Annotated in this window: 44 protein-coding genes, 9 tRNA genes, 1 other RNA gene and 1 riboswitch (1 of these 55 running past the window's edge); of the genes, 30 read left to right on the plus strand and 24 right to left on the minus strand. The window is 72.4% G+C overall.

Annotation, left to right across the window (positions count from 1 at the left end; all coding sequences use genetic code 11):
* The first annotated feature begins 77 nt into the window (after positions 1 to 77).
* The 6 genes from ffs to FGW31_RS17995 all read left to right on the plus strand — a co-directional run bounded on the left by ffs (position 78) and on the right by FGW31_RS17995 (position 9044).
* Positions 78 to 176, plus strand: an RNA gene (gene ffs, locus FGW31_RS17970) — signal recognition particle sRNA small type.
* A 137-nt stretch (positions 177 to 313) separates the two neighbouring features.
* Positions 314 to 2629, plus strand: coding sequence for a DNA polymerase III subunit gamma and tau (locus FGW31_RS17975; RefSeq protein WP_142194465.1), 2316 nt, complete (start codon positions 314 to 316; stop codon positions 2627 to 2629).
* A gap of 176 nt (positions 2630 to 2805) precedes the next feature.
* On the plus strand, positions 2806 to 4092 hold the full coding sequence (purD, locus tag FGW31_RS17980; RefSeq protein ID WP_142194466.1) for a phosphoribosylamine--glycine ligase: 1287 nt from the start codon (positions 2806 to 2808) through the stop codon (positions 4090 to 4092).
* 294 nt (positions 4093 to 4386) lie between these two features.
* Positions 4387 to 6267, plus strand: coding sequence for a hypothetical protein (locus FGW31_RS17985; protein ID WP_142194467.1), 1881 nt, complete (start codon positions 4387 to 4389; stop codon positions 6265 to 6267).
* A gap of 231 nt (positions 6268 to 6498) precedes the next feature.
* Entirely contained in the window at positions 6499 to 8055 is a 1557-nt protein-coding gene (locus FGW31_RS17990) for a N,N-dimethylformamidase beta subunit family domain-containing protein (RefSeq protein ID WP_142194468.1), read from the plus strand.
* An 89-nt stretch (positions 8056 to 8144) separates the two neighbouring features.
* Entirely contained in the window at positions 8145 to 9044 is a 900-nt protein-coding gene (locus tag FGW31_RS17995) for a phosphoribosylaminoimidazolesuccinocarboxamide synthase (RefSeq protein WP_142194469.1), read from the plus strand.
* A 103-nt stretch (positions 9045 to 9147) separates the two neighbouring features.
* Here the strand turns inward: FGW31_RS17995 and FGW31_RS18000 are convergent.
* The 8 genes from FGW31_RS18000 to FGW31_RS18035 all read right to left on the minus strand — a co-directional run bounded on the left by FGW31_RS18000 (position 9148) and on the right by FGW31_RS18035 (position 13854).
* Positions 9148 to 9220, minus strand: a tRNA-Gly gene (locus FGW31_RS18000).
* Between the two features lie 23 nt (positions 9221 to 9243).
* Positions 9244 to 9864, minus strand: coding sequence for a response regulator transcription factor (locus tag FGW31_RS18005; RefSeq protein WP_142194470.1), 621 nt, complete (start codon positions 9862 to 9864; stop codon positions 9244 to 9246).
* A complete protein-coding gene (locus tag FGW31_RS18010) occupies positions 9861 to 11123 on the minus strand; it encodes a sensor histidine kinase (RefSeq protein WP_142194471.1) in 1263 nt (420 codons plus the stop codon). The genes FGW31_RS18005 and FGW31_RS18010 overlap by 4 nt, the downstream gene beginning before the upstream one ends.
* Positions 11124 to 11152: 29 nt before the next feature.
* Positions 11153 to 11929 carry an ABC transporter permease gene (locus FGW31_RS18015; RefSeq protein WP_142194472.1) on the minus strand — a complete coding sequence of 259 codons (777 nt, stop codon included), beginning with the start codon at positions 11927 to 11929 and terminating at the stop codon, positions 11153 to 11155.
* Complete coding sequence (locus FGW31_RS18020) at positions 11926 to 12888, minus strand: ABC transporter ATP-binding protein (RefSeq protein WP_142194473.1); 963 nt, start codon at positions 12886 to 12888, stop codon at positions 11926 to 11928. The genes FGW31_RS18015 and FGW31_RS18020 overlap by 4 nt, the downstream gene beginning before the upstream one ends.
* A 141-nt stretch (positions 12889 to 13029) precedes the next feature.
* Positions 13030 to 13102: transfer RNA gene (locus FGW31_RS18025), tRNA-Gly, on the minus strand.
* Between the two features lie 80 nt (positions 13103 to 13182).
* Positions 13183 to 13254, minus strand: a tRNA-Gly gene (locus FGW31_RS18030).
* A 282-nt stretch (positions 13255 to 13536) separates the two neighbouring features.
* Positions 13537 to 13854, minus strand: a complete 318-nt coding sequence (locus FGW31_RS18035) for a histone-like nucleoid-structuring protein Lsr2 (RefSeq protein ID WP_142194474.1) — start codon at positions 13852 to 13854, stop codon at positions 13537 to 13539.
* Between the two features lie 353 nt (positions 13855 to 14207).
* Here FGW31_RS18035 and purS point away from each other — a divergent pair, with 353 nt between their 5' ends.
* From purS to purM, 9 genes are all read left to right on the plus strand, one after another.
* The gene (purS, locus tag FGW31_RS18040; RefSeq protein WP_142194475.1) at positions 14208 to 14471 is read left to right on the plus strand and encodes a phosphoribosylformylglycinamidine synthase subunit PurS; all 264 of its coding nucleotides are present in this window, start codon (positions 14208 to 14210) and stop codon (positions 14469 to 14471) included.
* The gene (gene purQ / locus FGW31_RS18045) at positions 14468 to 15148 is read left to right on the plus strand and encodes a phosphoribosylformylglycinamidine synthase subunit PurQ (RefSeq protein WP_142194476.1); all 681 of its coding nucleotides are present in this window, start codon (positions 14468 to 14470) and stop codon (positions 15146 to 15148) included. Before purS ends, purQ begins: the two co-directional genes overlap by 4 nt.
* On the plus strand, positions 15145 to 17403 hold the full coding sequence (gene purL, locus FGW31_RS18050; RefSeq protein ID WP_142194477.1) for a phosphoribosylformylglycinamidine synthase subunit PurL: 2259 nt from the start codon (positions 15145 to 15147) through the stop codon (positions 17401 to 17403). Before purQ ends, purL begins: the two co-directional genes overlap by 4 nt.
* 175 nt (positions 17404 to 17578) lie before the next feature.
* Complete coding sequence (locus tag FGW31_RS18055; protein ID WP_185907435.1) at positions 17579 to 17974, plus strand: effector-associated constant component EACC1; 396 nt, start codon at positions 17579 to 17581, stop codon at positions 17972 to 17974.
* On the plus strand, positions 17971 to 20001 hold the full coding sequence (locus FGW31_RS18060) for a caspase, EACC1-associated type (protein ID WP_142194478.1): 2031 nt from the start codon (positions 17971 to 17973) through the stop codon (positions 19999 to 20001). The genes FGW31_RS18055 and FGW31_RS18060 overlap by 4 nt, the downstream gene beginning before the upstream one ends.
* A gap of 78 nt (positions 20002 to 20079) precedes the next feature.
* On the plus strand, positions 20080 to 20877 hold the full coding sequence (locus FGW31_RS18065; protein ID WP_142194479.1) for a maleylpyruvate isomerase family mycothiol-dependent enzyme: 798 nt from the start codon (positions 20080 to 20082) through the stop codon (positions 20875 to 20877).
* Between the two features lie 157 nt (positions 20878 to 21034).
* Complete coding sequence (locus tag FGW31_RS18070; RefSeq protein WP_142194480.1) at positions 21035 to 21817, plus strand: META domain-containing protein; 783 nt, start codon at positions 21035 to 21037, stop codon at positions 21815 to 21817.
* Between the two features lie 62 nt (positions 21818 to 21879).
* Entirely contained in the window at positions 21880 to 23406 is a 1527-nt protein-coding gene (purF, locus tag FGW31_RS18075; protein WP_142194481.1) for an amidophosphoribosyltransferase, read from the plus strand.
* Positions 23407 to 23439: 33 nt separating this feature from the next.
* Positions 23440 to 24507 carry a phosphoribosylformylglycinamidine cyclo-ligase gene (gene purM, locus FGW31_RS18080; RefSeq protein ID WP_142194482.1) on the plus strand — a complete coding sequence of 356 codons (1068 nt, stop codon included), beginning with the start codon at positions 23440 to 23442 and terminating at the stop codon, positions 24505 to 24507.
* A gap of 141 nt (positions 24508 to 24648) precedes the next feature.
* Here the strand turns inward: purM and FGW31_RS18085 are convergent, their stop codons facing one another.
* Together FGW31_RS18085 and FGW31_RS18090 are read right to left on the minus strand one after the other, a co-directional pair.
* Positions 24649 to 24897: a DUF3073 domain-containing protein gene (locus FGW31_RS18085; protein ID WP_142194483.1), complete on the minus strand. Its 249-nt coding sequence runs from the start codon at positions 24895 to 24897 to the stop codon at positions 24649 to 24651.
* A gap of 317 nt (positions 24898 to 25214) precedes the next feature.
* Positions 25215 to 26303: a Leu/Phe/Val dehydrogenase gene (locus FGW31_RS18090; protein ID WP_142194484.1), complete on the minus strand. Its 1089-nt coding sequence runs from the start codon at positions 26301 to 26303 to the stop codon at positions 25215 to 25217.
* A 222-nt stretch (positions 26304 to 26525) separates the two neighbouring features.
* Between FGW31_RS18090 and FGW31_RS18095 the strand changes: the two genes are divergently transcribed.
* Both FGW31_RS18095 and bldC read left to right on the plus strand, forming a co-directional pair.
* Positions 26526 to 27368 (plus strand): hypothetical protein, encoded by an 843-nt coding sequence (locus FGW31_RS18095; RefSeq protein ID WP_142194485.1) that lies wholly within the window; start codon positions 26526 to 26528, stop codon positions 27366 to 27368.
* A 539-nt stretch (positions 27369 to 27907) separates the two neighbouring features.
* Entirely contained in the window at positions 27908 to 28114 is a 207-nt protein-coding gene (gene bldC, locus FGW31_RS18100; RefSeq protein WP_003949541.1) for a developmental transcriptional regulator BldC, read from the plus strand.
* Between the two features lie 435 nt (positions 28115 to 28549).
* On the opposite strand, the gene FGW31_RS35275 is transcribed toward bldC, so the two are convergent.
* The 7 genes from FGW31_RS35275 to FGW31_RS18135 form a co-directional block, all read right to left on the minus strand.
* Entirely contained in the window at positions 28550 to 28738 is a 189-nt protein-coding gene (locus tag FGW31_RS35275; protein ID WP_142194486.1) for a DUF6274 family protein, read from the minus strand.
* A 221-nt stretch (positions 28739 to 28959) separates the two neighbouring features.
* Positions 28960 to 29034, minus strand: a tRNA-Asp gene (locus FGW31_RS18110).
* 93 nt (positions 29035 to 29127) lie between these two features.
* On the minus strand, positions 29128 to 33105 hold the full coding sequence (hrpA, locus tag FGW31_RS18115; protein WP_142194487.1) for an ATP-dependent RNA helicase HrpA: 3978 nt from the start codon (positions 33103 to 33105) through the stop codon (positions 29128 to 29130).
* Between the two features lie 95 nt (positions 33106 to 33200).
* Positions 33201 to 33274: transfer RNA gene (locus FGW31_RS18120), tRNA-Phe, on the minus strand.
* Between the two features lie 24 nt (positions 33275 to 33298).
* A tRNA-Asp gene (locus FGW31_RS18125) sits at positions 33299 to 33373 on the minus strand.
* Between the two features lie 37 nt (positions 33374 to 33410).
* A tRNA-Glu gene (locus tag FGW31_RS18130) sits at positions 33411 to 33483 on the minus strand.
* A gap of 80 nt (positions 33484 to 33563) precedes the next feature.
* A complete protein-coding gene (locus tag FGW31_RS18135) occupies positions 33564 to 35150 on the minus strand; it encodes a metallophosphoesterase family protein (protein ID WP_142194488.1) in 1587 nt (528 codons plus the stop codon).
* Between the two features lie 84 nt (positions 35151 to 35234).
* Between FGW31_RS18135 and FGW31_RS18140 the strand changes: the two genes are divergently transcribed.
* The 4 genes from FGW31_RS18140 to FGW31_RS18155 all read left to right on the plus strand — a co-directional run bounded on the left by FGW31_RS18140 (position 35235) and on the right by FGW31_RS18155 (position 38899).
* Positions 35235 to 35585 carry a metallopeptidase family protein gene (locus tag FGW31_RS18140; RefSeq protein WP_182674714.1) on the plus strand — a complete coding sequence of 117 codons (351 nt, stop codon included), beginning with the start codon at positions 35235 to 35237 and terminating at the stop codon, positions 35583 to 35585.
* Positions 35586 to 35658: 73 nt separating this feature from the next.
* Positions 35659 to 36204 (plus strand): hypothetical protein, encoded by a 546-nt coding sequence (locus tag FGW31_RS18145; RefSeq protein ID WP_142194489.1) that lies wholly within the window; start codon positions 35659 to 35661, stop codon positions 36202 to 36204.
* A gap of 295 nt (positions 36205 to 36499) precedes the next feature.
* The gene (locus FGW31_RS18150; protein WP_142194490.1) at positions 36500 to 38674 is read left to right on the plus strand and encodes a DEAD/DEAH box helicase; all 2175 of its coding nucleotides are present in this window, start codon (positions 36500 to 36502) and stop codon (positions 38672 to 38674) included.
* A gap of 152 nt (positions 38675 to 38826) precedes the next feature.
* Positions 38827 to 38899 (plus strand) — tRNA-Lys (locus FGW31_RS18155).
* Positions 38900 to 39087: 188 nt separating this feature from the next.
* Here the strand turns inward: FGW31_RS18155 and FGW31_RS18160 are convergent.
* The gene (locus FGW31_RS18160; protein WP_142194491.1) at positions 39088 to 40005 is read right to left on the minus strand and encodes an alpha/beta fold hydrolase; all 918 of its coding nucleotides are present in this window, start codon (positions 40003 to 40005) and stop codon (positions 39088 to 39090) included.
* A 95-nt stretch (positions 40006 to 40100) separates the two neighbouring features.
* Here FGW31_RS18160 and FGW31_RS18165 point away from each other — a divergent pair, with 95 nt between their 5' ends.
* Positions 40101 to 40769 (plus strand): TetR/AcrR family transcriptional regulator, encoded by a 669-nt coding sequence (locus FGW31_RS18165; RefSeq protein WP_142194492.1) that lies wholly within the window; start codon positions 40101 to 40103, stop codon positions 40767 to 40769.
* Positions 40770 to 40785: 16 nt separating this feature from the next.
* On the opposite strand, the gene FGW31_RS18170 is transcribed toward FGW31_RS18165, so the two are convergent.
* Positions 40786 to 41076, minus strand: coding sequence for a DUF3040 domain-containing protein (locus FGW31_RS18170; RefSeq protein WP_142194493.1), 291 nt, complete (start codon positions 41074 to 41076; stop codon positions 40786 to 40788).
* 439 nt (positions 41077 to 41515) lie between these two features.
* Here FGW31_RS18170 and FGW31_RS18175 point away from each other — a divergent pair, with 439 nt between their 5' ends.
* From FGW31_RS18175 to FGW31_RS18195, 5 genes are all read left to right on the plus strand, one after another.
* Positions 41516 to 42517 (plus strand): HAMP domain-containing sensor histidine kinase, encoded by a 1002-nt coding sequence (locus FGW31_RS18175; protein WP_142194494.1) that lies wholly within the window; start codon positions 41516 to 41518, stop codon positions 42515 to 42517.
* Between the two features lie 27 nt (positions 42518 to 42544).
* Positions 42545 to 43204: a response regulator gene (locus tag FGW31_RS18180; RefSeq protein ID WP_142194495.1), complete on the plus strand. Its 660-nt coding sequence runs from the start codon at positions 42545 to 42547 to the stop codon at positions 43202 to 43204.
* A gap of 131 nt (positions 43205 to 43335) precedes the next feature.
* On the plus strand, positions 43336 to 44469 hold the full coding sequence (locus tag FGW31_RS18185; RefSeq protein WP_142194496.1) for a dihydrofolate reductase family protein: 1134 nt from the start codon (positions 43336 to 43338) through the stop codon (positions 44467 to 44469).
* A 74-nt stretch (positions 44470 to 44543) separates the two neighbouring features.
* Positions 44544 to 44617 (plus strand) — tRNA-Met (locus FGW31_RS18190).
* A gap of 347 nt (positions 44618 to 44964) precedes the next feature.
* Positions 44965 to 45122: riboswitch (cyclic di-AMP (ydaO/yuaA leader) on the plus strand.
* Between the two features lie 11 nt (positions 45123 to 45133).
* The gene (locus FGW31_RS18195; protein WP_142194497.1) at positions 45134 to 46153 is read left to right on the plus strand and encodes a M23 family metallopeptidase; all 1020 of its coding nucleotides are present in this window, start codon (positions 45134 to 45136) and stop codon (positions 46151 to 46153) included.
* 231 nt (positions 46154 to 46384) lie between these two features.
* Here the strand turns inward: FGW31_RS18195 and FGW31_RS18200 are convergent, their stop codons facing one another.
* Genes FGW31_RS18200 through FGW31_RS18215 form a run of 4 tightly spaced genes read right to left on the minus strand, consistent with a single transcriptional unit; the run spans position 46385 to position 51399 of the window.
* Positions 46385 to 47737: a PrsW family intramembrane metalloprotease gene (locus FGW31_RS18200; protein WP_142194498.1), complete on the minus strand. Its 1353-nt coding sequence runs from the start codon at positions 47735 to 47737 to the stop codon at positions 46385 to 46387.
* A gap of 35 nt (positions 47738 to 47772) precedes the next feature.
* Complete coding sequence (trmB, locus tag FGW31_RS18205; RefSeq protein ID WP_142194499.1) at positions 47773 to 48624, minus strand: tRNA (guanosine(46)-N7)-methyltransferase TrmB; 852 nt, start codon at positions 48622 to 48624, stop codon at positions 47773 to 47775.
* A 51-nt stretch (positions 48625 to 48675) separates the two neighbouring features.
* The gene (lhgO, locus tag FGW31_RS18210) at positions 48676 to 49920 is read right to left on the minus strand and encodes an L-2-hydroxyglutarate oxidase (RefSeq protein WP_142194500.1); all 1245 of its coding nucleotides are present in this window, start codon (positions 49918 to 49920) and stop codon (positions 48676 to 48678) included.
* A gap of 54 nt (positions 49921 to 49974) precedes the next feature.
* A complete protein-coding gene (locus FGW31_RS18215; RefSeq protein ID WP_142194501.1) occupies positions 49975 to 51399 on the minus strand; it encodes an MFS transporter in 1425 nt (474 codons plus the stop codon).
* Positions 51400 to 52115: 716 nt separating this feature from the next.
* Here FGW31_RS18215 and FGW31_RS18220 point away from each other — a divergent pair.
* A complete protein-coding gene (locus tag FGW31_RS18220) occupies positions 52116 to 54335 on the plus strand; it encodes an asparagine synthase-related protein (protein WP_233452513.1) in 2220 nt (739 codons plus the stop codon).
* 553 nt (positions 54336 to 54888) lie between these two features.
* On the opposite strand, the gene FGW31_RS18225 is transcribed toward FGW31_RS18220, so the two are convergent.
* Complete coding sequence (locus FGW31_RS18225; RefSeq protein ID WP_142194502.1) at positions 54889 to 55632, minus strand: TetR/AcrR family transcriptional regulator; 744 nt, start codon at positions 55630 to 55632, stop codon at positions 54889 to 54891.
* Positions 55633 to 56011: 379 nt separating this feature from the next.
* Here FGW31_RS18225 and FGW31_RS18230 point away from each other — a divergent pair, with 379 nt between their 5' ends.
* On the plus strand, positions 56012 to 57391 hold the full coding sequence (locus FGW31_RS18230; RefSeq protein WP_142194503.1) for an NAD(P)/FAD-dependent oxidoreductase: 1380 nt from the start codon (positions 56012 to 56014) through the stop codon (positions 57389 to 57391).
* 173 nt (positions 57392 to 57564) lie between these two features.
* Positions 57565 to 57671 carry the start of an ATP-binding SpoIIE family protein phosphatase gene (locus FGW31_RS18235; protein ID WP_142194504.1) on the plus strand. 1543 nt of this gene lie beyond the right edge of the window, so only the first 107 of its 1650 coding nucleotides appear in the window; its start codon is at positions 57565 to 57567; the stop codon falls past the right edge of the window.

Consider the following 57671-nt stretch of genomic DNA (forward strand, 5'->3'; position numbering starts at 1 on the left):
CCTCCGCCGGAAACATTACATGACCGAGAGGAGTGCTCGCGAACTCGTTCCCCGCCCGGGACATGCGGTAGCCTCTGCATAGCCCCTCACGCGGCGCTATCTGACTGAACTCCCCCAGGGCCGGAAGGCAGCAAGGGTAGGTTGGCTCTGGCGGGTGCGTGGGGGGCGCTTGCGTTTCCGGCGGGGCGGCCCGGGGGCCGTGGCCTTCCGGCCGGCGCCCGGTCGCCGGCCGACAGGTGCTCGACAGGTGCCCGGACGGTGGCCGTCCGGCGGGCGGGTCCGGTTGTCGGTGGGCGCCTATAACCTCGTATGCGTGTCGTCTCTCGCGCTGTACCGCCGCTATCGCCCGGAGTCGTTCGCCGAGGTCATCGGGCAGGAGCATGTCACCGACCCGTTGCAGCAGGCGCTGCGGAACAACCGGGTCAATCACGCGTACCTGTTCAGCGGTCCCCGCGGCTGCGGCAAGACGACCAGCGCGCGCATCCTGGCGCGGTGCCTGAACTGCGAGCAGGGGCCCACGCCGACGCCGTGCGGGGAGTGCCAGTCGTGCCGGGACCTCGCGCGCAACGGGCCCGGCTCGATCGACGTCATCGAGATCGACGCCGCGTCCCACGGTGGTGTGGACGACGCCCGTGACCTGCGCGAGAAGGCTTTCTTCGGGCCCGCCTCCAGCCGTTACAAGATCTACATCATCGACGAGGCCCACATGGTCACGTCGGCCGGTTTCAACGCGCTGCTCAAGGTCGTCGAGGAGCCGCCGGAGCATCTGAAGTTCATCTTCGCGACCACCGAGCCCGAGAAGGTCATCGGGACGATCCGGTCCCGGACCCACCACTACCCGTTCCGGCTGGTGCCGCCGGGCACCCTGCGCGAGTACCTCGGCGAGGTGTGCGCGAAGGAGAACATTCCGGTCGAGGAGGGCGTGCTGCCGCTCGTCGTTCGGGCCGGTGCCGGATCCGTGCGTGACTCGATGTCCGTCATGGACCAGCTGCTCGCCGGTGCCGGCGAGCACGGTGTGACGTACGCCATGGCCACCTCCCTGCTCGGCTACACGGACGGCTCGCTGCTCGACTCCGTCGTGGAGGCGTTCGCGACCGGTGACGGCGCCGCCGCCTTCGAGGTCGTGGACCGGGTGATCGAGGGCGGCAACGACCCGCGCCGGTTCGTCGCCGACCTGCTGGAGCGGCTGCGCGACCTGGTGATCCTCGCCGCGGTGCCGGACGCGGCCGAGAAGGGGCTGATCGACGCCCCGGCGGACGTCATCGAGCGGATGCAGGCGCAGGCCGGCACGTTCGGTGCCGCCGAGCTCAGCCGGGCCGCCGACCTCGTCAACGAGGGGCTCACCGAGATGCGCGGCGCCACCTCGCCCCGCCTCCAGCTGGAACTGATCTGCGCCCGGGTGCTGCTCCCCGCCGCGTACGGCGACGAGCGCTCCGTCATGGCCCGCCTCGACCGGATCGAGCGCGGCGTGAACTTCTCCGCGGGCGCCGGCGGCGCCGGCCTGCCCGCCATGGGATACGTGCCCGGACCGGACGCCCACCAAGGAGCGCCGGCCGGACAGGGCGGCGCCGCCGCGCCGGGCGGTGGCCCCGCAGCGGCCCGGGCCGCCGTACGCGCCCAGGGCCCGGCGCCCACCCCGGCACCGCCCCCCGCACCCCCTGCGCCCGCGCCCACGGCCGCACCCGCACCGGCTCCGGCCGCTCCACCTGCCCAGCCACCGGCTCCGGCCGCCCCGGCGCCCACCGGGAGCCCGGCCGCCGCGCCCGCCGCGCCCGCCGCTCCGGGCGCCTGGCCCACCGCCGCGCCCGCCGGTGGCGGAGGCCGTCGTCCCGGCGGCTGGCCCACGGCCGCCCCGGCGGGCGGCGGGCAGCCGCCGTCCGCGCCCGGGGCTCCCGCGCCGTCCGCGCCGTCCGCACCACAGGCGGCCCCGGCCCCCGCACCCTCGGCTCCCGCGCCGTCCGGCGGCGGTGGCGGTCTCGACCCCCGCATGCTCTGGCCGAACATCCTGGAAACGGTCAAGAACCGTCGTCGCTTCACCTGGATCCTGCTCAGCCAGAACGCGCAGGTGACCGGCTTCGACGGCACGACCCTCCAGATCGGCTTCGTGAACGCCGGTGCGCGGGACAACTTCCTCAGCAGCGGCAGCGAGGACGTGCTGCGCCAGGCACTGGCCGAGCAGTTCAACGTGCAGTGGAAGATCGAAGCGGTCGTGGACCCCTCCGGCGGCGGCGCGGCGCCACTCGCCCCGGCGGCCGGACCGCCAGGCGGCGGATACGGCGGTGGCGGCGGGTACGGCGGTGGCGGCGGGTACGGCGGCTCCGGTGCCGGAGGCGGTCAGCGCCCCTCCGCACCCCCGGCGCCCGCTCCGTCCGGTCCCTCCGGTCCCGCACAGTCGGCGGGCAACTCGGCGAGCGCCGCCCCGGCGTCGTCCGCACCGGCGTCCGGTTCCGCTCCCGCCCCGGCGCCGGCACCCCGCCCCTCCGCCCCCGAACCGCCGCCCCCGGTCTCCCCCGAGGACGACATCCCCGAGGACGACGACCCCGACCTCGACGAGTCCGCCCTCTCCGGGCAGGAACTGCTCGTCCGTGAACTGGGCGCGACGGTCGTCGAGGAGTTCACGAACGACTAGCGCGGCGAGCTGTAGAACTGCGGGAGTCCGGAGCGCGGGGAGAAACTCCGGCCCCGGGAAATCCCGACGGGGCGGCCTGGAAGGCCGACGGCTTGGAGGAACGTACCAACCCTCGCGTCCCACCCCTTCGGAAGCCCGCACAAAGCGAAGCAGGCGTCTCCCGTTAGGCTGACCCCGTGAAGGTCCTCGTCATCGGCAGCGGCGCCCGCGAACACGCCCTGTGCCACTCCCTGTCCCTCGACCCCGATGTCACCGCGCTGCACTGCGCGCCCGGCAACGCCGGCATCGCCGAGGTCGCCGAGCTGCACCCGGTCGACGCCCTCGACGGGGCGGCCGTGTCCGAGCTGGCCCGGCGGCTCGGCGCGGACCTGGTCGTGGTCGGCCCGGAGGCGCCGCTCGTCGCCGGTGTCGCCGACGCCGTGCGCGACGCGGGCATCCCGGTCTTCGGCCCCTCCAAGGAGGCCGCGCGGCTCGAGGGCTCCAAGGCCTTCGCGAAGGAGGTCATGGCGGGGGCCGGGGTGCCCACCGCCCGCTCCTACGTCTGCACGACGCCCGAGGAGGTCGACGCGGCGCTCAACGCGTTCGGCGCCCCGTACGTCGTCAAGGACGACGGGCTCGCGGCCGGCAAGGGCGTCGTCGTCACCGGCGACGTCGAGGCGGCCCGGGCGCACGCCGCCGCCTGCATCGGGGAATCTCCCGCGCCGTCCGGGCAGCAGGGACGCGTGGTGATCGAGGAGTTCCTCGACGGCCCGGAGGTCTCCCTCTTCGCGATCACCGACGGCGAGACGGTCGTCCCGCTCCAGCCCGCCCAGGACTTCAAGCGCGCCCTCGACGGCGACGAGGGCCCGAACACCGGCGGCATGGGCGCGTACTCCCCGCTGCCGTGGGCCGACCCGAAGCTGGTCGACGAGGTCATGGAGACCGTGCTCCAGCCGACCGTGGACGAGCTGCGGCGCCGCGGCACGCCGTTCTCCGGCCTGCTCTACGCCGGTCTCGCGATCACCTCGCGCGGTGTCCGCGTGATCGAGTTCAACGCCCGTTTCGGCGACCCCGAGACGCAGGTGGTCCTGGCCCGGCTGAAGACCCCGCTGGGCGGTGTGCTGATGGCCGCCGCCACCGGCAACCTCGCCCACCTGGAGCCGATGCGCTGGAGCGACGAGGCCGCGGTCACCGTGGTCGTCGCCTCGCACAACTACCCCGGCACCCCGCGCACCGGCGACCCCATCACCGGCCTGGACGAGATCGCCGCCCAGGACGCGCCGCACGCGTACGTGCTGCACGCCGGGACCCGGCGCGAGGGCGACGCCGTCGTCAGCGCGGGCGGGCGCGTGCTGTCCGTCACGGCGACCGGCAAGGACCTCACCGAGGCCCGCGACCGCGCCTACCGCGCGGTCTCCCGCATCGGCCTCGACGGCTCCCAGCACCGCACCGACATCGCGGCGCAGGCGGCGCGGGACGCGTAACGGACGAGGCGGCCGAAAACGCTGCCGGCGCCGATGAACTCCCCGGGCCCCGGATCCGTCTCAGGATTCGGGGCCTGACCCTTGCCGTCCGTCATCCACCTTTCCCCAAAGCCATTCCATCGAGTGAGCGATGCCCTATCCGGCTGACGAGGACCGGGGCCCCAACTAGGGTGCCGCGCAAGCGTTCCGGCACTTGGCCCATCGGCATTGCGATGTCAGTGGCGGGTGCCACAGTGGGGGAGTGAGCAACGCCAGGACAGCGTCAGGACCGCCGTGAGGGGGTGAGGTCGGGCCATGAGCGGAAGCGGAATGGGAGCGGAGGCGGGCGCACGGGCCGCGCGGGCACGCGCGCTGGCCGTCCTGCGCATCCGCAGCCGGGCGCTGGCGGTGGCGCTGCTGCCGGCCGCCGTCGCCGTGGTCCTGCTGGTCGGCGGCTCCACGGGCCGTCTGCCGGGTGCCGGCTGGGACCTGGCCCGCCGGATCGTCGTCCCGGTCGCCGTGCTGGTGCTGCTCGTCGCCGCCGGTGTCGCCCTGGTCGTCGCCCGGGCCCGGCCCGCCGTGAGCCCCACGGTCCCGGTCACCGAGGAGGCGGCCCCCGACCTGTACCGCATGGTGCGTGACCTCGCCGACCGGCTCGAGGTGCCCGCCCCCTCCGCGATAGCGCTCACGCCCGACTGCGACAGCTGGCTGGAGGACCGCACCCACCCGGCCCACGGCCCGCCGCCCGCCGAGGAGTCCGGCGGCAGAGCGGGCGCGGGACCGTCCGCGCGGGTCCGGGTCGATGCCGCGCCCGTGCTGGTGATCGGCTCGCCGTTCCTGTGGTGGATGCGGGTGGGCGAGCTGCGCGCCGTGCTCGCCCCGGTCGTCGCCGGTACGGGACCGTCGGCGCACCCCGACATAGCCGCCGCCCGGCGTTTCGTCCGGGGGCTGGACGCGGCGGTGGCCGAGACCTCGGCGCCGCGCCGCGGGCCGGTGTTCCGCGGTGTGCTGGCGGGCGTCGGCTGGATCGTCCGGCTGCTGCTGCGCGGCTGCCGGGTGCACGCCGCCGAGATGGAGCGCGGGGTCGCCGCGGCGGCCGCCGAGCGGGCCCAGGCCGTGGACTACGGGCTGCGGATCGTCGCCCAGGAGCAGGTGGGACTGGCGTACGCGGGCTGGGACCGGCTGCTCACCCGGGTCGCGCTGCCCGCCTGGCGGATGGGCCGCTGGCCCTCGCGGCTCAACGCGGGAGTGGTGGCCGCCCTCACCGAGCTGTCCCGCCGGGACCGGCTGGCGGAGGGCTTCGCCTCCCGCCTCGGCGAGCGTCCCGCCTGCGACCTGCTGGAGGAGCCCGGCGCGGTGGACGAGGCGGCCTCCCTCCTCGCCGCCCGCCTGTTCCACGGCGGGCCCGCTCAGACCGGCCCCGCCTGGTCGCCGGTCGGCTGGGTCGGCTATCCGGAAGAGGTCGTCGACCGCAAGTGGCGCACGGACGCCGCCCGCCTCCACCGCGTCCTGGACGCCCTGCGCGTACCGCCCGGCGCCGCCGACCCCACGGCCCCCCACGCCCCCACCCTCACCCGCGTCCTCGACCACCTGACCACCACCCCACCGGCCCCGGCCGCGACGCGGACCGGCGCCCAGGCCCCCGCGACCCCTCCGGCCCCCGCCGAGCCGGCGGCACTCGCGGCACCCGCACCCGCGGCTCCGGCCATCGGCGACGAGCCTCCCGCACCCCACGATGGAGCGCTCACTCCCGACGGCGGTCCCCTCACTCCGTACGACGAGGACCTCGTCGGCACCACCGCCCGCAGCGCCGCGCTCGCCGCCCGTCTGAGCGCCGAGCTGGCGCGTGAGGAGGCGGCGGCCTCCGCCACCGCCGGCCCGGGAGCCGGCCCCGACCAGGCTCCCCTCCGGGACGACGAGGCGCTCCCCCTCTTCCCCCTCCAGCCCCCGCGCACCGCCCGCGAACTGCTCGCCGACCACATCACGGCGATGGTCTGCTGCGCGGCGATGGACACCGTCGGCGCCGCCCCCGGGCTCGACTGGCTGGACGGCCCGACGCTCCTCCTGGGCGGTGAACGGGCCGCGGACCTCTCTCCGCAGGTCCTGACCCTGATCGAGGACGGCGACCCCTCCGCCCTCCGCCGGTGGCTGACCCGGCAGGGCATACGCGCCGAGAAGCCGGTACGCCTCGGCTGAGTCCGGACCGCACCACCCGACCCGGAGCCCACCCTTCCTCTTCCGGTCAATTCACAACGAACGTGACGGAGTGCGTGCGAAATGTGATGTGCTTGGACCGTTCACGCTCGTCGGCACAGGCACGCGACATACGACAAGCACATAAGTCGCGCCGGGTCTCATCTGCCAGGCGATTGCCGGACGGCACCAGGCACCGCACCGCACCGGGGGCACAAGGGGAGGGGAGCCATCATGGGTTCGGAGCAGATCCGCCGCTGGGAGTCGGGGGCGCTGGCGCACGCGGTGAACGACCCCTTCGGACAGGGGCCCCTGCCGTGGCTGCGCGGCGGCGAGACCTACTTCGGCGACAGCGGCCAGGTCGTCCCCTGGTACGTCGACCCGGACCCCTACGCGAACCCGCACGCCGACCCGACCACGGACCCCGGCCGGTCCGCCGCCCGCCCCCCGGGGCCCCGCTCACCCGGCCACGGCACCCACGGGATCCGCGCGGCCCGTTCCTCCGGCGGCCCGCGCGCCGCCGACGACGTGCACCGCCAGATCAAGGGCTTCGCCTCCACCGGCGGCGTCGCCCCCGGCGACTCCATCGACTTCCACATCACCGTCGACCCGCCCCAGGAGTTCGGCGTCGACATCTACCGCATCGGCCACTACGGCGGCCACGGCGCCACCCACATCACCTCCAGTCCGCGCCTGTCCGGCATCGTCCAGCCCGCGCCGCTGACCGCCGACCGCACCGTCTCCTGCCACCACTGGTGGCTGTCCTGGCGGCTGCCGGTCCCGTCGTACTGGAGCGTCGGGGCGTATGTCGCCGTGCTCACCACGGCCGACGGCTACCGCTCGCACATCCCGTTCACCGTCCGCGACGACCGCCCGGCGGACCTCCTGCTGGTCCTGCCCGACGTGACCTGGCAGGCGTACAACCTCTATCCGGAGGACGGCCGTACCGGCGCGAGCCTCTACCACGCCTGGGACGAGGAGGGCCGGCTGCTCGGCGAGGCCGACGCCGCCACCACCGTCTCCTTCGACCGCCCGTACGCGGGCGCCGGACTGCCGCTGCACGTCGGCCACGCCTACGACGTCATCCGCTGGGCCGAGCGCTACGGCTACGACCTCGCCTACGCCGACGCGCGCGACCTGCACGCCGGCCGGGTCGACCCCACCCGCTACCGGGGCCTGATCTTCCCCGGCCACGACGAGTACTGGTCGGCCCCGATGCGCACCGCCGCCGAACACGCCCGTGACCACGGCACCTCCCTCGTCTTCCTCTCCGCGAACACCCTGTACTGGCAGGTCGAACTCGCCCCCTCCCCGTCAGGCCCCGACCGCCTGCTGACCTGCCGCAAGCGCCGCGGCCCGGGCAAACCCGTGCTGTGGCGGGAGATCGACCGCGCGGAGCAGCAACTGCTGGGCATCCAGTACGCCGGCCCCGTACCGGAACCGCACCCGCTGATCGTCCGCAACGCCGACCACTGGATGTGGGAGGCGACCGGCGCCCACGAGGGTGACCACATAGCCGGCCTGGTCGCCGGCGAGGCCGACCGCTACTACCCGCGCACCCCGCTGCCCGAGTACGAGGAGCGCGTCCTGCTCGCCCACTCCCCCTACACCGACCGCGACGGCAGCCGGCGCCACCAGGAGACGTCCCTGTACCGGGCGCCCTCCGGGGCGTGGGTCTTTGCCTCGGGCACCTTCGCCTGGTCACCGGCACTGGACCGCCCGGGCCACGTGGACCCGCGCATCCAGCGCGCCACCGCCAATCTCCTCGACCGCATCTGCAAACGCGACTGACCGCCGGGCCGCCCCGACCGCCCCGTGGCCGAGACCGTTCGCCCCATAAGGGAGAATCGGGCCATTGGACAGAACCACGGGGAGGAACCGTGTCCGGATTCGTCGAAAAGCCCGAACCGATCCAGGTTCCGGGTCTGGTGCATCTGCACACCGGGAAGGTGCGCGAGCTGTACCGGAACGAGGCGGGCGACCTCGTGATGGTCGCCAGCGACCGCATCTCCGCCTACGACTGGGTGCTGCCCACCGAGATCCCCGACAAGGGCCGGGTCCTCACCCAGCTGTCCCTGTGGTGGTTCGACCAGCTCGCCGACCTGCTGCCCAACCACGTCCTGAGCACCGACCTGCCGGCCGGCGCGCCCGCCGACTGGGCGGGCCGCACGCTGGTCTGCAAGTCGCTGAACATGGTTCCCGTCGAGTGCGTGGCCCGCGGCTACCTCACCGGCTCGGGCCTGGCCGAGTACAACGAGTCCCGCACGGTCTGCGGCCTCGCCCTCCCCGAGGGCCTGGTGGACGGCTCCGAGCTGCCCGCCCCGATCTTCACCCCGGCCACCAAGGCCGCCGTCGGCGAGCACGACGAGAACGTCTCCTACGAGGAGGTGGCCCGTCAGGTCGGCGCGGAGACCGCCGCACAGCTGCGCCAGGCGACCCTCGCCGCCTACTCCCGGGCCCGTGACATCGCCCGCGAGCGGGGCATCCTCCTCGCCGACACGAAGTTCGAGTTCGGCTTCGACGGGGAGACGCTGGTCATCGCGGACGAGGTGCTCACCCCGGACTCCTCCCGCTTCTGGCCGGCCGAGCAGTGGGAGCCGGGCCGGGCGCAGCCGTCGTACGACAAGCAGTTCGTGCGGGACTGGCTGACCTCGGCCGAGTCGGGCTGGGACCGCAGGAGCGAGCAGCCCCCGCCGCCGCTGCCGCAGCAGGTCGTGGACGCCACCCGGGCCAAGTACGTGGAGGCGTACGAGCGGCTGACCGGCACCGCCTGGAGCTGAACGCACGCACGACCGTCGGGCCCGGTCACCGGCCGGGCCCGGCGCCCGACGACCGTGGACGCACGGCAAAGGCCCCGGTCGATGACCGGGGCCTTGATCCCTGAGCGGACGACGAGGCTCGAACTCGCGACCTCAACCTTGGCAAGGTTGCGCTCTACCAACTGAGCTACGTCCGCGTTGCGCCGTGGCGCGAGGCCAACTATACCCAACCTCGCTCCCGTGCGAGCCGCACCGCCGCATGCCGGTTTTCCGCCCCGAGCTTCGAGACGGCCGAGGAGAGGTAGTTCCGCACGGTTCCCTGGGACAGCGCCGCCCGTTCCGCGATCTCCGCCACGGGCGCCCCGTCGGCCGCCAGCTCCAGCACCTCGGCCTCCCGCGCGGTCAGCGGGGAGTCGCCGGAGGCGATCGCGTCGGCCGCCAACTCGGGGTCGACGTAACGGTTTCCCTCGTGCACCGTGCGGATGATCTCCGCGAGGCGCTGGGCGCTGACGGTCTTGGGCACGAATCCGCGCACTCCCGCCGCGAGCGCCCGCTTCAGATGTCCGGGCCGCCCGTGACTGGTCACGATCAGCACCCGGCAGCCGGGCAGCTCCGCCCGCAGGGATGTGGCGACCTTCACACCGTCCGCGCCGGGCATCTGCAGGTCCAGTACGGCGACATCGGGGGCGTGCGCCCGCGCCATCGCCAGTGCTTCCGGGCCGGAGGCCGCCTCGGCGACGACCGTCAGATCGTCCTCCAGGGACAGCAGCGCGGCGAGCGCGCCCCGGATCAGGTGCTCGTCGTCGGCCAGCAGCAGCCGGACGGGCCGGGTTGACGTCATGGTGTGGCCTCACTCACGGACAGACGGGTGTGCACGGCGGGGTGGGCCTCGCCGGAGTGCGACGGCAGCGGAATGTCGACGGTCAGCAGGAACGACCCGTCGCCCACGGGCCCGGCCCGCAGCGTGCCCCCGATCTCCGCGAGCCGCTCACGCAGCCCGACCAGCCCGGAGCCGCGGCCGGATCCACCGCTCTGCGGCACTCCGTCGTTCTCCACCGTGAGCACCACACGCCCCTCACGCACCGTCAGCGTCATCGCGCACCGCCGTGCGTCCCCGTGCCGCAGGACGTTCGTGGCCGCCTCCCGCACCACCCAGCCGAGCGCGGACTGGACCGGCGCGGGCAGTCCGCCGGTCGGGCCGGTGACGGTGCAGTCGATGCCGGCGGCGGTCAGCACGCCGTGCGCGCCCGCGAGTTCGCCGGCCAGGTCGGCCTCCCGGTAGCCGCGCACCACCTCGCGCACCTCCCGCTGCGCCTCGTGGGCCAGGCGCTGCACCTCGATCATCTCCGTCACGGCCTCCGGCCGTTCCCGCTGGGCGAGCTGGACGGCCAGCTCGCTCTTGAGCGCGATGACGGCGAGGTTGCGCCCCATCACGTCGTGCAGGTCCCGCCCGAACCTGAGCCGTTCCTCGGCGACGGCGAGCCGCGCGCGGGTTTCGCGGGCCTCGTCCAGTTCGTAGACGGCGTTGAGCAGCCAGACGGAGAACAGGGAGGTGAAGGCGGAGAACCCGCCGCCGGCCAGCACCACCAGCGTGACGAGCAGGGCGACGACGGCGGGCCGGCCGAGGAGCAGGGACACCGTGCCGGCGCCCAGCGCGAATCCGGCCACGGTGAGGAGCACCGACCGCCGGCCGCGGACCCCGAGCGCGAGCACCCCGGTGCCGAAGGCCGTCACGATCGCGAAGACCGCGCCGGCCGCGCCGGCGCCGTCCTTGCCGCCCGGCCCGTGCTCGATCACGAGGAGCGCGACGACGGCCACCACGGCGGTGACGACGCCGAAGAGCCACAGGGTGCGGGAGGGCCGTTCGCGCTGCCCGCGCAGCCAGTCCAGGGCGCGCGAGGCGGTCACCGCGCAGCCCACGCTGTGCACGAGCGTCAGGGCCAGCAGCAGGGCCGCCGACCGTGACGCCGCGTGCTCGATCACCGGCCCGCAGACGACCATGAACTCGATCAGCGCGATCAGGTGGAACGACCACCGCGTGTACGTCTCGACCTTGGCCGGGGTGCTCTTGCGCCCCCACCAGCCGCCCGGCCTGTTCATCGTCCCGCGTCCCCCTGCCCTCACTCCGGTCAGCGCCTCGGCTCCCAGCGGAACCACCGCTGTACAGCAAACACCGCCAGCAGGGTCCAGGCCACCGCCGTCGCCACGGTGCCCAGCGTCTCGTACGCCGACAGGTCGCCGGTCCAGCCGCCGCGCACCAGGGTGACGACCGGGGTCAGCGGCAGCAGTTCGCAGAAGGAGGCCAGCCGGTCGGGGAGGAGTTCCAGCGGGACGAACATGCCGGAGCCGAGCATCGAGACGATCATCAGCGGCATGGGTGTGACCTGCGCGCTCTCGCCGGTACGGGTGAAGCTCGCGGTGACCGCCGCGAGCGCGGCGCACATCGCGATCCCCAGCAGCAGCCCGAGGACGGCCAGGTGCGGGGCGGACGGCGCGGGCAGGTCGAGGAGCGCGGTGCAGCCCGCCGCCAGCAGCAGGCACTGCGCCAGTCCGACGAGGGCGGCCGGCAGCGCGGATCCGCCGAGGATCTCGCCGTCCCGCAGTTCACCGGTGCGCAGCCGTTTGAGCACCAGTTCCTCGCGGCGGACGACGAAGACGCCGACGAGCGCCGAGTACACGGCGAAGAGCAGGGAGAAGCCGACGGCGGCGGGCAGGACGACGGTTCCGGGGGTCAGTCCGGCCTCGGCGAGGTCCATCTCCTCGGCCGCCGACCGCACGCTGAGCGGCAGCACCAGCGGCACGAACAGCGCGGCGAAGAGGGTGCCCTTGCTCCGTCCGAGCAGCGTCAGTTCGGCGCGGGCGAGCGAGGTCATCCGGCTCACGGGTGTGGTCGTGGTGGTGCTCATGCCGCGTACTCCTTCGTCGTGCCGGTCCCGGCCGTCACATCCTTGGCGATCCCGAGGAACGCCTCCTCCAGGGACGCCGACCGCACGTCGAGGCGGCGCAGTTCCACTCCGGCGGTCTGTGCCCACACCAGCAGTCCGGTGGCGGCGCGTTGCAGTTCGCGGGTGCGCAGGCGGACGGTGCGGCCGTCCACCAGGTGGTCGCTGACGCCCAGTTCGCCGAGCGGCGGCAGGTCGCCCACGAAGTAGCCGTGGGGGAGTTCGAAGGTGATGCGGGACGGTTCGGTGGCGGTCACCTCGGCCGGTGTGCCGGTGACGGCGATGCGGCCGTCGTGCATGATCGCGAGCCGGTCGGCGAGGTTCTCGGCCTCCTCCAGGTAGTGGGTGGTGAGGACGACGGTGGTGCCGCCGTCGCGCAGTGCGCTCACCAACTCCCAGGTGTCCCGGCGGCCTTCGGCGTCGAGTCCGGTGGTGGGTTCGTCGAGGAAGAGCACCTCGGGGTCGCCGAGCAGGGCGAGTGCCAGGTCGAGGCGGCGCCGCTGGCCCCCGGACAGCTGCTTGACCCGCACGCCGGCCTTCGCCTCGAGGCCGACCAGGCCGAGGACGTCCGGTACCGGTCGGGCGCCGCTGACGCATCCGGCCCACATCCGTGCGGTCTCGGCGACGGTGAGTTCGGAGGGGAAGCCGCCTTCCTGGAGCATCACGCCGGTGCGGGGCCGTACGGCGGCGCGTTCGGTGTACGGGTCGTGCCCGAGGACCCGGACGCGTCCGCCGGCCGGTGCGGCGAGCCCTTCGAGCAGTTCGACGGTGGAGGTCTTGCCGGCCCCGTTGGTGCCCAGCAGGGCGAAGATCTCTCCGCGTCGTACGGAGAAGTCGATGCCGCGCACCGCTTCGAACCCGCCCCCGTAGACACGCCTCAGGTCGGTGACCTCAATCACGTGTTCGTGTTCGTTCGCTTCCATGCTTCGAGCATTCCGGAGGCACCGGGGGCCGGGCAGTGTGCGCTGTCATCGGGTGACATGACAAATGTCAGAGGGGCCACGACCGTGGAGTGGGCGCATACGAGAAGACCCCGGGCCGAAGGGACCGGGGTCTTCTTCCCGAGCGGACGACGAGGCTCGAACTCGCGACCTCAACCTTGGCAAGGTTGCGCTCTACCAACTGAGCTACGTCCGCATTGCCTCCGACCGGCTCTCACCGATCGGCGCGGGCACCAGCCTACCTGATCCACCACAGTGGTCGGTACGGCGGTGCGGAGCGGGTGACAGGAATTGCACACTGCGCCTTCCCCCTGGAAGGGGGATGTTCTACTACTGAACTACACCCGCATGTACTCCGTGGGCCCGGCTTTTCGGCCTTGCCCCTCGGCGTGCTCCAAACTCTAGCTGATCAGCGGGGGTGCTGCGCAAGTCGGTTGCCGCGAGGGGCGGGTGACCGGCCGTCGGACGGATCACCGGCGACGGCCGCGACGGCCCGGGAGCGGCCGGCCACCGTGCAGGCCGCCGTGCCCGGCCACCGCGGTGCGGCCCGTTCACCGTGCTCGGCCACCCTGCCGGGCCGCCGCGGTGCGGCCGGTTCACCGTGTCCGCGGTGGCCGTCGCGCAGCCGGTTCACTGTGCCGCGGCGAACGCCTCGTAGACCTTCTTGGGGATCCGTCCGCGCGCGGGGACGTCCATCCGGTTCGCCTGTGCCCAGGCGCGCACGGCCGCCGGGTCGGGGGCGACCTCCGTCTGCCGGTACGTCCTGCCGGAGCGCGACCGCTTGCGGCCGGCGTCGACGTAGGGAGCGAGCGCCGTGCGCAGTTTCCTGGCATTGGCTTCGTTGAGGTCGATCTCGTACGACTTGCCGTCCAGTCCGAAGGCGATCGTTTCCGCCGCTTCCGAGCCGTCGATGTCGTCAAAGAGAGTGACCACGACCTTCTGCGCCACGAATATCGGTCCCTTCGTGCGACACCTCTCGTCCGGACGTCCGTGATGACGTGCCGGTACGTCGCCGAGATGTCGGCTGTCCGCCTGTAATCGGGCAAAGTATCTGCTAATGACAATTCATTTGTACAGTGCCCGGCAATGCATTGTGAAGCCCGACTAAATCTGTCCGCGTGTCCGCTGCGCAATAGAGATGAGCGAGCGAACGCGGATCTTTCCCGGATCTTTTCCCAGCCGTCTCCCCGCGATGCCGAATCGTGATCGTGCTCACGTAGATTCCTACAACTCTACTCGCGTAGAAATTTTGTGCGGGTAGTCTGAAGGAACCTGCTCAGCACCACACACCGGGAGTGCCAGTGGCACGCGTCGTAGTCGACGTCATGCTCAAGCCGGAGATCCTCGACCCCCAGGGCCAGGCGGTGCAGCGCGCACTGCCGCGACTGGGTTTCGAAGGGATCTCGGACGTCCGTCAGGGAAAGCGATTCGAACTGGAAGTTGACGGGCCGGTCGACGAGGCCGCGCTCGCCCGTATCAACGATCTTGCCGAATCCTTCCTCGCCAACACCGTGATCGAGGACTTCACCGTCCGGGTCGAGGAAGTCGCGGAGGCCGCGAAGTGACCGCTCGTATTGGCGTCGTCACTTTCCCGGGCAGCCTGGACGACCGGGACACGCAGCGCGCGATCCGCGTCGCCGGCGCCGAACCCGTCGCGCTCTGGCACAAGGACAAGGACCTCAAGCAGGTCGACGCCGTCGTGCTCTGCGGCGGTTTCTCGTACGGCGACTATCTGCGGGCCGGCGCCATCGCGCGCTTCTCGCCCGTGATGGACACCGTCATCGACCAGGCCAAGGCGGGCCTTCCCGTCCTCGGCATCTGCAACGGCTTCCAGATCCTCACCGAGGCGCACCTGCTCCCCGGCGGCATGCTGGGCAACGACCACCTGCACTTCATCTGCCGCGACCAGAAGCTGCGGGTGGAGAACGCGGACACCGCCTGGACCACGGACTACGAGGCCGGCCAGGAGATCCACATTCCGCTGAAGAACATGGACGGCCGCTACGTGGCCGACCAGCGGACGCTGGACGAGCTGGAGGCCGAGGGCCGGGTCGCGTTCCGCTACGTCGACTTCAACCCGAACGGCTCGCTCAACGACATCGCCGGCATCACCAACGAGGCCGGGAACGTCGTCGGCCTGATGCCGCATCCCGAGCACGCCGTCGAGTCGCTGATCGGTACGGGCCGTACCGACGGCCTGCCCTTCTTCACGTCGATCCTCAAGAAGCTGGTCAACGCATGAGCAAGACGCCCCTGGACACGGTCGAGCACGCGGCCGCGACCCCCGACGTCGAGCTGCCCTGGGCCGAACTGGGCCTGAAGAAGGACGAGTACGAGAGGGTCGTGGAGATCCTCGGCCGTCGCCCCACCGGGGCGGAGCTGGCCATGTACTCCGTCATGTGGTCCGAGCACTGCTCGTACAAGTCCTCCAAGGTGCACCTCCGCCAGTTCGGCGAGAAGGCACCCGAGTCCGACGCGATGCTCGTCGGCATCGGCGAGAACGCCGGTGTCGTCGACGTCGGCCAGGGCTACGCGGTCACCTTCAAGGTCGAGTCGCACAACCACCCGTCGTACGTCGAGCCCTACCAGGGCGCGGCCACCGGTGTCGGCGGCATCGTCCGCGACATCATCGCCATGGGCGCCCGCCCGGTCGCCGTCGTGGACCCGCTGCGCTTCGGCGCCGCCGACCACCCGGACACCAAGCGCGTCCTGCCCGGCGTCGTCGCCGGCATCGGCGGCTACGGCAACTGCCTGGGCCTGCCCAACATCGGCGGCGAGGTCGTCTTCGACGCCTGCTACCAGGGCAACCCGCTGGTCAACGCCGGTGCCATCGGCGTCATGCGGCACGAGGACATCCACCTCGCCAAGGCCTCCGGCGCCGGCAACAAGGTCATCCTGTACGGCGCCCGCACCGGCGGCGACGGCATCGGCGGTGCCTCCATCCTGGCCTCCGAGACCTTCGACGACGCCAAGCCGTCGAAGCGTCCGGCCGTCCAGGTCGGCGACCCGTTCCAGGAGAAGCTCCTCATCGAGTGCACCCTGGAGGCGTTCCAGGAGAAGCTCGTCGTCGGCATCCAGGACCTGGGAGCCGCGGGCCTGTCCTGCGCGACCAGCGAGCTGGCCTCCAACGGCTCCGGCGGCATGCGCGTCACCCTGGACGACGTCCCGCTGCGCGACTCCACGCTCTCGCCCGAGGAGATCCTCATGAGCGAGTCGCAGGAGCGCATGTGCGCCGTGGTCGAGCCCGAGAAGGTCGACCGCTTCCTCGAGATCTGCGACAAGTGGGACGTCATCGCCACCGTCATCGGCGAGGTGACCGACGGCGACCGGCTGGAGATCTTCTGGCACGGCGAGAAGATCGTGGACGTCGACCCGCGCACGGTCGCCCACGACGGCCCGGTCTACGAGCGCCCGTACGCCCGCCCGTCCTGGCAGGACGAGCTCCAGGCGGACGACGCGAACAAGCTGCCCCGCCCGGAGACGTCCGAGGAGCTGAAGGACCAGGTCCTGAAGCTGGTCGGCTCGCCCAACCAGGCGTCCAAGCAGTGGATCACCCAGCAGTACGACCACTTCGTGCAGGGCAACACCGTGCTCGCCCAGCCCGAGGACTCCGGCATGATCCGCGTCGACGAGGAGTCCGGCCTCGGCGTCGCCATCGCCACCGACGGCAACGGCCGGTACGCCAAGCTCGACCCGTACACGGGCGCGCAGCTGGCCCTGGCGGAGGCGTACCGGAACGTGGCGACGACCGGCGCCAAGCCGCTGGCCGTCTCCGACTGCCTGAACTTCGGCTCGCCGGAGGACCCGGCCGTCATGTGGCAGTTCGCGGAGGCCGTGCGCGGCCTGGCGGACGGCTGTCAGCAGCTCGGCACCCCGGTGACCGGCGGCAACGTCTCCCTTTACAACCAGACCGGCGAGGCGGCCATCCACCCCACTCCGGTGGTGGCCGTGCTCGGCGTCATCGACGACGTGGCCCGCCGCACCCCGGTCGCCTTCCAGGAGGACGGCCAGCTGCTGTACCTCCTCGGCGACACGCGTGAGGAGTTCGGCGGCTCGGCCTGGTCCCAGGTGATCCACGACCACCTGGGCGGTCTGCCGCCGAAGGTCGACCTGGAGCGGGAACGCCTGCTGGCCGAGATCCTGATCTCCGCCTCCCGCGACGGCATGATCGACTCCGCGCACGACCTGTCCGACGGCGGTCTGATCCAGGCGGTCGTCGAGTCGGCGCTGCTCGGCGGGAAGGGCGCGCGTCTGGTCGTCCCGGACGGCCTGGACGCGTTCACCTTCCTGTTCTCCGAGTCGGCCGGCCGCGCGATCGTCGCCGTGCCGCGCTCGGAGGAGCTCCGCTTCAACGACATGTGCGGCGCCCGCGGCCTGCCGGCCACCCGCATCGGCGTGGTCGACGGCGACACGGTGGAGGTCCAGGGCGAGTTCTCGCTCAGCCTCGCCGAACTCCGCGAGGTCCACGAGCGGACGATCCCGGCGCTGCTGGCGTAGCCGCCGAGGACGTACGGGTCGTCGTCGCGGGCACTCACCGGGTGTCCGCGGCGGCGGCCCGTTTCCGTCCGCGCCGCCCGAGTTTTCCGAAGCGCCCTGATGGGCACGGTGCATGTGCCAACCTGCAGGCGTGTGTGAGGCGGAGGCACTCGGGTGGGGACCGATGAGTGAGCGGTTGCAGATCAGATTCGAGGCGGTGGGACCGGATCACGAGGGGGAACTCCGGTCGTTGCTCGGCTGGCTCGCGGACGACCGGTCGCTGCGCGGCCACGTCCGGCTGGAGCGGATCGCCCCCGTCGGTTCGGGACGGATGAGCCCGGGACTGGAGACGGTCCTGGCGGTGATCTCCACCACGGCAGGCGTGCTGCAACTGCCCCTGTCGTTCCTCGCCTGGCGGCAGAGCCGCGGGCACCGTACGCCACCGGTGACCGTCCAGGTCGTCGGCACGGATCCCGCCGAGGTCGAGGCCGTGCTGCGCAGGCTCCGCGGCGACGCCCCCGAGGACTCCGGGGGCTCCGGGGATTCCAGAGATGCCGAGGACTCCGGGGATTCCGGGGAGGCGGTGTCGTGACCGGCCCCCGTGACCCCGAGACCCCGTTACCGGACGCGGACCTTCCGGCCCGGATCGATCCCCGTCGCTCCGCATGTGTGCTGATCGGCGTGGACGACTACACCGTCCTCGACCCGCTGCGCAGTGTCGGCCACAACCTCGTCGAGCTGCGGGCCGCGCTCACCGACGACGAGATCTGGGGCATCCCGCATGACCGGATCTTCACGGTCCCCAACCCGACCGCGCCGTCCGACCTGGTCGGCCCCATCCGCGAGGCCGGACTCCTCGCCGACGACACGCTGATCGTGTACTACGCGGGCCACGGCCTGCTCGACCGCCACGAGGGACAGCAGCTCCTGCTCACGCTGCCCGGGTCGGTGGAGGACCAGCCGGACACCTGCGTGCGCTCCCGCGACGTGCGCCGGGCCATCCGCGACACGGGTCCCGCGCGGCGCCGCGTCCTGATCCTCGACTGCTGCTTCAGCGGACAGGTGCTCACCGAGATGGCCGGCGCCGACCGCGGGGAGCAGGGCGGCAGCGTGGCGGTGAAGACACTGCGCGAGGTCGAGGGCTCGTACGTCATGACCTCGGCGCCCAAGGATCGGCCCTCGCACGCCCCCGATCCCAAGAGCTGCACGGTCTTCACCGGCGCGCTCGTGGACGTGCTGCGGCAGGGGCTGCCGGACGGGCCCGAGATGCTGGGCCTGCACACGCTGTTCGAGGCGGTGAAGGCGCGGATCGCGGCCATGAAGCCCGAGATGCCGCAGGAGCCCCAGGACGAGGACCGCAACGGCGTCGGCGGACTGGACTTCGTCCGCAACGTGGCGGTCCTCCCGCCCCTGACCCCGCCGCCCGACCCCGCCACCCGGCCCCGCCACAGCCGGACCCGTACGCTCCTGTGGTCCCTGAGCGCCGCGGCGGCCGGCCTCACCCTCGGTCTCGCCGGGCCCTGGGCCGTCGACCAGTGGCAGGCCGCCCACCCCGCGCCCGCGACCGGCGCGTGCGGCGGCCACCCCGCCGACGCCGAGGCGCCCCGCGCGGTCCTCCTCGACCACTCCGACGCGCTGGACAAGCGGAACGTCGACTACGAAGAGGTCAAGGGCCTCTCCGCGCTCGCCCTCGTCTCCGAGGGCCCGGAGGGTGTCGAGGCGCTGGCCCTCACCGACAACGACCCCGCCCTGCTCTTCCCGCTCTCCCTCGGCACCCCCTCCGACCTGCGGCCCGTCGCCGACACCGCACACGCGCTGCGCCGCGCGAACGGCGTGCAGTTCACCGAGTGGTACGACGGCGAGGGCCTGGTCATCGAACGGGGCGGCCGGACGGCGCTGATCGCCTCGGAGACCGGCCCGGCCCTGCGCCGTTTCGACATCGCCAGCGGCAAGCAGATCGGCCCGGACCTGCCCGTCCCGAAGGACCTGCGGTACTGGCCCGACGGCAGCGCGCAGACCGGCCGCAGCATCGAGTCCCTCGCCCTCTCACCGAACGGACGGCACCTCTACGCCGGCTGGGAGGCCCCGCTGGCCAAGGACGGCGACCAGCGCGGCCGGCCGATGATCCGCATCCAGCGCTACACGGGGGAGCCCGGCGGCGCCTACACGCCGGACGCGCAGTACGCCTATCTCGCCGGCGACGGAATGAACCTGGTGGAGCTGGTCGCCCTCGACGACGAGGGCGGACTTCTCGCGCTGGAACGCGAGTACACCGCCGGCCTCGGCACCGCCGTCCGCGTCGTCCAGCTGTCGCTCGCGGGCGCCCGCGACGTGAGCGGGGTCGACTCCCTCTACGACCTGCCCGCGGCCGACTTCGCCGACGACACCCCGGTCCTCGACCTGGCCGCCTGTCCGGACGGCGGCCCCGGAGTGGTCGCCACGCCCGGCTCGAACTCCCGCAACCCCCTCCTGGACAACGCGGAGGGCATGGCCGTGGGCAAGGAGTGGACCAGCGGCGAGTACAAGGGCTGGCGCCCCCTGTACCTGATCTCCGACGACAACGGCAGCGGTGACCAGATCACCCGTCTGTACTCACTGGCGGTGCGCCTGAAGCCGTAGCGGGCCCGCCCGGACCGGTGTTCCCGGCGGGCCCACCGCCCTCCCGCGGCCACCGCCCACCGGCATAAGCTGCACCCCATGTCCCCGGCCAGGAAACGCGCCCGTACCTACGACCCCGCTCGCACCCGCGCCGCCGTGCTGGCGCAGTTCGGGAACGTGCGAGCGGCCGTGCGCACCCTCACCCCCGAGCAGCTCGCGGCGCCCACGCGGCTCGGTGACTGGACGGTGCGGGAACTGGTGGCGCACATCGGGATGGCGCTGACCGCCGTGGAGCGGCTGCTCGACGAGCCCGAGCCCGCGCGGCAGGACGGACGGCTGCTCGACTGGCCGTCCGCGATCGCCGCCGACGCGGACGCCATCGCCGCGACCGCGCACCGGACGGCCGCGGACCACTCCGACCTCGACGCCCACCTGGCCGACGTCGAGCGGCGCTTCACCGCCCGCCTCGACGCGCACCCCGGCGGCCGGCTGCTGCCCACCAGCGCCGGCGCCCTGCCGCTGGCCGACTACGTCGTCACCCGCACCGTGGAACTCGTCGTCCACACCGACGATCTCAACGCCGCCGTGCCCGGCCTCGACGTCCCCCACGACCGTCAGGCCCTCGCCGCCTGCACCCGGCTGCTGGCCGACGCGCTCGCCGCGAAGGCGCCCGGCGGCTCGACCGAGGTGCGGATCCCGCCGTACGCGGTGGTGCAGTGCGTGGAGGGGCCGCGGCACACGCGCGGCACTCCGCCGAACGTCGTCGAGACCGACCCGCTGACCTGGGTGCGGCTGGCCACCGGGCGCACGGCCTGGCCGGACGCCGTGGCCGACGCCCGGGTCAGCGCGAGCGGGGAGCGGGCGGACCTGGGGCCGTACCTGCCGCTGCTGACCTGATCCACCGACCGGACCCGGGCGGTCCCGTGACCGGACCCGGGCGGTCCCGTGACCGGACCCGGGCGGTCCCGTGACCGGACCCGGGCGGTCCCGAGACCGGAACCGAGTGGTCGCGGCCGAAGGGGAACCGCCCGCTCCTGTCTCCCGTCGAACGGGCATGTACAGGCAGAAGCACCAGCAGCGCATGACCCTGATGGCAGTCGCCGTGCTCGTTCCGCTCGCGGCGGCCTGTGGCAACGAACGGGCGGGCGCGGGCGGCGCCGCCGCGGATGTGGACAAACCGGTCACCGGCATACGCTGGAACGTCGACAGCGTCACCGTCGACGGCACCACCCACCGGGCTTCCGGCAGCGCGCACGTCACCCTCGACGACCAGGGCCGGGCCGAGGGCAGCTACGGCTGCAACACCTTCAGCGCCCGGGCCGCCGTCGACGGCGACCGCATCACCCTCAGTGACGCCGTGTCCACCGAGATGGGCTGCGACGACCGGCCCATGGACTTCGAACGGACCCTCTCCCGCACCCTCGCCGACAGCGGCCTGAAGGCCGACGTGAGCGACGACCGCCTCACCCTCACCGCCGACTCCGGTGACACCGTGCGCCTCAGCAAGGCGAAGGACGCCCCGCTGGCCGGCACCAAGTGGACCGTCACCACCCCGTCCACCGACAGCCGGGCCCACCTCACCTTCGACGCGAAGAAGGGCACCGTCTCCGGCAGCCTCGGCTGCAACCAGGTCAACGCCGAAGCCACCGTGCGCGACGGCCATATCACCCTGGGCACGCCCGCCATGACCCGAATGATGTGCGAAGACTCACTCATGGCCGGCGAGAAGGCGCTGACGAAGCTCTTCAACAGCACGCTGGCCTACTCGGTCGATCAGCACACGCTGACGCTGACCAGCGAAAACGGGACCGAGATCCGAGCCGTCGCCAAGAGCTGATCCATGACAGGGGCCGCATCCCGCATTCGGACCAGTGGTCGATCTCGCCTACACTCGAAGACGTGCCACGTGGTGACGGACGACTCAACCACGACCTGCTCCCCGGAGAGAAGGGCCCCCAGGACGCCTGCGGCGTCTTCGGTGTCTGGGCTCCGGGCGAAGAGGTCGCCAAGCTCACGTACTTCGGGCTCTACGCCCTCCAGCATCGGGGCCAGGAATCCGCGGGAATCGCGGTCAGCAACGGCTCCCAGATCCTCGTCTTCAAGGACATGGGCCTGGTTTCCCAGGTCTTCGACGAGACCTCTCTCGGATCGCTCCAGGGTCACATCGCGGTCGGACACGCCCGCTACTCGACCACCGGCGCCTCCGTGTGGGAGAACGCCCAGCCGACGTTCCGTGCGACCGCGCACGGATCCATCGCGCTCGGCCACAACGGCAACCTGGTCAACACGGCGCAGCTCGCCGACATGGTCGCCGAACTCCCCAAGGAGAACGGCCGCTCGCAGAAGGTCGCGGCCACCAACGACACCGACCTGATCACCGCCCTGCTGGCCGGCCAGCGCGCCGCCGACGGCGAGCCGGTGACCGTGGAGCAGGCCGCGCACGTGGTCCTCCCGAAGGTCCGCGGCGCCTTCAGCCTCGTCTTCATGGACGAGAACACCCTCTACGCGGCCAGGGACCCGCAGGGCATCCGTCCGCTGGTCCTCGGCCGCCTGGAGCGCGGCTGGGTCGTCGCCTCCGAGTCCGCCGCCCTCGACATCTGCGGCGCGAGCTACGTGCGGGAGATCGAGCCGGGCGAGTTCGTCGCCATCGACGAGAACGGCCTGCGCACCTCCCGATTCGCAGAAGCGAAGCCCAAGGGCTGCGTCTTCGAGTACGTGTACCTGGCCCGCCCGGACACCGACATCGCCGGCCGGAACGTATACCTCTCGCGCGTCGAGATGGGCCGCAAGCTCGCCGAGGAAGCTCCGGTCGAGGCCGACCTGGTCATACCGACCCCGGAGTCCGGCACCCCGGCCGCCATCGGCTACGCGGAGGCCTCCGGCATCCCGTTCGGCGCCGGCCTGGTCAAGAACGCCTACGTCGGCCGGACGTTCATCCAGCCGTCGCAGACCATCCGGCAGCTCGGCATCCGCCTGAAGCTGAACCCGCTCAAGGAAGTCATCAAGGGCAAGCGCCTGGTCGTCGTCGACGACTCGATCGTGCGCGGCAACACCCAGCGCGCCCTGGTGCGCATGCTCCGCGAGGCGGGCGCCGCCGAGGTCCACATCCGGATCTCCTCGCCGCCCGTGAAGTGGCCGTGCTTCTTCGGCATCGACTTCGCCACCCGCGCCGAGCTCATCGCCAACGGCATGACCATCGACGAGATCGGTACCTCGCTGGGCGCCGACTCCCTGGCGTACATCTCCATCGACGGCATGATCGAGGCGACCACCATCGCCAAGCCGAACCTGTGCCGCGCCTGCTTCGACGGCGAGTACCCGATGGAGCTGCCCGACCCCGAGCTCCTCGGCAAGCAGCTCCTGGAGACCGAACTGGCCGCCGGCACCGCCGCGCCGGCCGCGGTCGATGCGATCCGCCGCCCGTAAGCCCTGACGGACGACACGAAAGCTCTCACAGTCATGTCCCAGAACACTGGTGCCAGCTACGCCGCGGCGGGCGTGGACATCGAAGCGGGCGACCGCGCCGTCGAGCTCATGAAGGAGTGGGTGAAGAAGACCCGGCGCCCCGAGGTCCTCGGTGGCCTCGGCGGCTTCGCCGGCCTCTTCGACGCCTCCGCCCTGAAGAACTACGACCGCCCGCTGCTCGCCTCCGCCACGGACGGCGTCGGCACCAAGGTCGACATCGCCCGGCAGCTGGGCGTCTACGACACCATCGGCCACGACCTGGTCGCCATGGTCATGGACGACATCGTGGTCTGCGGTGCCGAGCCGCTGTTCATGACCGACTACATCTGCGTCGGCAAGGTCCACCCCGAGCGGGTCGCCGCGATCGTCAAGGGCATCGCCGAGGGCTGTGTGCTGGCCGGATGCGCCCTGGTCGGCGGTGAGACGGCCGAACACCCCGGCCTGCTGGGTCCGGACGACTTCGACGTCGCCGGCGCCGGTACGGGCGTCGTGGAGGCCGACCGCGTCCTCGGCGCGGACCGCATCCGTGCGGGTGACGCGGTGATCGCCATGGCGTCCTCGGGCCTGCACTCCAACGGCTACTCGCTCGTCCGGCACGTGCTGCTGGAGCGCGCCGGACTCGCCCTCGACAGCAGGATCGACGAACTGGGCCGCACCCTCGGCGAGGAACTGCTGGAGCCCACCAAGATCTACTCGCTGGACTGCCTGGCCCTGCTGCGCACCACCGAGGTGCACGCGTTCAGCCACGTCACCGGCGGCGGCCTCGCGGCCAACCTCGCCCGCGTGATCCCCGACGGGCTGCACGCGACCGTCGACCGCTCCACCTGGACCCCGGCGCCGGTCTTCGACCTCGTCGGCCGGACCGGCTCGGTGGAGCGGCTGGAGCTGGAGAAGACCCTCAACATGGGCGTGGGCATGATCGCCGTCGTGCCGCAGGAGTCCGTCGAGGTGGCGCTGACGACGCTGGCCGACCGGGGCGTCGACTCCTGGGTCGCCGGTGAGATCACCGACCGTGGTGAGCACACCACGGGCGCGGCACTCGTCGGTGACTACGCGAGCTGAGCACCGGGCCGCTGCCCGCGCGGATCGCGTGCGGGCAGCAGGCCGGGAAGCACAGGCGTGCGGCCCGGCCCGGGTGGTGAGGGCAGCACTAAACCCGGTCGGTGACCGGGGTCACCTACCGGGCTCATGCTCAGCGCAAGGTCAAGCGCCGCGACGATGCCGGGAGGACGGTTCGTCCTCGTCCTGCTCGTCGTCCTCGTAGAGGTCGGCGTACCGTGCGTACAGGTCGTCGTCTTGCTCATCGTCCTCGAAACGGTCACCGTTCGGTGACTGATTCGACGTCGATGCGCCCAGCTCCTCGGCCAGGCGTGAGAGGTCAGTCCCACCGCTGTTGTACTTCAGCTGGCGGGCGACCTTCGTCTGCTTGGCCTTGGCCCGGCCGCGCCCCATGGCTCGACCCCCTCAACGACGGGGCTCGACGGCCCCAGAGTCTTGACACGCGTTCATGGTCCAGAACGGACTCTCCGCGGAAAGTCCGGTCCGTAGGGCTTCCACGGTACCTGAGCCCGCGGCCATACGGTACGTCGCCCGCATGACGTGCCCGCGCCCAGGACCCTCGAGGCGCCCCGTCCTCGCTGGTCAGCCGCGATTTTAACCACTTGTGGCCGGTCGACCCGCCGGGAGAAGTGAGAGTTCTCTCCAAGTGTCCGCCGACGGGTACCGGTCATATGTGCGAGGGCGTCCGCGGTGCGGCGCCCTCGCGGACCTCAGCGCGCCGAGCGTGCCTCCGCCATCCGCTGCTCGGCGATCCGGTCGGCCGCGGCGGCCGGCGGAATACCGTCTTCCTTCGCACGTGCGAATATGGCGAGCGTGGTGTCGAAGATCTTCGCGGCCTTCGTCTTGCACCGGTCGAAGTCGAAACCGTGCAACTCGTCGGCGACCTGGATGACGCCGCCGGCGTTCACCACGTAGTCCGGCGCGTAGAGGATCCCGCGGTCGGCGAGGTCCTTCTCCACACCCGGGTGGGCGAGCTGGTTGTTGGCGGCGCCGCAGACCACCTTGGCGGTCAGCACGGGCACGGTGTCGTCGTTCAGCGCACCGCCGAGCGCGCACGGGGCGTAGATGTCCAGGCCCTCGGTGCGGATCAGCGCCTCGGTGTCGGCGACGGCCGTGACGCCCTCCGGGTGGCGCTCGAGGATCCGCCGCACGGCGTCCTCGCGCACATCCGTGATCACGACCTCGGCGCCCTCCGCGCGCAGGTGCTCCACCAGGTGGTGGCCGACCTTGCCGACGCCCGCGACACCGACCTTGCGGTCCCGCAGCGCCGGGTCGCCCCACAGGTGCTGGGCGGAGGCCCGCATGCCCTGGTAGACGCCGAACGCGGTGAGCACCGAGGAGTCGCCGGCGCCGCCGTTCTCGGGGGAGCGGCCGGTGGTCCAGCGGCACTCGCGGGCCACGACGTCCATGTCGGCGACGTAGGTGCCGACGTCGCAGGCGGTGACGTACCGGCCGCCGAGCGAGGCGACGAACCGGCCGTAGGCCAGCAGCAGCTCCTCGCTCTTGATCCGCTCCGGGTCACCGATGATCACGGCCTTGCCGCCGCCGTGGTCGAGCCCGGCCATGGCGTTCTTGTACGACATCCCGCGCGCGAGGTTCAGCGCGTCGGCGACGGCCTCCTCCTCGGTGGCGTACGGGTAGAAGCGCGTACCGCCGAGCGCGGGGCCCAGGGCGGTGGAGTGGATGGCGATGACGGCCTTGAGGCCGCTGGCGCGGTCCTGGCAGAGCACGACTTGCTCGTGGCCCCCCTGGTCCGAGCGGAACAGGGTGTGCAGGACGCCGTCAGATACGTCGGTCACTGTGGTGACTCCTGAGTAAGTAGCGGCGGGTGGAGTTGGCTCCCCGTACGGGTGGCGGGGGCTGTGAGCACGAGATTAGAGCCTGCGCCGCCCGCTGGGGTCACCGTGTCGTGGATCACCTCCGACCGGAGTACCGCCGTGCGACGATTTGCAGGGGTTTCCCACCGATCGGAGGGGGGATCCGGCAGGTTTTCGCAACGGTCCGCGGGGGAGGGAGCAGGCGTGCCCAAGGTGTCCTCGGTGATCGTCCCCTACGCGACGTACCTGCGCGTGTACGAACCGCTGGCCGCCTTCCCGGAGCCGGAGCGCGGCCACTGGGCCCGTTACGCCCGCCGCCCCGACCGCCCCTCCTGCCAGGACGAACTCCGCCGCTCCCTGGCCGACCTCGCGCCCACCCCGCCGGTGCCGGTGCCGGTGCACGAGAGCCGGGACGCGTTCGTGCTGGAGGCCGACGGCGTGATCTGCGTCTGCCCGTGGCGCACCCGGCTGCGCGGCTGGCAGGCCCTCGGCGAGCTGGCCGAGGAGTACCCGCTGCCGGTCCTGGACGCGCTCCTGCCGCCGGTCGTGCGCCACCAGGCCACCCAGGACTACGAACGCTGGCTCGCCGACCACCCCGACGCCCGCCCGTGGATCCGCACCGCGACCTGGCAGGTGCCGATCAACTGGTTCGTGCTGTTCGGGGACGACGAGCGGGAGTACGACAAGGGCTCCGCCGACGAGGCGCCCGTGCTGCGCTACCGGACCCCCATGGTGCAGGCCCGCCGGCGGGTGGCGCGGGGGCTCCGGGCGCTGCGGGACGCCATGGAGGACAACCTGCTGATCGACGGCCTGGTGGACGTCGGGCGCTGGCTGGAGGAGTTCCATCCGCGGTCGGTGGTGGAGCTGGACTACGGCGGGCTGGTGCACGCGCTGCCGGCCGGCGCGCTGGAGGACGACCACTCGGCGGCGGACGTGGCCGAAGGGCTCGCGGCGCTGCGCCGGGGCGACGAGGAGGGCGCCGGGGCGGCCTACGGGCGCCTCGTGGAGCGCTGGAGGTCGGTGCGCGACCTGCGCTCGGCGAACTGACGTTTGACCAAACGCTCTTCTTGGGGTTTTGTCATCGCACCGAGGTGACTGAGGCTCCGTCAGCGAAGCGTCGGCCGTGGACGTAGGTGCCGATCCGGGCGTTTGTCCCAAGAGTGTCAAGCGTGACGGACCGCACGTACGCGGCCCTTGCGCCGCTTGCCCATCCTCGTGCCAAAATAGGACAAGGAGTCCGGGGAGGGCTCCTCCGTCCTGCTGTGCTGGACTATGGGCGGAATCTCAGCATTGCACGCTTTGGGGGGTGTGGTGACTCCTGAACGCCGCTGTGACTGATCGTCACAGTGGCGTGACTGTCCGCTATGGCACGGTCCATCGGCTTCCGCGGCTGATGAACACCTGGGAGGGCAATTCCATCGGTTTGGCCGACGTCGCTGGACAGATGGTGTAGTTGTAGTGCCGAGGACAAGCCGTTCGTCCTATAACCGACTCGACTCGCGTCCGCCATTTCGGGCAACGCGGGTCAAGGTGCAGAATTTAGAGGAAAGAACCGAGAAGGTTCGGTTCTCCCGAGGAGGCCGCTCATGACCGCTCGCACCCCTGATGCCGAGCCGCTGCTGACCCCGGCTGAGGTCGCCACCATGTTCCGCGTCGACCCGAAGACGGTCACGCGCTGGGCGAAGGCAGGCAAGCTCACGTCGATCCGCACGCTCGGCGGGCACCGCCGCTACCGCGAGGCCGAGGTCCGCGCACTGCTCGCGGGCATTCCGCAGCAGCGCAGCGAGGCCTGAACAACTGAATAAACCGGGCAGAACCGGCTGGTCCCCCACTGGTCGAGACGCCCGGAAACCCTAGCTCCAAGCGACGCGGGGACTGCCCCAACAGGCCCCACGCCCAAGCCGAACCAGAACTCCCAGGCAGCTGCACAAGGGTGCGTCGTCGATCGCGCTGGACTCCGCCGGGTCCAGCGCGATCTTTTTTGTGCGCCGATGGTGGTCCGGGGCCGGTCCGGCCGGCTCCTGGGAGCGGTCGGTGAGCGGCCTTGTCCGACTCTGGGGACGGCTGTGGGATCACCTGTGCGCGCGCCTGCGCGGGCCTCTCCGACTGGTGCAATTGCACATATTAAATTGACCAGTTGTAGGCGGCGCGTAAGTACCGCCCTCCTCAAAACTCATGCGGTGACACCCGTCACATACCAGTCGGCTTGTTGGCTCGTGTCACATGCGCTACTGACAACCGGCACGGGCGCCGGACTGTTCCCCGGCCGGCTCCGAGGCGCGGGGCGGCGAGTCGAGGGCCAGCCGCAACAGGCGGTGGCAGATGGGGCAATGGCGCATCAGATGCCGGTACGACGATGCCGCCGACAGGTGCGCGCGGAGCAGTGCCCGCGTCTCGTGCCTCGCCGATGCCGTCATGCGCCACCCCCAACGGGCCGCACGGGAAGGGGCCCTGCCTCCTGGAGTACCGAGGGAACGAAGGGCCGTCAAGACGGCACAGCGGCCCGGCGGACGCGCCGTCGCCCGGAAGGGAACGGTCCGCGCCACTGAGCCGCACCACCACTGTGCCGTGCCACTGTGCCGCGCCGGAACGCGAAGAAGGCCCGCACCCTCAACGGGCGCGAGCCTTCTCGATCGTGCGGTCCTGACGGGATTTGAACCCGCGGCCTCCACCTTGACAGGGTGGCGAGCACTCCAAACTGCTCCACAGGACCAGGTTTCGCAGCGCCATTTCCTCGTTGCGCTGCGAGAAGGACTCTACAGGAGGGGAAGCCTCCTGGTCGAACTCACCGTGCGTACCGGCTCCGTCACGGCACCGCCGCGTCGATGGCCTTCACGATCCGCTTGTCCGACACCGGGTACGCCGTGCCGAGCGCGTGGGCGAAGTAGCTCACCCGCAGCTCCTCGATCATCCAGCGGATCTCCAGCACCTCCCGCGGCACCGGCCGGCCCTGCGGCATCTGCTCCAGCAGCCACGCGTACTCGTCGCGCATCTCGTGGACCTTCGCCATCCGCGTGGTGTCCCGCTGCACGTTCGTCGGCATCTGCTGCAGACGGCGGTCGGCGGCCACCAGATACCGCATCAGGTCCGGCAGCCGGCGCAGCCCCGCCCCGGTCACGAAACCGGGCCGTACGAGCCCGTCCAGCTGTGCCCGCACGTCCTGGAGGTTCGGCAGCAGCGCGGGGCTCCGTACGCCCTTCAGGCGCCGCTCACAGGCCTGCCAGGCGGCCAGCACCTGCTGCACCTGGCCCACCGCGCGGACCGTCGTGTCGACGATGTCCGCGCGGACCTTGTCGAACAGCTTCCGGTACGACTCCTCGTCCCACACCGGCCCGCCGAAGTCCGCGATCAGTTTGTCCGCCGCGGCCGTCGCGCAGTCGTCGAACAACGCCTGCACGGACCCGTGCGGGTTCGCCGACAGCGCCAGCTTCTGCGCGTTCGTCAGCTTTTCGGAAGCGAACTTCGCGGGGTTGACCGGGATGCCCAGCAGGATCAGCCGGCGCGTGCCCTTCCACATCGCCTCGGCCTGCTCGGCCTCCGTGTCGAACAGCCGCACCGACACCGTGTCACCGTCGTCCACCAGCGCCGGGTACGCCTTCACCGGCTGGCCGGCGCGCCGCGTCTCGAACACCCGGGTGAGCGAGCCGATCGTCCAGTCCGTCAGCCCCTTGCGCTCCAGGGACTCCCCGCCCTGGCGCTGCGCCGTGGCGGCGGCCGCCTGCGACAGCGCCTTGCGGGCCTTCGGCCGCAGGCGCAGCTTCAGCGCCTCCAAGTCCTTGTCCTCGGCCAGCTTGCGGCGCCGCTCGTCGACGATCCGGAAGGTGACCTTCAAGTGGTCCGGGACCCGGGACCAGTCGAAGTCCTCGGCCTCGAACGGAACCCCGACCATCCGCTTCAGCTCGCGCGCCATCGTCACGGTGAGCGGCTCCTGCAACGGCACCGCCCGCTCCAGGAACGCCTTCGCGTAGTTCGGCGCCGGCACGTAGTTGCGGCGGATCGGCTTGGGAAGCGAACGGATCAACTCCGTGACGACCTCTTCCCGCAGGCCCGGGATCTGCCAGTCGAACCCCTCGTCGGTGACCTGGTTCAGCACCTGGAGCGGAATGTGGACCGTCACACCGTCCGCGTCCGCGCCCGGCTCGAACTGGTACGTCACCCGGAACTTCAGCGGTCCCTGCCGCCAGCTGTCCGGGTAGTCGTCCTTGGTGACCGCCTCCGCCGACTCCCGGATGAGCATCTCGCGCTCGAAGTCCAGGAAGTCCGGCTGCTCCTGCCGCTTGCGCTTCCACCACGAGTCGAAGTGCGCCCCCGACACCACGTGCTCGGGGATCCGCTGGTCGTAGAAGTCGAACAGGGTCTCGTCGTCGACCAGGATGTCCCGGCGCCGCGCCCGGTGCTCCAGCTCCTCGACCTCGGTCAGCAGGCGCCGGTTGTCCGCGTAGAACTTGTGGTGCGTCCGCCAGTCGCCCTCGACCAGCGCGTTCCGGATGAACAGCTCCCGGGAGACCTCCGGGTCGATCCGGCCGTAGTTCACCTTGCGCTGCGCCACGATCGGGACGCCGTACAGCGTCACCTTCTCGTACGCCATCACGGCCGCCTGGTCCTTCTCCCAGTGCGGCTCGCTGTACGTGCGCTTCAGCAGGTGCGCGGCGAGCGGCTCCACCCACTCCGGCTCGATCTTCGCGTTGACCCGCGCCCACAGCCGCGAGGTCTCCACCAGCTCCGCCGACATCACGAACCGCGGCGGCTTCTTGAACAGCGCCGACCCCGGGAAGATCGCGAACTTGGCGTTGCGCGCGCCCAGGTACTCGTTGCGCCCGCCGTCCCTGCGGCCCGCCGGGGCGGCGTCCTTGGACTCCTTCACGTCCTTCATGCCGATGTGCGAGAGCAGGCCCGCCAGCAGCGACACATGGATGTGGTCCGCCGGGGCGTCGTCCTCGTTCAGGTGGATGCCCATCTGCTTGGCGACCGTGCGCAGCTGGGTGTAGATGTCCTGCCACTCGCGGATCCGCAGGAAGTTCAGGTACTCCTGCTTGCACATCCGCCGGAACGACGACGAACCGCGCTCCTTCTGCTGCTCACGGATGTAGCGCCACAGATTGAGGTAGGCGAGGAAGTCGCTGGTCTCGTCCCGGAACCGCGCGTGCTGCTGGTCCGCCTGCGTCTGCTTGTCCGCCGGCCGCTCACGCGGGTCCTGGATGGACAGCGCCGCCGCGATCACCATGACCTCACGGACGCAGCCGTTGCGGTCCGCCTCCAGCACCATGCGCGCAAGACGCGGGTCCACCGGAAGCTGCGCCAGCTTGCGTCCGGTCTCCGTCAGCCGCTTGCGCGGATCCTTCTGCGTGGCGTCGAGCGCGCCCAGTTCCTGCAGGAGCTGCACGCCGTCCCGGATGTTGCGGTGGTCCGGCGGGTCGATGAACGGGAACTTCTCGATCTCGCCCAGGCCGGCCGCCGTCATCTGAAGGATCACCGAGGCGAGGTTGGTGCGCAGGATCTCGGCGTCCGTGAACTCCGGCCGCGCCAGGAAGTCGTCCTCGCTGTAGAGACGGATGCAGATGCCGTCCGACGTACGGCCGCAGCGTCCCTTCCGCTGGTTGGCGCTGGCCTGCGACACCGGCTCGATCGGCAGCCGCTGCACCTTCGTGCGATGGCTGTAGCGCGAGATACGGGCGAACCCGGGGTCGATCACGTACTTGATGCCCGGGACGGTCAGGGACGTCTCGGCCACGTTGGTCGCCAGCACGATCCGGCGGCCGCTGTGCTGCTGGAAGACCCGGTGCTGCTCGGCGTGCGACAGCCGTGCGTACAGCGGCAGCACCTCGGTCGACCGGTACCGCTTCTTCGTCAGGGCGTCCGCGGTGTCCCGGATCTCCCGCTCGCCGGAGAGGAACACCAGGATGTCGCCCGGACCCTCCGTCATCAGCTCCTCGACGGCGTCCGTGATCGCCGTGATCTGATCGCGGTCGGCGTCGTCCGAGTCCTCCTCCAGCAGCGGGCGGTAACGGACCTCCACCGGATAGGTGCGCCCGCTGACCTCGATGATCGGCGCGTCGCCGAAGTGCCGGGAGAAGCGCTCCGGGTCGATGGTCGCCGAGGTGATGACCACCTTGAGGTCCGGCCGCTTCGGCAGCAGCTGTGCCAGGTAGCCGAGCAGGAAGTCGATGTTGAGCGACCGCTCGTGTGCCTCGTCGATGATGATCGTGTCGTAGGCGCGCAGCTCACGGTCCGTCTGGATCTCCGCGAGGAGGATGCCGTCGGTCATCAGCTTGATGAACGTGCCCTCCGGATCCACCTGGTCGGTGAACCGGACCTTCCAGCCGACGGCCTCGCCCAGCGGCGTGTCCAGCTCCTCGGCGACCCGCTCGGCCACCGTGCGGGCGGCGATGCGGCGGGGCTGGGTGTGGCCGATCATGCCCCGGACGCCCCGGCCCAGCTCCAGACAGATCTTCGGGATCTGCGTGGTCTTGCCGGACCCGGTCTCACCCGCGACGATCACCACCTGGTGATCGCGGATGGCCTCGGCGATCGCGTCCTTCTTCTGGCTGACGGGCAACTGCTCGGGATACGTGACCGAGGGCACCCGGGCACGCCGACCGGCCATCCGTTCCTCGGACCGGGCGACCTCCGCCTCGATCTCGCCCAGGACGGCGGCGCGAGCCTCGGGTTTCCGGATCTTGCGCGCACCCTCCAGCCTCCGCCCGAGCCGGTGCGCATCGCGCAGCGACAGCTCGGTGAGGCGGGAGGCGAGGGAGCCGAGAGCGGGGGCAGAGTGCGTGGACATACGGACTCCAGGATCTCATCCCGCGGAAAAATGCGGCCAATGGTTTTGTCGAGGCACACAACAAGGCCCCGATCCGAAGATCGGGGCCTTTGCTGTGGCTGGGGCCGGGGTCGAACCGGCGACCTTCCGCTTTTCAGGCGGACGCTCGTACCAACTGAGCTACCCAGCCGCGGTGTTTCACGTGAAACACCAGCGGTCCTGACGGGATTTGAACCCGCGGCCTCCACCTTGACAGGGTGGCGAGCACTCCAAACTGCTCCACAGGACCAAGCGTGTCGTACGACAGTGTCGCACAGGGTGGTGCGTGCCCCCAACGGGATTCGAACCCGTGCTACCGCCTTGAAAGGGCGGCGTCCTAGGCCGCTAGACGATGAGGGCTATCGGCCCGCCTGGGCGCTTCGCAGCGCGTCGGGGACGTGAGAAGCATATGGGATGGGGGGAGGGTTCGCCAAAACGGTTTACGGCGAGGTCGCCGAGGGCGTGGCGGAGGTGGCCGGGGACGGGCTCGGCGAGGGGGTGGCGCCGGGCTGGTTCTCCTCCGGGAGATGGCGGCTGACCTCCGCCGTCGTCAGACCGAGGCCGCCCAGTTCGATCGAGTCCCAGGCCTGCAGGCGCCGCGTGTCGCGGTCGAAGTAGAGGATCGACGTCTCGATCGGGTCGGGGTACTCGCCCTCGATGGCGCGCAGTCCGCTGCCGCCGGTGGAGCCCTCGACGCGCAGCCGGGTGCCGTACCGCATGACCTCCGTCTTCTCGTGGTGGATGTGGCCGGCCAGGACCAGCGGGACGGTGCCGTCGACCTCCCGGGCCGCGGACGGCTCGTGCGCGACGGCCACGTCCACCGGGGTGCCGGCGGTCCTCTGGTCGCGCAGGGCGGAGGCGAGGCGGGCGCCCGCCAGTTCCTGGGACTGCTCGGCTCCGGTCGGCCTGGAGCGGTCGGGGGTGAACTGCGGGTCGCCGATGCCGGCGAAGCGCAGCCCGGCGACGGTCTCGGCCCTGCCGTCGTCCAGGACGTGGACGTTCTTCATGCGTTCCAGGTACCGCTGGGTGACGAGCGAGTCGTGGTTGCCACGGACCCAGACGTAGGGGGCGCCGAGGTCCTCGATCGGGTCGAGGAAGCCGTTCTCGGCGGCGCTGCCGTGGTCCATGGTGTCGCCCGAGTCGACGATCACGTCCACCCGGTACTGCTCCACCAGCGAGGCGATGATCTTCCAGTTGGCCGGGTTGAGGTGGATGTCGGAGACGTGCAGGACGCGGATGGTGGTCGGGTCGGGCCGGTAGGCCGGCAGCGTGGAGGTGGCGTCGTAGAGCTTGGTCACGTTGGTGACGAGACGGGCCAACTCCTTCTGGTAGACGTCGAACTCGGTGACGATGCTGCGCGCGTCGCCGACCAGCGACGGGGCCGAGGAGAGCAGCCCGGAGAACCTGGGTTCCAGGACGGAGTCGGCGTTCCAGGTGGCGTAGGCGGTGCCGCCGGACGCGGCCAGCAGCGTCAGGGCGAGGCCGCCGGCGGCGAGGGCGCGGCGCGGGCGGCGGTAGACGACCAGGCCGAGCGCGGTGGCGCCGGTGACCACGGCGATGCAGGAGCGGACGGCGAGGTCGGCGGTGCCGCGTGTGATGTCGCGGGTCACCTCGTCCTGGAGGCCGGAGAGCCGTTCGGGGTGGTCGACGAGGGCCTGGGAGCGCTCGGGGTCGAGCTGGTCGACGTTGACGTCGAGCCGGACGGGGGCGATGTGGCTGTCGAGCTGGAGGGCACCCAGGGGAGAGATGTTGATCTTCGTGCCGCCGGTGATGGACGGGCGCAGCGTCATGGTGGTGTTCATCGGGCCCACGGGGACACGGACGTTGCCCACGACGAGCAGGCCGAGCCAGGCGCCGAGGACGACCACGGCGACGAGACCGAGGGCGCGGGTCCAGGGGTGCGCCTGCGGGACGAGGGCGACGGCGGTGGGGACGGGCCGGCGGGAGCGGTAGCGGCGGGTGAGGGCCCGCGGGACCCGGCGGATGAGATGCACGGTGTTCATGACGGCGGAGGGGACGCGGGCCATTCGTCCCGTATGCCCAAGCAGCGGTCCCGCTATGCCGGGAGCGCGCGCATCTCGTACGGACGGCCCGTGGTCGACAATGGCTCTGTGCTGGAGATGACGCGCGAGATGTTCGAGGAGCTGGTCGCCGAGGCGCTGGACCGGATCCCTCCGGAGCTGACGCGGTTGATGGACAACGTGGCGGTGTTCGTGGAGGACGAGCCGCCGGCGGACGATCCGGAACTGCTCGGCCTGTACGAGGGGACGCCGTTGACGGAGCGGGGTGAGTGGTACGCCGGGGTGCTGCCGGACCGGATCACCATCTACCGGGGGCCGACGCTGCGGATGTGCGAGTCCCGGGAGGACGTGATCGCCGAGACGGAGATCACGGTGGTGCACGAGATCGCGCACCACTTCGGGATCGACGACGCCCGGCTGCACGCGCTCGGTTACGGATAGGCCGTACGCGTGTCTTCTTGTGGGTGGCGGGAGTTGGGGTTGTTGACTTCTTACTCCCATCGGAGGTGGCTCCGTGCGCCGCTTGCTCGTACCCGTCCGCCTGGCCGCCACGGTCGTGGCCGTGGCTGCCGCCGCCGGCTGTGTGAACGTGGCTGACGAGACAGCGGGCGGAGGTGCCGGTCCCTCGCACTCCGCGGGACGCCCGGGCGGTGCCGAGCCGGACGGCGGCACGGCGTCGGCCGGCGGGGCCGGGTACGGTCCCGCGGCGGCCGGCGGTGAGCGCCCGGCCGGCGAGGGCAAGCGGCGCGACGGCAAGGGGGCGGAGGCGGGGGCGGAGGAGTCGGCGTCGGCCGGGGCGTCCCCGTCCGCGCGGGAGAGCCGGCCCCGGCCGTCCGGGGGCGCGCAGGACGGGCCCGCCCGCCCCACCCCCGACGACCGGCCCGTCCCGCCGGAGCCCTCGCGTTCGCCGGATCCGGAGCCGTCGCCGACGCCGCCCGAGCCGTCGGCCACGCCGGAGCCGACCCAGGCGGAGCCGTCCTCGTCGGCACACCGGCCCCCCGAGACGCAGTTGGCGCAGCGGGAGCCGGCGCCGGAAGCGGGGTCGTCCAGCTGGAGTTGACTCCCTCGCCCACTCACGTGTCCGCCCGCCGGACCGGTCGGCCCGACTGTCGGTGCACCACGCTGACCTGCGGGTTGTTCCGGTAGGCCGATCTCGGTTTGCTTTCGGGGGGTCGGGGTGCGTATGGTGGCAGATCGTTTGATCCTATTTGCCCGGCGCCACTGCAGAGCGCGCCGTGTGGCGCGTACTCTCTCCCTTGCCGTGGTGGACCGCATCGAGGCGGTCGTATTGCGAATCGCGAATCACGGAGTTGACGGGCGCGTGCCGAAGAGACTCCGGAAGGTTTCGCATTCGTATGCCCATCGCCAGTACTGATCACGTCGTCGTGCCCGAGAACCCCGAGAACACGGAGAACTCCGGGAACTTGGCGGACACCGACCTCGACGTCACCACCGAGGTGACGGCCCCCGAGCTCACCTTCGCCGACCTCGGCCTGCCCGAGGGTGTCGTGCGCAAGCTCACGCAGAACGGCGTGACCAGCCCCTTCCCGATCCAGGCCGCGACCATCCCGGACGCCCTGGCCGGCAAGGACATCCTCGGCCGTGGCCGCACCGGCTCCGGCAAGACCCTCTCCTTCGGTCTGCCGACCCTGGCCACGCTGGCCGGCGGCCGCACCGAGAAGCACAAGCCGCGCGCCGTCATCCTGACCCCGACGCGTGAGCTGGCCATGCAGGTCGCCGACGCGCTCCAGCCGTACGGCGACGTCCTCGGCCTGAAGATGAAGGTCGTCTGCGGCGGCACCTCCATGGGCAACCAGATCTACGCCCTGGAGCGCGGCGTCGACGTCCTGGTCGCCACGCCGGGCCGGCTGCGCGACATCATCAACCGCGGCGCCTGCTCGCTGGAGAACGTGGAGATCGCCGTTCTCGACGAGGCCGACCAGATGTCGGACCTGGGCTTCCTGCCCGAGGTGACCGAACTGCTCGACCAGGTTCCGTCGGGCGGTCAGCGCATGCTGTTCTCCGCGACGATGGAGAACGAGATCAAGACCCTCGTCGACCGGTACCTGAACAACCCGGTCAGCCACGAGGTCGACGCGGCGCAGGGCGCGGTGACGACCATGTCGCACCACATCCTCGTCGTGAAGCCCAAGGACAAGGCGCCGGTCACCGCGGCCATCGCCTCCCGCAAGGGCCGCACCATCATCTTCGTCCGCACCCAGCTGGGTGCCGACCGTGTCGCCGAGCAGCTGCGGGACGCCGGTGTGAAGGCCGACGCGCTGCACGGCGGCATGACCCAGGGCGCCCGGACCCGGACGCTGGCGGACTTCAAGGACGGCTACGTCAACGTGCTGGTGGCGACGGACGTCGCGGCCCGCGGCATCCACGTCGACGGCATCGACCTCGTGCTGAACGTCGACCCGGCCGGCGACCACAAGGACTACCTGCACCGCGCGGGCCGCACGGCGCGCGCCGGACGCACCGGCACGGTCGTGTCGCTGTCCCTGCCGCACCAGCGGCGGCAGATCTTCCGGCTGATGGAGGACGCGGGCGTCGACGCCACGCGCCACATCATCCAGGGCGGTGCCGCCTTCGACCCGGAGGTCGCCGAGATCACCGGCGCCCGGTCGATGACCGAAGTACAGGCCGAGTCCGCGGGCAACGCGGCGCAGCAGGCCGAGCGCGAGGTCGCCCAGCTCACCAAGGAACTGGAGCGGGCGCAGCGCCGCGCGGCGGAGCTGCGCGACGAGGCCGACCGGCTGCTGGCCCGGGTCGCGCGCGAGCGCGGCGAGGACCCCGAGACGGTGGTCGCCGAGGCGGCCGTCGCCGCGGCGGCCGAGGCCGAGGTGTCGCTGCCGGAGCAGCCGACCGCGCGGGACGTCGAGCGCACGGAGGCGCCGTACGAGCGGCGTGAGCGGCGCGACGACCGCGGTGACCGCGGCGGGTTCCGCCGTGACGACCGCGGCGACCGTGGTGACCGCGGCGGGCGTTCGTACGAGCGCCGTGACGACCGGGGCGGCTTCAACCGCGACAACCGCGACAACCGTGACCGCGACCGCGGCGGTTTCCGCCGTGACGACCGGGGTGACCGGGGTGACCGGGGTGGGCGTTCCTTCGAGCGCCGCGACGACCGGGGCGGCCGTTCCTTCGAGCGCCGTGACGACCGCGGCGGGTTCCGCCGGGACGACCGTGACGACCGCGGTGGTTTCCGCCGTGACGACCGGGGTGACCGTGGTGGGCGTTCCTTCGAGCGCCGTGACGGCGACCGCGGTGGCCGCTCCTTCGAGCGCCGTGACGACCGGGGCGGCTTCAACCGCGACAACCGCGACCGTGACCGCGGCGGTTTCCGCCGTGACGAGCGCGGCGGTCACCGGGGCAGCGACCGTCCCTTCAACCGCGACCGCCAGGGCGACCGCCCGGGCTTCCGCAGCGGCTCCCACGACCGCCCGTACGGCCGTCGTGACGACCACCGCAGCGGCGGCTCCTTCGGCCGCCGCGAGGACAAGCCGCGCTGGAAGCGCAACGGCTGACGCGGACTCAAACCGCTGACCGGAAGGGCCCGTACGACACCTGTCGTGCGGGCCCTTCCGCGTTCCCATGGGACACGGGACCGTCCGCCTCGCCGATACCCGATCGGAGACCCGGCCGCGTCCGGCTATGCTCGTGGGGGCAACATCGCCATGGGCCCTTAGCTCAATTGGCAGAGCAGTGGACTTTTAATCCATTGGTTGTGGGTTCGAGTCCCACAGGGCCTACGGATGCAGGGGAGGGGACACCCCTTCCGACCTGCTGTGCAGCGCTCGGTCCGGCTTCGGTCGGGTCGGGCGCTGCGTCGTTCTCCCACCACGATGCCCGGCCCCGCGCCGACGGGGCGCGCGGACCGGGCGGTGTGCGGTGTCGTTCAGTCGACGGTGGCCATGGATCAGTCGACGGTGCCCATGGATCAGTCGACGGAGGCCATGAAGGCCAGCATCCGGCGGTTGGTCTCCTGCGCGTGGTCGATCTGCGGGCCGTGGCCGGTTCCGGAGAGGATCTCGGCGCGGGCGCCCGGTATCAGGCGGGGGACGCGCTCCGCCTGACGGCGGGGGTGCAGCAGGAGGCTGCGCTTGCCGAGCACCAGGTAGAGCGGGGTGCGGATGGTGGACAGGTCGGCGTCGGACAGCGGCCGGGGAGCCGGGCGGCGGATGCGGTAGGCGCGGACGGCCGTCCTGATCATGGTGCGCAGTTCCGGCATGACGAGGACCGGCTGTTCCAGCCAGGACGCCAGGCGCGGGCGCAGCGCCTTGGGCGCGAAGGTCGCGAACAGGCTGACGAAGATCCACGCGAAGAAGCGCAGGCCCACCTTCTCCAGGCCGCCCGGGTCGAGCAGGGTGACCGAGGCGAGGCGGTCCGGCCGGCGGTGCGCCTGGTTCAGGGCGAGCCAGCCGCCGTAGGACGTGCCGACCAGGTGGACGCGGTCGAGGCCGAGTCCGGCGAGTGCCTCCTCCAGCCACTGGGCGGCGTCCTCGGGCCGGTGGAGCGGGGCGCGCTGGACGCTGCGCCCGGGGTCGCCGGGGGTGTCGAGGGCGTAGACGGGGCGCTCGGCGCTGAGGTCGGGGGTGTTCGGGTACCACATGGCGGAGCAGGACCCCGCCCCGTGGATCAGGACGACGGGGGTGCGTGACTCGTGCTGGGGATCGGCGGGGCCGTAGCGGTACACGTGGGTGGTGCCGAACGAGGTCTCCACGTCGTGTTCCGCGCGGGCCGGTGCGCCCAGGGCGTAGACCGCGTCGCAGGCTGCGAAGTAGCGCTCGCGCCAGGTGTCGCTCAGGTAGCGGCCGACGTCGGGGCGGGTGGGAGCAGTGGTCTGGGACACGGCCACCTCCGGGGCTCGGTTTCGTGATACGAACGTATCACGATGTTTGGTACGGCTGTATCATCAAAGGCCTCGTGAGGTCGTGAAGTGGAGGACGGACGATGCCCAAGCGCGTTGACCACGCGGAACGGCGTGCCCGGATCGCCGAGGCGCTCGTCCGGGTCGCCGCGCGGCGCGGACTGCACGCCGTGGGGATGCGCGACGTGGCGGCGGAGGCCGGCGTGTCACTGCGGCTCGTGCAGTACTACTTCGAGACGAAGGAGAAACTGCTGCTCTTCGGCCTGGAGCGGCTGGCGCAGGGGTTCGGGGAACGGGTCGCCGCCCGCGTCCGCGCCGCCGGCGACAGCCCCGGTCCGCGCGCGGTGGTCGAGGCGCTGCTGATGGCGGCACTGCCGACCGACGAGGAGAGCCGCACCTTCCACCAGCTCTACACCTCCTACGCCGTCCTCTCCCTGAACGACCCGGCCCTCGCCGCCCAGCCCTTCATCAGGAACCCCGACGCCGCCGAGGACGCCGTGACCGAACTCCTCCGGCAGGCCCAGGCGGCGGACCTGCTCCGACCCGGCCTCGACGCGCGGCGGGAGGCCGTCGGACTGCTCGCCCTGTCCGCGGGCCTGGGCACCAGCATCCTCGTCGGCCAGCGCACCCCGCAGTACGCCACCGAGGTCCTGCACAGCCACCTCGACCGGATCTTCCGCACCCACGGGAACGGCACACCGGCATCCGGCACCCCGGACCCGGTGAACCCGATGGTCCCCGGCATGCCGTGAGCCCGCGGGGCGGCAGTCAGCGGGGCGGGCGGCGGTGCGGCCCGCCGTTGCGCGGGTGCTCCGGGTCGAGGAGCTGGACGCCGATACCGGCCAGGACCAGGCCCGCCGCGATGAGCAGCCCGTCGGCGACCACCACGCCCCCCACCAGCATGGTCACGCCGACGGCCAGCAGCCACCAGGCGCTCGTACGCCGGTACTCGCGCGGGCGGGCCGGGCGCCCGGTGGACAGCGAGCGGGCGAAACGGGGGTCCTCGTGCTCGAGTCGGGCCGCGAGGTCGACGAGGCGCTCGTCGTCGGACTGGGGCACGGCTCCTCCTTCCCAGGGGGTGGCCGCCCGGTGGCACCGTCGGCGGCCTCGCTCCGGACACCGCCGGGCGTCGGCTCCGTGACACCGGGACAGATCGGGCGAACCGTCGGCCTGTCGCCAACTCGGGCCGCTCCCAAGGAGTTTGCCCGCGTGCCGACGCCGTCACCCGCCCGGTACGGAGCCACCAGCGTCGCCCGCCGGCACCCGTCCCGGCCATCGGTCGCGGGCCCCATCCTCGCCACGGGCAGGTGCCTACGGGCGCCCGGGCACGGCGCGCGCCCTTGAGACGAAATGGGGGCTGTCACCGATGGCGCGGAGCCCGCGCGGCGCACAGGCTGGACGGTGACGGCCCGCGCCGCGCCCCCGGCAGGCGGTTCGTCGGGCTCCCGCCGCACCGGGAGCCCTTCCTGAACGGCCCATGGGGAGGAGGCGGTACGGGGTGCCTCTGTTCTGGCGGATCTTCCTGCTGAACGCCGTCGTGCTCATCGTGGCCACGGCCTTCCTGCTCGGCCCGGTCACCGTGTCCACGCCGGTGCTGCTCACCGAGGCCGCGGTGCTCACGGCCGGGCTCGCGGCCATGCTCGTCGCCAACGCGCTGCTGCTCCGGGTCGGCCTGGCACCGCTGCAGCGCCTGACGCGCGCCATGACCACCACCGACCTGCTCCGCCCGGGGCACCGGCCCGAGGTCGGCGGCCGGGGCGAGATCGCCGAGCTGATCACCACGTTCAACACCATGCTCGACCGGCTGGAGGACGAACGCGCCACCAGCAGCGCCCGCGCCCTGTCCGCGCAGGAGGCGGAACGCCGGCGGATCGCCCGCGAACTGCACGACGAGGTCGGCCAGTCCCTCACCGCCGTCCTGCTCCAGCTCAAGCGCGCGGCCGACCACGCGCCGCCCGGACAGGCCGAGGAACTGCGCCAGGTCCAGGAGGCCACCCGGGCCGGTCTGGAGGAGATCCGGCGCATCGCCCGCCGGCTGCGCCCCGGCGTCCTGGACGAACTGGGCCTGGCCAGCGCGCTGAAGGCCCTCGCCGCCGAGTTCGGCGGGCCTGGGCTGAGCGTCCGGCACCGTCTCGCCGGCGACCTGCCGCGGCTGGACCGGGAGGCCGAGCTGGTCCTGTACCGGGTGGCCCAGGAGGCACTCACCAACACCGTCCGCCACGCCCGCGCCCGACGCGCCGAACTCGCCCTGCACCGCACCGCCGACGGGGTCGAACTGCGCGTCCTCGACGACGGCCGGGGCATCGGCGGCGCGCCGGAGGGCGCCGGCGTCCGCGGGATGCGGGAACGCGCCCTGCTCGTCGGCGCCGAGCTGACCGTGGCGCCCGTCGCCGGCGGTGGCACCGTCGTCCGTCTGGCCGTCCCCGTCCCCCTCCGCTCGCCCGCGCACGCCCTCGTCCCCGTACGGGCGTCGGCGCCCGCGCACGCCCCGCCCCCGTGACCGACACTTCCGACCGGAAACGCTGACATGAACGACCCGGCCCCCACCCGCATCCTCCTCGCCGACGACCACGCACTGGTCCGCCGGGGGGTTCGCCTCATCCTGGACGGCGAACCGGATCTGACCGTCGTGGCCGAGGCCGCCGACGGCGCCGAGGCCCTGGAGCAGGCCCGCGCGCACCGCCCCGACCTGGCCGTCCTGGACATCGCCATGCCCCGGCTGACCGGCCTGCAGGCTGCCCGCGAACTCGCCCGCACCCTGCCGGAGACGCGGATCCTCGTCCTGACCATGTACGACAACGAGCAGTTCTTCTTCGAGGCGCTCGCCGCCGGGGCCTCGGGCTACGTCCTGAAGTCCGTCGCCGACCGCGACCTGGTCGAGGCCTGCCGCGCCACCATGCGCGGCGAGCCGTTCCTCTACCCGGGCGCGGTGAACGCCCTCATCCACCACTACCTCGACCTCGTCCGAGAGGGCCGGACGCTGCCGGCCAAGGCCATCACCGACCGGGAGGAGGAGATCCTCAAGCTCGTCGCCGAGGGCCACACCTCGCAGCAGATCGCCGGCCTGCTGGTGATCAGCCCCAAGACGGTGGAGCGGCACCGCGCCAACCTCCTGGCCAAACTCGGCCTCAGGGACCGTCTGGAACTGACCCGGTACGCCATCCGCGTCGGCCTGATCGAGCCCTGAGGCCGCACCGCACCGCACCGGGCACGGCCGCGGGCGCCCGCCGCCCGCGCGGGTTGTCAGACTGGAACCGGGCCGCACCGGCCCGCCCGCCGCGGTCCCGCCGGCCGCCGTTCCCCGCCCGGAGTACGCCGATGCCCCACCCGTACGTCCTGCTGTCCGCCGCCGTCTCCCTGGACGGCTACCTCGACGACACCGGCCCCGGGCGGCTGCTGCTGTCCGGCCCGGACGACTTCGACCGGGTCGACGAGGTGCGGGCCTCGGCGGACGCCGTCCTGGTCGGCGCCGGAACCGTCCGCGCCGACAACCCCCGGCTGCTCGTCAACTCGCCCGAGCGGCGCGCCGCCCGGCTCGCCGCCGGCCGGCCCGAGTACCCGCTCAAGGTCACCGTCAGCGGCACCGGCGACCTGGACCCGGCGGCGCAGTTCTGGCACACCGGCGGCGACAAGGTGCTCTACACCACCGACCGGGGCGCCGAGCGGGCCCGCGCCCTCGGCCTCGCCACCGATGTCGTCCCGCTCGGGCCCGCACTCGACTGGCGGCGCCTGCTGGAGCACCTGCACGCGGTGCGCGGCGTCCGGCGGCTGATGGTCGAGGGCGGCGGCCACATCCACACCCAGCTGCTCACCCAGGGCCTCGCCGACGAACTCCAGCTGGTCCTCGCCCCGTTGTTCGTCGGCGACCCCCGCGCGCCCCGCCTCTTCGGCCCCGGCGCGTACCAGGCGGGCCGGCTGCGGCTGGTCGAGACCCGCCCGGTCGGCGACGTCGTCCTGATGCGCTACGAGCCGACCGCTCCCGGCACCGGCCCGCTGCCCGTCGCCGCCGACCACCACTGGCTGGCGCTCGCCTGCGAACTGGCCGCCGCGTGCCCGCCGTCCCGGACGGCGTTCAGCGTGGGCGCGGTCGTGGTCGCGGCCGACGGCACGGAGCTGGCGCGCGGCCACTCCCGGGAGGGCACCGACCCGGTGGTGCACGCGGAGGAGGCCGCGCTGGCCAAGGTCGATCCCACGGACCCGCGGCTGCCGGGCGCCACGGTCTACTCCAGCCTGGAGCCGTGCGCCCGCCGTGCGTCCCGGCCGGCGCCCTGTGCCCGGCTGATCCTGGACGCGGGGGTGCGGCGGGTGGTCACGGCCTGGCGGGAGCCGGACACCTTCGTGGCGGGTGCCGACGGCAGCGGGGTGCTGGCGGCGGAGGGCGCCACGGTGGTGGTCCTGCCGGAGCACGAGGAGCACGCGAAGGCGCCGAACAGGCATCTGACCGGAGGGTGAAACCGGTGGTGACGGGGGCCGCCGGTAACGGGTGTGCCGAGTGTCCCCCGCATGACGTACACTGGTTCTACCGACGCGGGGTGGAGCAGCTCGGTAGCTCGCTGGGCTCATAACCCAGAGGTCGCAGGTTCAAATCCTGTCCCCGCTACTGAAGGCCGAGAGCCGGAATCCGAAAGGGTTCCGGCCCTCGGCTTTTTCCGTTCGCGCCCTCCGTTCGCGTTCTCCGTTCGTGCCGGAGTCCTTCACCTCGCCCCCACTCGCCGTGTCCTCACTCAGTGTGAGTGGTCCACCCCGCAGCGCATAACAACTGACACACCGTCAGAAATGAGAGCGCGTCAGAAGGGCGGTCAACTCGCCCGTTTTTGGCCATCGATGGCAGTTACGTCCCCCCGGAAATCGTTAATGATCAAGAGGAACAGCTTGGAATACGGCCCTCGCGTCTATTAACGTTCGATAACGCAGCGCGGTCGTCCCAGCCGTCACAGACGTCGGCTCCGTGCGCACGCGCCGAATCCCGCAAGGGAACCGGGGAACCATCACCCTGGGGTGAATCGCGTGGATACCGCCGTGGAGACACGGTTCGTATACGCGCGTAGGAGACCTTCCTGCTCCGAACCCGTCAGCTAACCCGGTAGGCGAGAAGGAAGGAAAGGAGTACGCCCACGTGGCGTCCAACCGGCCTGCCCCCGAGGCTCCGTACCAGCCGAGCGACACCTTCGCCTACGGCGGAATCCGCACCGACGAGGGACCCTTCGAGGAGTGGAACCCCACCGCGGAGTCCGTCCGCCCGGTACGCGGCCGGCACCGAGTCGCCAAGCAGCGCGGCGGCGGACTCGCCCGCAGCTCCACCGTCCTGGGCGTGGGCGTCATCGCGGCCGTCGGCGCGGGCGGCATGGCCAGCGCCCAGACCGGCAAGCCGCCGGTGTCGATCTCCATGCCGGACCTGCCCAACGTGGGCTCCCTGATCTCCGGCGAGGAGACGCCCCAGGGCTCCTCCACTCCGCTCAGCGACCTCGCGACGACGACCGCCGGCACCGAGCAGGGTGCCGCCGACGCCGGTGAGGCGCTGCGCGCCCGGATCATGGCCCAGGTCGCGCAGCAGCAGGACCAGGCCGAGGACAAGGCCCACGCCGAGGCCGCGGCCGCCGCCGAGAAGGCGGCCGCCGAAGCCGCCGCCAAGGCGGAGAAGGAAGCCAAGGCCAAGGCCGCCGCCGCCAAGGAGAAGGCGGAGGAGGAGGCCCGCAAGAAGGCCGAGGCGGAGCGCCTCGCCAAGCTCGCCAAGCAGTACGCGCTCCCCACCTCCTCGTACACCCTCAGCTCCACCTTCGGTCAGGCGGGCGCCTACTGGTCCTCCGGCTACCACACCGGTCTCGACTTCGCCGCACCCACCGGTACCCTCATCAAGGCCGTCCACACCGGCACGATCACCTCCGCCGGCTGGGACGGCTCCTACGGCTACAAGACCGTGCTGACCCTCGACGACGGCACCGAGATCTGGTACGCCCACCAGTCCTCCATCAGCGTCAGCGTCGGCCAGAAGGTCAACACCGGCGACGTGATCGGCCGCGTCGGCTCCACCGGCAACTCCACCGGCGCCCACCTCCACCTGGAGGTCCACCCCGGCGGCTCCACGTCCGGCATCGACCCGCTCGCCTGGCTCCGCGGCAAGGGCCTCACTCCCTGAGACCCGGGTCTCCCACGACCCCCTGTGCGATGCGGCCGCGGCCCGACCCGGGTTCCCGCGGCCGCGCCTCACCCCAGGCTCCCGTGGTCCCGCACGGCCGCACAGCTCGGGAGGCACCCCACCTCCCGAGACCCGGCGTACCCCGCATTCCGGCAGTCCCGACGGCAACCCCCGACGTCAGGGCTGCCGGTCAGGCGTGTGCGGACCCGGGGCGCGGCGGGTGCGGGCCCGTCAGGGCCGGTAGGTGTTCGTGTCGTACGCCGGATACGGATGCCCGTACGGCAGGTGGCCCGACGGCGGATACCCCCGCGGCGGATACCCCTGCGCCCCGTGCACCGGCCACGGCGCCGCGACGACCGGGACGGCGGGCGCGGTGACGCGGGCCGCGTGCTCCAGTGCCGGACGCGCCGCACCCCGCCGGTGCCACAGCTCCAGCAGCAACTCCCGCTCCCGGGTGACGAAGTCCGTCCCCGCCCGCCCCCGCCGGCCCCGGTGCCGCAGGAACGCCAGCGACGTCGCGGACGCCTCGTACTGCGCCACCGCGCGCGCCGCCGGACGGCCGCCGTACCGGCGCGCGTACTGCCGGGCGATGCGCCGCGCCCGCATCGAACCGAGCGCGAACGGCTCCGCGGGCGTCAGCCAGCCGGCCACCGCGTACGCGGGCAGCTCCGCCCGCACCGTCCGCAGCTCCCGCTGGCGCGTCCACACCACCAGCCAGGTCAGCAACCCGAACGTCGGCACCATGAACGCCGCGTACACCGCGAAGAAGCCGTACTGGCCGAGCGTCGAGGACCCGTTCCACAGCGCGTGCATGCCCATCGCCAGGAGCAGCCCGCCCAGCGGCAGCAGGACGCGCCGGATCCGCTGCCGTTCCGTGGACAGCGCGGCGATGCCGAACCCGATGCCGGTGAGCACGGTGAACAGCGGATGCGCGAACGGCGACATGACGATGCGGACGAAGAACGTCGCCGCGGTGACCGACGCCATGCCACTGTCGCCGGTGAGCTGGTCGGTGCCGAAGGCGGTGCCCAGATAGAGGATGTTCTCGGTGAACGCGAAGCCGGTCGCCGTGACCCCGGCTATCACCACCCCGTCGAGGATCCCGGTGAAGTCGCGTCTGCGGAACAGGAACACCAGCAGGACGGCCGCGGCCTTCGCGGACTCCTCCACCACCGGCGCTATGACCGTGGCGCCGAGGGTGTCCGCGCCGGCCGGGTCGGCGGTCGCCGTCGCTATCCACTGCGTGGCGAAACTGTTCGCCACGATCGCTATCAGCGCCGCCGCGCACGCCCCCCAGGCGAAGGAGAACAGCAGGTTCCGCCACGGTCCCGGCTCCACCCGGTCCAGCCAGCGGAACGCGGCCAGCAGCAGCGGCACCGGAAGGACGGCGAGACCGAGCCCCACCAGGAACCCTCGCGTCCCCGTCTGCTCCCGGACCAGGGCGAGGATCACCAGCCCGGACAGCGCCAGCAGCGTGATCAGCGCCCCGTAACGCACCCAGGGCCGCTGCCACCAGTGCGCGTGCCGCAGCGTTCCGCCGAAGGCTTCGCCGGGATGCGTCGGGCGCGGAGGGCTGGAGGCCACGGAATCGACCCTCACGAGGACGGGAAGGGGCAGGTCTACATGCTGTCTCGGGCTCGGTGACCGGCCCGTTCGTCATGCGGTACGCGACGGAAGAGCAGGTCGTTCACCACATGACCCTTGTCCAGCCCCTGTCCCTCGAAACGGGTGACCGGCCGGAACGCGGGACGCGGCGCGAAACCGCCGTCCGCCTGCGTGTTCTCGAAGGCGGGGTGCGCGGTCAGCACCTCGAGCATCTGCTCCGCGTACGGCTCCCAGTCGGTCGCGCAGTGCACGACCGCGCCCGGGCGCAGCCGGGTCGCGGCGAGGGTCAGGAAGTCCGGCTGGATCAGCCGGCGCTTGTGGTGCCGCTTCTTCGGCCACGGGTCCGGGAAGTAGACGCGCAGCCCGTCGAGGGCGTCGGGGGCGAGCATCTCGCGCAGCAGGATGATGGCGTCGCCGTTGCCGACCCGCACATTGTCCAGGCCGAGCCGGTCGGCGAGGTTGAGCAGATGGCCCTGGCCGGGAGTGTGGACGTCCACGGCGAGGATGTTGGTCGCCGGATCCGCGGCAGCCATCGCCGCGGTGGTCTCACCCATGCCGAAGCCGATCTCCAGGACCACCGGACGGTCGTTGCCGAAGAACGCGGCGAGGTCCAGCACCCGCCGCCCGTCCACATCGAAGCCCCAGGCCGGCCACAGCCGCTGCAGAGCATCCGCCTGACCTGCGGTGACCCGGCTGCGGCGCGGCTGGAAGCTGCGGATCCGCCGCTCGAAGTGCGACCCGGCGGGATCCGCCTTCGGCCCGTCCGGGAACCGCGGCTCGCCCTTGGCCCGGGCATGGCGGATCGACACACCGGGCGTGTGTGCCGGGTGCGGGGCTTCGGGGGTGGTGCTCAGGGAGTCAGACACAGTGCTGTCGATTTTACGGGGGTCCGGCGGGCGGAACCCGTCCGCGCCTCCTCACCGGCCCGCGGCCGCCAGCCCGGCCAGCGCACGCCGCGCGACCTCCCGGCCGATCGGCAGGCAGGCCGTGGCGGCGGGCGAGGGCGCGTTCAGCACGTGCACCGCGCGGGCGGTCTCCTCGATCAGGAAGTCGTCGACCAGCGTGCCGTCCCGCAGCACGGCCTGCGCCCGCACCCCGGCCGGCGCCGGCACCAGGTCCTCGGCCCGCACGGCGGGCAGCAGCCGGCGCACCGCCCGCGCGAAGGCCGCACGGGACAGCGAGCGGTGCAGCTCGCCCGCTCCGTACCGCCAGTGGCGGCGGGCCAGCTGCCAGGAGCCCGGCCAGGCGAGCGTCGCGCCCAGCTCGCGCGGGCGTACCGTGCGCCGGTCGTAGCCCTCGCGGGCCAGGGCGGGCACCGCGTTGGGGCCGACGTGGACACCGCCGTCCACGCCGCGGGTCAGATGGACGCCGAGGAACGGGAACGCCGGGTCGGGCACCGGATAGACCAGGCCGCGCACCAGCTCCGGCCGCGCCAGCTCGTAGTACTCGCCGCGGAACGGCACGATGCGGGCGGCCGGCTCGTCGCCGGTCAGCCGGGCGATCTCGTCGCAGTGCAGGCCGGCGCAGTTCACCATGATCCGGCCGCGTACGACGTCGCCGGCGGCGGTGCGCACGGCGACCCCGAGGTCGGGGCGGCGGTCGACCCGCACCACCCGCGCTCCGTAGCGGATCTCCGCGCCGGACGCCTGGGCGAGCCGGCGGGCGACCGCGGCGAAGTCGCAGATGCCGGTGGTGGAGACGTGGATGGCCGCCAGGCCGTCGACCTCCGGCTCGAACTCCGCTATCTGCGCGGCGCCCAGTTCACGGACCGCGATGCCGTTCTCCCGGCCACGCTGCACCAGCGCGTGCAGCCGGGGCAGCTCCTCGCGGGCCGTGGCGACGATCAGCTTGCCCGTCACCGCGTGCTCGACGCCGTACTCCGCGCAGAACTTCACCATCTCCGCGGCGCCCCGCACCGCGTACCGCGCCTTCAGCGAGCCGGGGCGGTAGTAGATGCCGCTGTGGATCACACCGCTGTTGCGGCCCGTCTGGTGCCGGGCGGGTCCGGGTTCCTTCTCCAGCACCGTGACCCGCGTGCCGGGCGCCGCCCGGCTGATCGCGTACGCCGTCGACAGGCCGACGATCCCGCCGCCGACCACCAGCACGTCGCAGTCGTACGCGTGCCCCGCCACCTGCACCACCTCCCGGTTCCGATAGTGCATTGCGCCACTGACAACGCCTTCAAACCCGGGAGGCGGTCCTTCGGCGCGGCCGGGTCACGCCGTGGTCATCAGCAGCGGGCGGGCGCGCTCGCGCAGCTCCACCACGCGCGGCTCGTCACCGTAGGGCTCCAGCCGGTGCAGCAGGTCCTTGACGTACTCGGTGGTGCGGGCGGACGAGATGCGGCCCGCCACCTCCACCGCGCGCACGCCCTGCTCGCAGGCCGCGTCCAGGTTGCCCGACTCCAGTTCGGCGACCGCCGAGACCACCAGCCGCAGCCCGTGCGAGCGCACGAACTCCTCCGTCGGCCTGGACAGCGCCTGCTCGGTGAAGCGCCGCACCTGCCGGGGAGCCTTCAGGTCGCGGTAGCACTCCGCCGCGTCGGCGGCGAACCGGTCGTAGGAGTAGAAGCCGAGCCAGGACGGGTCGCTGTCGCCCGGCCGGGAGCGCTCCAGCCAGCTCTCCGCCGACTTCAGCGCGGCACCGGCCGCCTGGGCGTCGCCCGCGCGTGCGTGCGCCCGGGCCTCGACCAGCCGGAAGAAGCTCAGGGTGCGGGCGGTGGCCAGGCCCCGGTTGCGCTCCAGTGCGGCCTGGGCGAGGTCCACGCCCTCGTCGCCGAAGCCGCGGTAGGTCGCCTGGAGGGACATCGACGCCAGTACGTAGCCGCCGAGCGGGACGTCGGCCGCCGCGCGGGCCAGGCGCAGCGCCTGGATGTAGTAGCGCTGGGCGGCCTCCTGCTGGCCGGTGTCGAAGGCCATCCACCCGGCGAGGCGGGTGAGTTCGGCCGCGGCGCCGAAGAGCGAGCGGCCCACGTCGTCGGAGTAGGAGCCGAGCAGCAGCGGCGCCGCCTCGACCCGCAGGCACTCGGGGACCATCGACGAACGCCAGTCGCCGCCGCCGTACTTGGAGTCCCAGCGCCGGGCGTCCTCGGCGGCCTCGCGCAGTTTCCGCACATCGCTGTGGCCGACTTTGAGCGGTGCGCCGGCGCCGTCGGAGGGACTCGCCTCGCGCGCCACCGAACTGTCGGCCGGGGTTATCAGCCAGCGGGACGCCGGCGTCGCGTACGCGCTCACGGCGAACGACCCGGCGAGCGACTGCCAGATGCCTCCGGAGCCCGCTCTGCGGCCGGCGAGGTCCAGGCGGTACAGCTCCGTCGCGGACTTCACCGCCTGCCCGACGTCACGGGGGAAGGCGAGGCCCACCTCGGGCGCGGGGTCCGCGTCCGCCAGGCCGATCTCGTGGAGCGGCACCGGACGGCCCAGCTTCTGGCCGATGGCGGCGGCGATCAGGTGCGGCGCGGCCCCCTGCGGCACCATGCCCTTCGACACCCAGCGCGCCACCGACGTCTTGTCGTAGCGAAGTGTCAGTCCCCGCTGGGCGCCAAGGTCGTTGACGCGTCGCGCGAGGCCTGCGTTGGAGATTCCCGCGAGGGCGAGAACGGCGCCGAGTTTTTCGTTCGGCCCGCGTTGCTCCCTGGACATGCGCCACCCCTCGACACAGACGGCTGCCGCTCTGGCATAACCGCGCGGCATTCGTAAACCCAGCGTAGTTCGCCGCATCCCAAGCGTTAAGGGGCATTCTTCCGGATGGCGGGAATGTGGTCCGTACTGACGTGCGGGTCAGATACGCGCAGTTGTCGCGTGCACCCGGTGTGTGGCCGTGCGCCCGTGCGTGCGCTCTTCTCCGGCCATCGCGGGAGCGGTTCCATGGTCGGTGCGTGGGTCGGCCCGCTGTACTGGATCCAGTGGGCTGGGGGACACCGCCGCCTTCATCCCCGCGGGCGGTGGAACGGTCCGGGAGGCGCGCCGCGCCTCCCGGACCGCGCGACCGTTCAGTGGTGCGCAGAGCCTGTACGGAGCGTGTTCGAGATTGTTCTCGCCGTTCCGATTTGGCCGAAACTCGACCCTGCCCGTTCCCGGTATATCCCTTGTCTACCACGCTAGTTGACGGCGCGTTGGAGGTTTCAGGGGCGCGCTGAGGGGGCGCATTCGCGTCGCGGCGGCGTGGTCCGTTGCGCGACCCCGTGGAGCGACTCCCTTGTGGCGAACGCCGGTCGGGCCCGGGGGCGACGTATCCGCCGGGGCGCATGGGACGGAGCACATACGGCTCCGGCGCGCCTCCTGAGCGCCTCCTTCATGGCAGCATGGGGAACCGGTTCGTACGGTGCACTGGTTGTCCACAGCCTGTGGAGGCGGCGATGCGGTGGTTGGTGGGTTGGAGCAGCGCCGCCGCCGGAGCGACGGGGTTCGGCCCCAGCGGCTCCGCGGGCGCCACCGGGCTCGACGGCGAGACCGTGCACCCCGTCGGATCCCAACTCCTGTGGGGCGACCCCGACCCGCTGTGGGCCGTCGGCGACTGGCGCCCCGACGAAGTACGCGTGGTCAGGGCCGACGAACAGACCCGGATCGCCGTCCTCGGCACCTGCGGCGCCTCCGACGAACAACTGCGCGTCGCACTGTTCGCCGCCCGCGGCGGCGCACTGCGCCACCTGACCGCCTGGCCCGGCAGCTACACCGCCGTCGTCCAGGTCGGCCGCCGCGTCACCGTCTGCGGCGACCTCGCCGGCGCCCGGCCCGTCTTCCACACCCCCTGGGCGGGCGGCACCGCCTACGCCACCGCCGCCCTGCCGCTCGCCGACCTCATCGAAGCCAACCTCGACTTCGGACACCTCGCCGCGCTGCTCGCCGCGCCCGACGTACCCGCAGCGCTGCACGACTCCACCCCCTACGACGGCGTCAAACGCATCCCGCCGGGCCACGCGCTCGTCCTGCGCGCCGGGGCGCGCGAGATCGCCGGCTACGAACCCGTCGCCTCCCTCGCCGTCGCCGCCCCGCCCGCCGACCCCGACCACGCCGTCGACGCCGTCCGCGACGCCCTCGTCGAGGCCGTACGGACACGGCTGGCCGCACCCCGGCACGTCCCCGGAGCCGCCTTCGACCCCGGGCCGGTGCCCGGCATGGGACCCGCCGAGCGGCGGGCCGGCCGGGGCACACCCGTGCCGGGCATCGGAGCCGACCTGTCCGGCGGGCCGGCGTCCGGAGCGCTGGCCCTGCTGGCCGCGGGACTGCCGGGAATGCCGGGGACCGTCCTGGGACACGGCACCGGAGCAGGCGAACGACTGCTGGCCGTCACCTTCAACGACCTGGCCGTCGGCGCATCCGCGGGCGGGCGCGACGAGGACGAACTGGAACGGGCGGGCGCCCTCGCCGCCAACCCGCGACTGCACCACGTCGTCGTGACCGGCGGCGAGGAGACACTCCCCTACGTCGACCTCGACGTGCCGCTGACCGACGAACCGGGGCCCTCGCTCGTGTCGGCCGCCCGGCACCGGGCGCGGCTGGCCGCCGGCAGCGCCGACCACTTCACCGGGTACGGGGCCAAGCAGGTCCTCGACGCGCACCCGGCGCGCCTCGCCGACCTGCTGATGGACCGCAAACGACGGCACCTGGTGCGTCCCGTGGCCGCGCTCGCCAAGGCGGACGGGTCGGTGATGGTGCCCGCGCGGGTGTACGCGGCGGCCCGGCGGCTGGCGCGCACGCCCTACCGGGCGGGACTGGAGAGCCTCGCCGAGCGGCTGCTGCACCGGAGACTGGACGACGACGGGGCCGCGGGGGCCGCGGACGCCTCGCTCGCGGCGCTCACCTGGGGAAGACCCGGGCCCGCGGCGCGCTGGCTGACGGGTGAGGCACTGGCTGAAGTATCGGTTCGCCTCCAGGCGTCGACCTGGCGGTCGGAGGTGGGGCCCGGACAACGGCCCGGGGACTTCCGGGCACGGGCGGCGCTGGCCCGGCACGCGGCGGACCTGCGGGTGCTGGAACAGGCCGCCGAGATCCGGTTCCAGCGGTTGCACGCGCCGTTCCTCGACAACCAGGTCGTACGGGCGTGCCGGGCGCTGCCGGAGGCACTGCGGGTGCGGCCGGGGGCGCGGGCGTCGATCCTGCAGGCGGTGCTCGAAGGGGCCGGGGTGCGGGACCTGCCGACGGGGTGGGGGACGCCGGGGGCGGCCACCTCGGCGGTCGCGGCACGGGCGGGGCTGCGGGTGGCCGCGGGGTCGCTGATGGCGCTGTTCGACACGCCGCTGCTGGCGGAGGCGGGGCTGGTCGAGGCGCGGGTGGTGCGCAAGGCGCTGCGGGGGGCCGCGGAGGGGGAGCCGCTGCCGCTGGACGGGCTGGCGGATCTGGTGGCGCTGGAGGTGTGGCTGCGGCGGCTGCTGGCGCGGCGGGGGACGTGCTGGACGGGGACGCCGGCTCGGGCGCGGGCGGTGCCGGGTGGGATCGCTCCGCAGCGGGGGGCGTTGGGGGCTGGTGCGGCTGGTGCGGCTGGTGCGGCTGGTGCGGCTGGTGCGGCTGGTGCCGCTGGGGCCGCTGGTGCGGCCGGAGCTGCCGGTGCCGGTGGTTCTGGCGGTGTGGCGCGGTGATGCGCCGGTTGTTGTTGCCGTAGCGCCTGCGGCGCGGTGGGTGGGTCGGGGCCGGGTCGGGGGTGTCCGTCCTCGGACTGGCGCGGAATGGGGTGTCTGGAGGGGCGGGGGTGTGGACGCGCCAGCCACTGCGGGCGAACACCCCCGCCCCGGCCCCTCACGCCGTACGCGGCAGCCGCGCAGTCGTGCGCGCGCCGGTCCGGTCGCGAGCAGTCGTGCGTCCTGCCGGAGGCGGTGGCAGTCGTGCGTCGTTTCGGCGGTGGGGGCGTCGTTCGCCGTTCCGTCGGAGGCCGTCGTGCGTCGTTCCGGAGGCGGTGGCAGTCGTGCGTCGTTCCGGAGGCGGTGGCAGTCGTTCGCCGTTTCCGTCGGTGGCAGTCGTATGGCGTGCCTCTGGGGGCGGCTGTATGCCGTCCCTGCGTGGGCAGTCGTGCTGCTGGGCATGGGTGGGTGCGGCGGGGGCCCGTTGACGCGGGGCTGCGCGACGACCCGGTCCGCCGCAACGCCGGTTGCTCGCGTACGGCCGTACCGACGTACGGCCGTACGACGTGGCGGACTACGCCGGGCGGGAGCGGAGGCCCTCCAGCAGGATGTCGAGCAGGCGTGCCGACGCCGCTGCCTGTTGGGCCGCGTCCGGTAGGGACGGGGCCGCCGTGGCTATGACCAGCAGGACGTCCGAGACGGACACGTCGGGGCGGAGTTCGCCCGCCGCGCGGGCCCGGTCCACCAGCTGTCCCACGACCTCGAGGAGCTCTGCCGCGCCCGCGTCGTCCCCGGGCGCAGCGCTGACCTCGGACACCAGCCGCAGCTCACCCGTCGGCTGCGTCCGCTGCTGCGGCAGGCGTGCGTGGTCGGACAGGCCGTGCTCCTCCGCCACGCCCACCCGCAGCACCTGCGGCGGCAGCAGCCGGCCGGCGCCGGAGGCGACCGAGGTGCGCAGGAAGCGGGACAGCGCCGACCAGGGCTCGTCCTCCTGCCCGAGCGCCGCGCGCGCCTGGTCGGTCAGCCGGGAGGTCTCCTCCTCGGCGATCCGCCGCACCAGTACGTCCTTGCTCGGGAAGCGCCGGTACACCGTGCCCACGCCGACCCGAGCCCGGCGTGCCACGTCCTCCATCGGCGCGCCGTAGCCCAGCTCGCCGAAGACCTCCCGCGCGGCACGCAGGACGTGCTCCAGATTGCGCTGCGCGTCCACCCGCAGTGGCGTCGTGCGCGTGTTGTCGGTGCGTCCGCTGCCGGTCGGAGCGCTCATCGTGGCGCCGGCCGTGACAGCGGAAGACCAATGAGAATCCTGAACATGCATACGTCTTCCCCCGGTAATGACGTCTCCCCCCGGAGACTTCTCCCCGCCATTGATGGCCCGGGGCGTGCGGAACATGCCCGGCCTGTCGGTTCCGCCCGTCGCGGACCCGACGAGCGCATCCCCCTACACCCCGTCGACACACGAACATAGTTGAGAGGAAGTCAATTCAGAAGGGGGAGGTTCCGCACGGAGCGCCCCTCGATCGGAGTACGAGCCGTATACGTCTGGAATGTGACGGTGGCCGAGTGCGCATTCACCCCGGCTGACCTGTGTGTATGGGGGAGGGGTCGGGGAATCGGCCAACCCGGGGCGCGGAAGACGTCCGGTCACACAATTCGTCGGGGCTGTGGACAAACGCAAGCGGCGGGTGCGTCATGGGATGGTGAAGGAACCTGCGCGCATTCTCGTTGTCGGCGGCGGCTACGTCGGGATGTACACGGCCCTGCGTCTGCAGCGGAAGCTGAAACGGGAACTCGGCCGGGGCGACGCCGAGATCACGGTCGTCACCCCGGATCCGTACATGACGTACCAGCCCTTCCTGCCCGAAGCGGCCGCCGGCGCCATCTCCCCCCGCCACGTCGTCGTACCGCTGCGGCGTGTCCTCGACCGGTGCCGCGTCGTCATCGGCGAGGTGACCGCCGTCGACCACGCGGGCCGCACGGCCACCGTCCGCACGCTCGCCACCGGCGAGGAGGGCACCGGCGACCGGCAGGTCACGTACGACGAACTCGTCCTCGCGCCCGGCTCCGTGTCCCGCACGCTGCCCGTCCCCGGCCTCGCCGACCACGGCATCGGCTTCAAGACCGTCGAAGAGGCCATCGGCCTGCGCAACCACGTCCTCGAACAGATGGACATCGCCTCCTCGACCCGGGACCCCGCCGTCCGGGACGCCGCTCTCACCTTCGTCTTCGTCGGCGGCGGCTACGCGGGCGTCGAGGCGCTCGGTGAGCTGGAGGACATGGCCCGGTACGCCGCGCGGTACTACCACAACATCACTCCCGACGACATGAAGTGGATCCTCGTCGAGGCCTCGGACCGCATCCTGCCCGAGGTCGGCGAGGAGATGGGCCGCTACACGGTCACCGAACTGCGCCGGCGCAACATCGACGTACGCCTGGAGACGCGCCTGGAATCCTGCGCCGACCGGGTCGCCGTGCTCAGCGACGGCTCACGCTTTCCCACGCGTACGGTCGTGTGGACGGCGGGCGTCAAACCGCACCCGGTGCTCGCCGCCACCGACCTGCCGCTGAACGGCCGCGGGCGGCTGAAGTGCACCGCCGAACTGGCCGTCGACGGGGCACCGCACGCGTGGGCCGCGGGCGACGCCGCCGCCGTCCCCGACGTCACCGCGCCGGACCCGGGCCGCGAGTGCGCGCCCAACGCGCAGCACGCGCTCCGCCAGGCGCGGGTGCTCGGCGACAACATCGCGCGCTCGCTGCGCGGCGAACCGCTGCAGACCTACGCCCACAAGTACGCCGGTTCCGTCGCCTCCCTGGGGCTGCACAAAGGGGTGGCGCAGGTGTACGGGCGCAAGCTCAAGGGCTATCCCGCCTGGTTCATGCACCGCACTTACCACCTGAGCCGCGTCCCGACCCTCAACCGCAAGGCGCGCGTGGCCGCCGAGTGGACCCTCGCCGGGCTCTTCAAACGGGAGATCGTCTCCCTGGGATCCCTCGAACACCCCCGGGCCGAGTTCGAACTGGCGGCCGGTGGAAAGCCTTCTCAGGAGCCCCCGCACAACCCGAAGGGGTCGTCCTGACCGGACCCAGGAACTCCACCGGCCGGCCCGGCGTCTGACGGATGTCGGCCCGGTCGGCACCCTGCCAGACTGGTCCACCACCGCGGGCGGACCCCTGCCCTCCCCGGTGCGGGCCCGCGGGCCCCGGCCGGTCCCGGCTTCCGGCCGCCGACAACTACACGAGGCAAGGATTCGTGAACTTCACGCGCTGGAGCGCCCGGCTCCCCGGAACGCAGCGCCGCGCCGCAGCGCGGACCGAGCACACGGTCTCCCCGGACCGGCGGGGAGAGGGCTCCGTGCC

Source organism: Streptomyces calvus (genome assembly GCF_006782915.1).
Classification (GTDB): Bacteria; Actinomycetota; Actinomycetes; order Streptomycetales; family Streptomycetaceae; genus Streptomyces; species Streptomyces calvus.

Excerpts from the sequence above, each read along its gene's own strand:
- FGW31_RS35275 (WP_142194486.1), bottom strand. The coding sequence starts at position 28,738 with ATGACGGCATCGGCGAGGCACGAGACGCGGGCACTGCTCCGCGCGCAC.
- FGW31_RS18070 (WP_142194480.1), top strand. The coding sequence starts at position 21,035 with ATGTACAGGCAGAAGCACCAGCAGCGCATGACCCTGATGGCAGTCGCC.
- FGW31_RS18150 (WP_142194490.1), top strand. The coding sequence starts at position 36,500 with ATGCCCATCGCCAGTACTGATCACGTCGTCGTGCCCGAGAACCCCGAG.
- FGW31_RS18135 (WP_142194488.1), bottom strand. The coding sequence starts at position 35,150 with ATGGCCCGCGTCCCCTCCGCCGTCATGAACACCGTGCATCTCATCCGC.
- bldC (WP_003949541.1), top strand. The coding sequence starts at position 27,908 with ATGACCGCTCGCACCCCTGATGCCGAGCCGCTGCTGACCCCGGCTGAG.
- FGW31_RS18005 (WP_142194470.1), bottom strand. The coding sequence starts at position 9,864 with ATGACGTCAACCCGGCCCGTCCGGCTGCTGCTGGCCGACGACGAGCAC.
- purL (WP_142194477.1), top strand. The coding sequence starts at position 15,145 with ATGAGCAAGACGCCCCTGGACACGGTCGAGCACGCGGCCGCGACCCCC.
- FGW31_RS18220 (WP_233452513.1), top strand. The coding sequence starts at position 52,116 with ATGCGGTGGTTGGTGGGTTGGAGCAGCGCCGCCGCCGGAGCGACGGGG.
- FGW31_RS17985 (WP_142194467.1), top strand. The coding sequence starts at position 4,387 with ATGAGCGGAAGCGGAATGGGAGCGGAGGCGGGCGCACGGGCCGCGCGG.
- FGW31_RS18020 (WP_142194473.1), bottom strand. The coding sequence starts at position 12,888 with ATGGAAGCGAACGAACACGAACACGTGATTGAGGTCACCGACCTGAGG.
- FGW31_RS17990 (WP_142194468.1), top strand. The coding sequence starts at position 6,499 with ATGGGTTCGGAGCAGATCCGCCGCTGGGAGTCGGGGGCGCTGGCGCAC.
- FGW31_RS18065 (WP_142194479.1), top strand. The coding sequence starts at position 20,080 with ATGTCCCCGGCCAGGAAACGCGCCCGTACCTACGACCCCGCTCGCACC.
- FGW31_RS18230 (WP_142194503.1), top strand. The coding sequence starts at position 56,012 with ATGGTGAAGGAACCTGCGCGCATTCTCGTTGTCGGCGGCGGCTACGTC.
- FGW31_RS18010 (WP_142194471.1), bottom strand. The coding sequence starts at position 11,123 with ATGAACAGGCCGGGCGGCTGGTGGGGGCGCAAGAGCACCCCGGCCAAG.
- FGW31_RS18185 (WP_142194496.1), top strand. The coding sequence starts at position 43,336 with ATGCCCCACCCGTACGTCCTGCTGTCCGCCGCCGTCTCCCTGGACGGC.
- hrpA (WP_142194487.1), bottom strand. The coding sequence starts at position 33,105 with ATGTCCACGCACTCTGCCCCCGCTCTCGGCTCCCTCGCCTCCCGCCTC.
- FGW31_RS18180 (WP_142194495.1), top strand. The coding sequence starts at position 42,545 with ATGAACGACCCGGCCCCCACCCGCATCCTCCTCGCCGACGACCACGCA.
- FGW31_RS18085 (WP_142194483.1), bottom strand. The coding sequence starts at position 24,897 with ATGGGGCGCGGCCGGGCCAAGGCCAAGCAGACGAAGGTCGCCCGCCAG.
- FGW31_RS18165 (WP_142194492.1), top strand. The coding sequence starts at position 40,101 with ATGCCCAAGCGCGTTGACCACGCGGAACGGCGTGCCCGGATCGCCGAG.
- FGW31_RS18015 (WP_142194472.1), bottom strand. The coding sequence starts at position 11,929 with ATGAGCACCACCACGACCACACCCGTGAGCCGGATGACCTCGCTCGCC.
- FGW31_RS18225 (WP_142194502.1), bottom strand. The coding sequence starts at position 55,632 with ATGCATGTTCAGGATTCTCATTGGTCTTCCGCTGTCACGGCCGGCGCC.
- lhgO (WP_142194500.1), bottom strand. The coding sequence starts at position 49,920 with ATGCACTATCGGAACCGGGAGGTGGTGCAGGTGGCGGGGCACGCGTAC.
- FGW31_RS18215 (WP_142194501.1), bottom strand. The coding sequence starts at position 51,399 with ATGTCCAGGGAGCAACGCGGGCCGAACGAAAAACTCGGCGCCGTTCTC.
- purM (WP_142194482.1), top strand. The coding sequence starts at position 23,440 with ATGTCCCAGAACACTGGTGCCAGCTACGCCGCGGCGGGCGTGGACATC.